Origin of the sequence: Flagellimonas zhangzhouensis (assembly GCF_900102925.1) — a bacterium.
In the GTDB taxonomy this organism is placed as follows: domain Bacteria; phylum Bacteroidota; class Bacteroidia; order Flavobacteriales; family Flavobacteriaceae; genus Flagellimonas; species Flagellimonas zhangzhouensis.
In genome coordinates this window covers 749730-807400 of sequence record NZ_FNKI01000001.1, presented here as the reverse complement: position 1 = coordinate 807400, position 57671 = coordinate 749730, and the positions used below count along the sequence as shown (strand labels likewise).

The following is a 57671-nucleotide window of genomic DNA, read 5'->3' as shown; positions in this document are numbered from 1 at the left end:
AAAATACCTCGGAAGGTTCTTGTGTGGGGTGAACGTTTCCGAGGCATAAATCAATAAACACTATCACGCGTGCTGATATAGTTCAACACAAACTACAAAAGAGTTCCATTTCATAACATATTGGTGTTTTGGAAACGGATTTGGCAAAGATTTAAAAATGGAAATAAATGATGAAAAAATTAACACTAAAAACCGCCCAAAGTTTTTAACATAAGGTGTTGACATCTAGGCGTACACAAAAACGCAGTTGGGTTTTTGGTCGATTTATTAGAAATAAAAAAGCCATGCAATAGTAATTATTCCATGGCCTATAATGTATGACGAAATACAAAGTTGTATTACCAAAGCGTACGGCCTCCCCGTTAAGTTAATCCAAATCTTTCTTCAACTTAGGTAGTTCCCCCGAAACCTAATATCGAATCCAGATCATAACTGTCTCGAAGATTTTATTTTGCAAGCGGTTTAACAATCAGATGATTGGTTGCTGTGGCCGTACAGTTTATTTGGTAATACAATATTTTCAAGAACAAATGCCGAATTCCTCATTTTTTCACCAAGACCCTTTCCATACCAGCTTCAAACTTGTCGCTTTTGGTCTGGGATACGGCAGCAATAACCAACGCTACAACTAAAATCAAAAAAAGCAAAACGCATTTTCTCATGGTCGGTTATTTAAATAAGGAACAAACCTTAATTTTTTGACAACTCGAATATAGACAAGAAAAGGAAGGTGGTTTTTGAGGTATGTATAAACTGTACTTTTTTATGTATAGTTGGTCTTTGATTTTTGCATAAAGTTTGCTTTCCCCCCTAAATCAATGGGATAAAATGCAGCGTCACACCTGAAAAACACTTGATTTTGAATTTTTTACCAGTTATACGTGTTAAATATCCATTAACACATAATTGTAGTGTTATAATAAGATTAATTCTAAATTTGATTTAACAGATACCCCATTCTATGTTAGAAGCAGTAATAGTTGACGACGAAATCAAAGCACTACAGAGTTTAAGTTGGGAATTGACCAATTTAAGTGATGAAGTAGATATTATTGCTTCCTTTACAGATGCACGTGAAGCCTTGGAATATTTGGAGCACAATACTCCTGATTGTTTGTTTCTTGATATTGAAATGCCTGCGATGGATGGCTTTCAATTCATCAAAAACCTAAAAAACAAAAATTTTCCTGTAGTAATCACAACGGCCTATAACCAATATGCCTTACAAGCTTTAAAAAACGAAGCTATCGATTATCTGTTAAAACCAATCGACACCGACGACCTTGAAGTAACCATCGCCAAAATAAAAAAATACAACGCTAAAAGCCTTACTGTAGAACGACTTGAAAAAATTTTGCTTAACTTCAATTCAGAATCACACAGTAAAAAAATAACCATAAACACCGATGGCAAACTGGTGTTCTTGAACAGTGATGACATTCTTTATGCGGAATCTGATGGCAACTATAGCACCATCTTTTTAAAAGACGGTCAAAAAATATTGTTGACTAAAAAACTAAAGGAGGTCAATGCACTTTTACCTGAATCCAGCTTTTTTAGGATTCATAATTCGTATATAATCAACCTCAATAAAATAAAAGAGTTTCTAAAAACCGACGGTTATGTGGTTTTGGAATCGAACGATAAAATACCAGTTTCACGTCAAAAAAAATCCGATTTTTTGGATATGCTTTAAATTGCAAATTCTACCGTGCCTATCGTAAAATTCAAACAAGTCGAAAACCTACAACGAGTACCAAGAAATACTCTGGTTTTTCTATGTTTACTTATCTTCCAACTTTTACCAGCGCAAGAAATACCCCAAGACTTTAAGGACATTGCCGAAACACTTATTCAGCTTAAATCGCCAAGTTATGAGGCTTTGGATAAAGATCTTGATGCATTTAAAAACGATACTACCCTAATACGATACTTCGATAGAATTGCAAATCAATCCCATTATTTGGAAGGTAGAGCATATGCCCTCAATCTTTTGGGCAGAAGCTATCGAAACATATCACAATATGAAAAGTCGGTAAATCTACATCAAGAGGCCCTTAATGTATCCGAAGAAGCGAATAGTTTGGATTTTAAAATATTAAGCTTAAATATGCTGGGAGTGGTCTATCGGAGAATGGATGCCATTAAAACTGCCTTGGATTACCATCAACAAGCATTAGAACTTGCTGAAGATGTAGAAAATCCTTCACATCATATTAAACGTAGCATTAATGTATCCCATAATGGTATTGGGAACCTTTACCTCACTCTAGAACAATATGACCAAGCTATAGCTCAGTTTAATAAAGCTTTGGATTTAGAAGAAGAACTGGTCAACAAATTGGGATTGGCCATTAATTATCAGAACATCGGCTATTGCTTGGAGCAAAAAGGCGATTTGGATGGCGCGTTGGAAAACTACCGTAAATCCTTAGCATACAATGAGGATATTGACTCTGATACTGGAAGGATTATTTGCAAAAACAGTCTTGCTCAAATCTATCTGAAACAAGATATGTCTTATTCTGCACTAACCTTGTTGAACCCTCTAAAAGAAGAATCTAAAAAGGCAAAAGACCTCTATATTGCCTCCTATGTTTATGTCAATTCTGGTTGGGCCAATACCAAGTTGGGTAACTTTGACAAGGCTTATGAGGATATTCAAGAAGGGCTAGAAATGGCAAAGTCCCGCAACATGCCCAAAAATATTCAATATGCGTACCAAAAACTCTCTGATCTAGCAAATGCCAAAGGAGATTACAAAGAAGCCTATGAATATTATAAGATGGCCGATGAGTACGATAAAGAAATTTTAAGCGCCACCAACCTTAAGTACATAAATGATAACATAGAAAAGTACCAAGACGATAAAAAGACAAATCAGATTGCCGTTTTGGCTGCAGAAAATGAATTGGTGCGATTGCGGTTAAAAAAGAATGAAACCACTTTTTTGGTGAGTGCTTTGATTGTGGGGTTGATTTCATCCATACTTTACATTCTGTACCGTCAATATCAAAGTAAAAATGAGAAAAGGGTACTGACCTTGGAGCAGAAGATGTTGCGTAGTCAAATGAACCCCCATTTCTTGTTCAATTCCTTGAACTCCATTAAGCTTTACATCATTAACAACGAGCAGAAAAATGCCGTACACTACCTAAATAAATTCTCAAAATTGGTACGGAAAATATTGGAAGCTTCATCGCAACGAGAAATCTCTCTTGCCGAGGAGTTGGAAACGGTTGAATTGTACATGAACATTGAAAATATTCGATTCTCCAATGAAATCAATTTTAAGATCAATGTGGAAGATGATATCAATATAGATAACATCAAAATTCCTTCTTTGACGCTTCAACCCTTTTTGGAAAACTCGTTATGGCATGGTTTATCACCAAAGGACGGTGAAAAGAGCATTCAAATCAATGTGAGAAACAAGAACAATGGCCACGTAAGCATTGAAGTGATTGACAATGGTATTGGTAGAACAATGGCAGAAGTAAACAAAGAAAACCGTGTGCTTAAAAAGAAGTCATTGGGCATCCATATTACAAAAGAACGTTTGGCGAATTTCTCCAGGGACTATCAGAACAAATTCGATGTTGATATTATGGACCTCTTTAACGAAAATGGAATGCCAAACGGCACCAAGGTAATCTTGGATATTCCTACGATTTAGCGTTTTCTTCCGCTACTTGCTCCAATTCCTTATACCAAGCTTTTCCAAATTTTTGAATCAAAGCATCCTTTACAAACTTATAAATCGGCACTTTTAATTCTGCCCCTAAACTGCATGCAGGATCACAAATTTCCCATTTATGGTAATTCACCGCGGTAAACTCGGTATACTCTCGGGTTCGAACAGGGTATAAATAACAGGATATGGGCTTTTTCCATTTGGTGGCACCAGCTTCATAAGCTTCTTCCAGGCCGCATTTGGCAATTCCTTGTTCGGAAAATACCACATAGGCGCATTCATTGTTGTTCACCAAGGGAGTTTCCCATTCTCCATCCTCACCTTTTACAAATGCACCTTGCTCCTCAATGGCCTTAATTCCTTCTGGTCGTAAGAAAGGTTTAGCGTCCTCATACACATTCACCAACTTATCAGTTTCAAAATCTTCCACAGGAGCACCATACTCTCCTCCCACACAACATGCGCCTTTGCATGCGTTTAAATTGCACACAAAATCGTTCTCCAATATATCTTCGGATACAATAGTTTTGCCTATCTGAAACATATCAGTCTATTAACTTTTGGGCAAAGGTAATTTAAAAGCCAAAATTTGATGTTTTCTAAACAATTTTATGTGATCCAAAAGCTTTTTTTACTCGTACATTTGCAGCCGAAAATTTGGAACCATGAATTTTGACCTTAAAGAAATAGCTACTGCTGGAATGATTTTGTTTGCCGTAATCGATATTTTAGGCAGCATTCCCATTATTATCTCCCTTAGAAACAAGGTTGGACACATTCAATCTGAAAAAGCCTCCTTGGTCGCAGCTTGCTTAATGGTCGCTTTTTTGTTTGTAGGTGAGAGCATTCTTTCCTTGATAGGTATTGATGTGAATTCATTTGCAGTGGCGGGTGCATTCATTATTTTCTTTTTGGCCATCGAAATGATCTTGGGTATCACCTTGTATCGTGATGATGTTCCTGAAACTGCTTCTATTGTTCCTATTGCATTTCCATTAATTGCTGGTGCAGGTACCTTGACCTCCATTTTGGCCTTGCGAGCAGAATATCATGTGGAGAACATTATAGTTGCCATTGTTATTAACATTATCTTTGTGTATGTAGTGCTTAAGTCCAGTTCAAAGATTGAACGCATTTTGGGCAAGAACGGATTGAACGTTATCCGCAAAGTATTTGGTGTTATTCTTATGGCCATTGCCGTTAAGCTATTTGCAGCGAACATCAACCAATTATTTGAGCACGGTATTTAAACCATACGCATGAACAAAACATTTGCAGTTATCCTGATTATTTTGGCTTTGGCACTTATCGCCTACAATGTAACCATGGTAAATTTTGATAATCCGCTTCAAGGAGATAGTACGGTAGCTTTGATAGGTATTGTGGCCTCTTTGTGTGCTATTGTGTTGATTCTCATTTTTATGACTTCCAAAAAAATTGAGAACAAGCTTAAAAAGTAAACTTCTACTGTCTTAAACCAACAGCTCCTATTTGGGATTGGTTCATTACCGTTTCATCAATGGCTTTCACTTTTTGAAGCATAGCATCATGTTCTCCTTTAATTTGGGCTGAAACATTCGGAGAAAACAACTGTTCCGCAATATTGGCTTTTAGGTACGCTTTGATTTTATCCTCGTAGGCATAAAAATCCAATTTAATCTTTCTATCGAGCACAAACTGGATGAAGTTATCGAACAGAATGTCATCTACCTTGAAATTATCCAAAAACTCGTTTTGGTCATAATCTTCATAACGGGTTCTGTCTTCTTCCAAGTGCTCAAAGATAAATCTAGCAAAAAACTGGTAAGTATCATCCATACTTTCAATGGCTTCCTCCTGATTGCTTCCTATGGGCACAAAAACATCTGGTATAATTCCGCCGCCACCATAGACTATTTTACCCTTGGGAGTCACAAATTTTAGGGAATCTGCTACCTTGATGCTATCGGCAGAAGTCAACTCACCACTAGAGTATCGTTCCATGAACTTTTTATAGTAGTCATGGTTACCGTCTTTATATGATTTTTGAATTGAACGGCCTGTTGGTGTGTAATACCTGCTTACCGTTAAACGAACCGCAGAGCCATCGCCCAAATCCATTTCGCGCTGTACCAATCCTTTGCCAAACGATCTTCTACCCACAATGGTTCCTATATCGTTATCCTGAAGCGCACCAGCAATTATCTCACTTGCTGAAGCGGAACGCTCATTGATCAACACAAAAACAGGCTTGTCTTCAAAATCTCCTTTTTTGGTTGCGTAGGCTTTTTCAATTTTACCGCGTTTGTTTTTGGTAAAGAGAATAAGTTTATCATCACCCAAAAATTCATCAGCCAACTTCTCGGCAATGCCCAAATAACCTCCTGGATTGTCCCTAAGATCAAGAGTCAACTTTTCGGCACCACGCAGTTTCAATTTTCTAAGCGCATCCTTAAATTCATCGAAAGTGGTTTCTGCAAAACGGTTGATTTTGATGTAGCCCATATCACTGGACATCATATAATAGGCATCTACACTTCTAATTGGCACTTTATTCCGTACAACATCAATATCCATCAACTTGTTTTCCGTTTTTCGAAGGACCTTGAGGTTTACTTTGGTGCCAATTTTTCCTTTTAGGGTAGAAACAATATCATCGTTGGGAATTCTTTTTCCAAACAAAGTATCGTTTCCTGCCATTAAGATTCGGTCGCCTGGTTTTATGCCGCTGATATAGCTAGGGCCATTTTTAATGGTTCGTATCACGGTAATGGTGTCCCTATACATGTAAAAACTAATCCCGATTCCAGCGAAATCACCTTTCATGCTTTCAGCCACATCTTTCATTTCATCTTTTGGGATGTAAACAGAATGGGGATCTAGCTTGCCCAAAATATTGTTCACCGTAACATCCACAATGCTATCGGTATCTACATCATCCACATATTCGTAGTCGATATAATCAATTAGGCGATTGAGCTTATCCTTTTTGGAATTGGTAGAGAACAATTTCTCTGGAGAGTCATTAAAATGAAGTTTGCCCCCAATAAAAATACCTATGGCAACTGCCAAGGCAAGTAAGGTAGGCCAAATATATCCTTTAATCTTTTTCATTAAGCAATGAGGTTTTAAACCATTTCTTCGAGCACGGGCAAATGAACCATCTCAACACCCGCTCTTTCCAGAAACTGAATTCCCGAATCATCTTTGTAGGCATTTTTATACACTACACGTTTTATGCCAGCTTGATGCACCAGCTTACTACATTCCCTACAAGGAGACATGGTAATGTATAAAGTTGCACCCACACAGGATTGGGTAGAAGAAGCTACTTTAAGAATAGCATTGGCTTCGGCATGTAGAACGTACCATTTGGTGTAGCCCTCATCATCCTCACAAAAATTTTCAAAACCAGTTGGTGTACCGTTGTACCCATCGGAAATGATCATTCTATCTTTTACAATAATGGCCCCAACCTGTCTTCGTTTACAGTAGGATAGTTTGCTCCATTCCAAGGCCATGCGCAAATACGCCCTATCGTACTTTTCTTGTTTGCTCTCCTTCATAAATCAGAAAAAACACTGATAATTAATTAAATATACCTGTATTGAAAGACCCTTACAACCTTATTCGATAAAATTTAACGTAAGCCCTACATCGGGAACGTTGCAATGAGCAAGGGTATTGTTATGGCAATGATCAAAATAGAAGCAACGGCAATAAATATTTTCTTTTTCACCTTGAGTAAATCCAAAACTAAAAATGCAATGGTCAATACCATCAAGATTATGGTCACTTGCGAAAGTTCTATTCCTGTCGCAAAACCTAACAGAGGTGTAATCTTATCTTCTTCTTCGGCCATCAACATCTTAAAATAGTTGGAGAAACCAAAACCATGAATCAAGCCAAAAAAAGCGGTTGCCAAAACATGGAGGATCAACCCAACATCCAAGGTCTCTTTATACACATAGGCAAAATTAAAAAGTGCTGTAAGCAATATAGTTACTGGAATCAAAAATTCGATAAGACCTACATCAACTGTGGCAACTTCATACACCGAAAATGCAAGTGAGGTACAATGTGCCACTGTAAAAATAGTCGCCAACAACAACACGCGTTTCCATTGCTTAAACGTAAATGGGACCGCTAATGCGGATAGAAATAAAATATGATCGTAGGCACCAAAATCCAATACGTGATCCAGTCCCAACTTTATATAAAACCAAAATTCTTGCATGCTGCTTTTGTTCTCAAAAATAGCCATTAATCCCTGCTCTAATGAAAACATTTAACCCCATTTTAAATTTATTTTTAATTAATCTAAATAATCTTTGGATGTTTCATTCACCCGACCCTATATTTGCGTCATTATTTTTAACAAGTCTAAATAATAACTAATAATGCTCAAAAACTTACTTTCAATCTTACTACTATCTGCTGGAATTTGTTCTGCTCAACAGGGCAGTTTATCTGGCTCTGTAACTGATAGCACGGGCGAACCTATTCCCTTTGCCCATGTAATACTATCCTCTGAAAGTAGAGGAACCTCAGCTGATCAATATGGTTTCTATGAATTCAAAAATCTTAAACCTAATTCTTATGAGGTCGTAGTTTCCTCCGTTGGGTATCATTCCATGAAAAAAACCGTGACCATTGGATCTAATTCTGATGTTATCTTAAACTTCACACTTCAACAGGGCAATGAACTGGAACAAGTAGAGGTTTTTGGGAATCGCTACGAGCATCCTGATAAAATTGAAGCCTTGACCCGTCTTCCTTTGGCTCCCTACGAGCAAATTCAGAGCATCTCAGTGGTTTCTGAAAAGCTTATCGAGCAACAGGGAAACTTGACCATATCCGAAGCTACCAAAAACGTACCTGGAGTATACACCTTTGCAACTTATGGCAATCAGCGAGAAAGCATGTCCTCTCGTGGATTTAGAGGAATCCCAATACTAAAAAACGGGGTTCGAATCAACTCCGATTTTAGAGGTGTTGGGGTTTTGACCGATATGCAAGGAGTGGATAACATCCAAGTGTTGAAAGGTGCTGCTTCCATCACCCAAGGTGTTGCTACCGACTTAGGAAGTCCTGGTGGGGTAATCAACATTGTGACCAAAACCCCAAGATACCAATTTGGTGGAAACGTAAGTGGCCGTGTGGGCAGTTTTGGACAAGCAAGAACAACTTACGATGTGTACGGACCACTCAACGAGAGCAAAAACCTTGCTTTTAGAATTGATGGAACCTTCGAAAAAGGCAATTCGTTTAGAAAAATGGTGGAAGGTGAACGTTTTTACATCAATCCTTCTTTGGAATGGCGTATTGACAACAAAAGTAAATTGACCTTGGAAATGGACTATTTGGATGATAGCCGAACCCCAGATATTGGGACCGTAAACTTAGGTGAAAATGATACCAATGCCATTTACGATCTTCCCTACAATCAATTCTTAGGGTTTGAAACCGATAGATCGAACACCATGAACCAAACCTACTCCATTCGATTTAATCGCGATTTGGATGATAAGTTGAACCTACAAGTTGCCTACTACCATTCCAATTTGGATTTGGATAGCAGGGGTGCCAGTTTGGGAAATGCAATTTCCGATAGCGAAGGCAACTCCATTTACAATCAACATATCCGAGGGTTTTCTAACTCCGAACGCTCCGATAAAAACAGTGTATTGCAAGTCGATTTAATCGGAGATAAACTGGAAACAGGAAAAATAAAGCACACGTTCCAAGTAGGAATGGATTACCGTTCTACCAGTTACAGCACTTTCTCCCAAACTGCTTCTGCTGTGGACACTATTGATGTTTTCTCTGCAATCAACAACACGCTACCAGATGAAATTGCATTTAGTTCTCCTCGTGAAGCTGAAGCTTCATCCCGCTCTTTAGGATTTGTGGCTCAAGATGTCATCACATTTAATAGCTGGTTGAAATCCTTTTTGGGCATTCGATACAGCACAACCAAAACCGATTCAGAGACCGAATCCGTAACCAATGATGCTTTTAACCCATTGGCAGGGGTAATTGTAACTCCCTACAAAAACATCAACGTATTTGCATCCTATACCAATAGTGCATACCCAAGAACTGCGTCTCGATTGGATGAAAATGGGAATCCTTTGGGTAATGAACGTTTTGACCAATTGGAAGCAGGAATCAAAACCAACTGGTTAGACAACAAATTGCGTTTTAACTTCACCTATTTCAAAATCAACAATAAAAACATCAACCTACCCGTATATGATGAAAACTGGGTAGCCACAGGTTTCTACCAACAAGGCGGAAATGATGAACGCAAAGGGGTGGAATTGGAATTGACAGGTAGGATCATGGACAATTTGGAATTGATCGGGGGTTACTCCTACATTGACGCTCAGTACAAAGAACACACCTCTTTTGTATATGGTTCTGCTCCCTTGAACACACCAAAACACACCTTTAACCTATATCTAAATTATGGGTTTACAGGAGCCTTGGATGGTTTAACATTGGGCGGTGGAGCTTACTACACAGGAAAAAGACCCATCAACGATTGGAGTGCTGGTGCGGTGACACATGAGGGTATTGTTCCCAACCAAAAACCTTTTGATGTGGATGCCTATACCATGGTGAATCTACAAGCGGCCTACCGTTTTAATCGAAACTGGAACTTTAGGGTAATTGCCAATAATATTTTTGATCAGATCGGTTACAACGCCTACCGAACTAGATTTATCAATCAAACCGATCCATTCAATTTGGCAGGGGTAGTAACCTATTCATTCTAAAATTAAATATTTAAAAATACAGGTCCAGCGGAAACGTTGGGCCTTTTTATGGTTATGGGAAAAAGTAAATCAAAATACGGAATCAGAGCATTTATCAACGATGTGCACCTTTGGTTAGGATTAGTAAGTGGTATCATCATCTTTTTGGTGTGCTTGAGTGGTACCATCTTAACCTTCGAAAAAGAAATTGAGAACTGGTTCAAGGAAGAATTGACAGTTGTTCCTGCAGGAAACAAAAAATCGCTTACTAACATTGTGAACGATCCTACGATTCAATCTAAAGGACAACTCACTGCGATTACCATCCCTTCGGATGAGACCACTCCGTATTCCTTATCCATCAAAGAAGATCCCAAACAGCGTAGAGGCTCCACCTACGAATTGAATCCGTACACTGCTGAAATTTTGGCCCCACAAAAAACAGCAGTGGATGACTTTATGTTCAGCATGTTTAAAATGCACCGTTGGTTGTTGATGGACATTAAATGGGGAAGACCTATTGTTGGAATTGCCACAATCATCTTTTTGATTCTTTCCATTACGGGAATAATACTTTGGTTTCCTAAAAAGGTGAAGTGGAAGACCGTTAAGGCAGGTTTCAAAATCAAGACGAACGCCAATTGGAAGCGTATCAACCATGATTTGCACAATACCCTTGGATTTTATTCCTGCTTGTTGATTCTAATCATGGGCATTACAGGTCTTTGTTGGTCCTTCGAAGGATATAGAAACGGATTGAGCTCCTTAATGGGTGCAAAAGTTTTTGGAAACCGTGGTGCTCAACCAAAGGTTGATTTCGAACATTTAGACACTGAAAAAGTAATAGGTCTAGAAGAGGCTATTCAATTGGCCAATACAACTTTGAATTATAATGGTACTCTCACAGTAAGTTTACCCAACGAAAAGAATCCTGTCTACGGTTTTCGTAAAATTGCCGATGATTCTTGGTCCACTGTGGCTCAAGATCAGTTACAAATCCATACGTCAGGCGAAATAATTCACAAAGAAATTTATGCCGACAAACCTTTAAATGTAAAAATAGCATCGGCTATTAGACCTATTCATACGGGTGAGATCTACGGAACTTTTAGCAAGTGGTTGTACTTTTTGGCTTGCTTGATTGGCACCAGTTTGCCAGTAACAGGAACGATCATTTACTTCAACAAACTAAAAAAGAAGAGTAAGCGAAGAAGAAGTTTGGCAACAGCTTAGGAGATACCTCTTTCTTTTTGAATGGTCTCGTAGGCCTTCTGCACCTCTTTGAATTTTTCCTCAGCCCCTTTTCGAATGGCTTCATTTTCTGTGACCACACGATCGGGATGATATTTTTTTGCCATGGTACGATAGGCTTTTTTCACCTCATCGTCCGTGGCATTTTTATTGATTTCTAAGATTTTATAAGCGTTGTCGGCAGCTTCAATAAACATGGCCTTGATACTCTCAAAATCATTTCGGCCCACACGTAAATAGCCCGCAATTTCGATCAATTTTTCTACTTCAGCCTTACTTACCTGACCATCTGATTGTGCGATTCCAAACAAAAAATGGAGCAATTGCAAACGCACTTCGTATCGAGTACGCTGTTCCATAAAGGCACAAATACGTTGCGCCGAAACTTCTCGCTTTTTAATCACCTCATTAAAAGTGCGAAAAATGGCGTTCGCTTTCTCCTTACCGTAAGTGCTTAAAAAATACTGTCGAACATAATCCAATTCCCTTTGATTCACCTGTCCATCAGCCTTGATAATTATGGAACAAAGCGATAACAAATTGAGTTCAAAATCGGCAGGGGATACCGATTGTCGGGTGTAATCTTGGAACACGGAACTGGCCTTATTTCCAGAACCGCCGAAATTATCCAAAAAAGTACCTACAATAAAACCCAGCACAGCGCCAGGGAATCGAAATAAAAAATAGCCGAGAAAGGCGGCCACCCATTTGATCATGCCTCAAAATTTAATCGACAAATATAGGGCTTTGATAAGTAAACAAGGCGTTAAGCAATGTTAAGGGTGATGAAAATACGCTCGTAATAGCTTATCTTTGAGGCATAATTAAAAAAAGTACTATGTATCCAGAAGAATTAGTAAAACCTATGCGTGCAGATTTGGCCACTGCAGGGTTTGAAGAACTACATACAAGTGAAGCTGTAAACGACGCCCTAAAAAAGGATGGAACTACTTTGGTAGTGGTGAATTCTGTTTGTGGATGCGCTGCGGCCAACGCCAGACCTGCAGCTAAATTAAGCCTACAAAACAGCAAAACTCCAGATAATTTGGTAACTGTATTTGCTGGAGTAGATATGGAAGCTGTTGCAACCGCAAGAAACCACATGGTTCCTTTTCCTCCATCATCGCCAAGTATGGCCTTGTTTAAAGATGGGGAATTGGTTCACATGATCGAAAGACACCACATTGAAGGTAGACCAGCTGAACTTATCGCTGAAAATTTGATGGAAGCTTACAACGAGTTTTGCTAAATCCACTTTCAAAACCGATTAGATTAACCACCCTTAAGGGTGGTTTTTTTATTTTTACACCAACCTAAACGTAACGACCGTGCAAAAACTACTGTCCTACCCCTTAACCATCATTTTCTTCATATGTTTTGGTTTGGCCTTGGTCATATTTCATCCTATTCAATGGATTTGCCTGAATGTTTTTGGATATAATGCCCATAAAAAAAGTGTTGCTGTCCTTAATTGGACTTTAATGCGGTGCACCAACATTTTGGGTACCCGTTATAAATTTGAAAACAATCCACAAATTCCAACCGACCGACCATTAATTATTGTGACCAACCACCAAAGCATGTACGATATTCCGCCCATTATTTGGTACATGCGCAGGCACCATCCAAAATTTGTGAGTAAAATAGAATTAGGAAAAGGCATTCCCAGTGTATCCTATAATTTAAGGCATGGAGGTTCCGCTTTGATTGATAGAAAAGACCCAAAACAATCCATTTCAGAGTTGCAGAAACTGGGTAAATATATTGAAGCCAATAAAAGAAGTGCCGTAATTTTTCCCGAAGGAACCCGAAGCCGAACTGGAGTTCCGAAGCCTTTTCGCACTACAGGGCTAAAAGTGATGATAAAAAATGCACCTTCGGCCTTAATTGTACCTATCAGTATAAATAATTCTTGGAAATTATTGCGCTTTGGACAATTCCCGATGGGATTGGGTTCCTATGTAAAATTTAAAGTACATCCTCCCATGGAAATCGAGGGCAATGTGGATGAATTGATCGCAAAGGTTGAAAAACAGATAGTTTCAGGGGTAATTACCAAGTAATGAATAAAAACCAACTGGTACAAAATACCATTGATTTTGTAAAGAAAGAACTGGAAAATGCCGAAGGTGGACATGACTGGTTCCATATTGAGCGGGTTTTCAACACCTCAAAACTCATTTTAAAATCTGAGCAAGCAAACGAAATTGTTGTGCAATTGGCCGCTATCTTACATGACATTGCGGATCCTAAATTTCATAACGGAGATGAATCCGTGGGGCCAAAAGTGGCCCAAACCTTTTTAAAAGGTCAAGAAGTCTCTGAAAATATTATCGATCATGTGGTGAACATCATCAAACACATGTCTTTTAAGAATAGCTTAGAAAATAATGGTAAAGCTTTCTCTTCAATAGAGCTTCAAGTAGTGCAAGATGCAGATCGATTGGATGCCATTGGAGCGATTGGTATTGCCCGAGCTTTCAATTATGGTGGTTTTAAAAACAGGGAACTCTACAATCCATCCATTCCGCCTAACCTCAACATGAGCAAGGAAGAGTATAAAGCTTCCAAAGCACCCACCATCAATCATTTTTACGAGAAGCTTTTGCTACTAAAGGAAAAAATGAACACAGTAACTGGTAAAAAATTGGCTGAAGAGCGACATCAGTTTATGCTGGCCTACCTTGATCAGTTTTATAAGGAATGGAACGGTAACTAACCCCACCTGCTTTTTTGTATCTTGTGGTAGCATAAATCAAACTAAACAAAATGCAAAGAAGAAAATTCATTAAAAATGCGGCAGCTGCTTCGGCTGCTTTTTCAATTGTACCCAGTCATGTATTGGGAAAAACCCACGTTCCTCCCAGTGATACGCTTTACGTAGCTGGTTTTGGTGTTGGAGGTAGAGGTAATGGTGTACTTCGAGGATTCAACGATACAGGAAAAGTAAAATTTGTTTCTTTTTGCGATGTTGATGACCGACGCGCGAAAGAGACCTATGATCTATTTCCTGATGTAAAAAGATATAAGGACTTCCGTAAGGTGTATGATGAGCAATTGAGCGATATCGATGCCATTATGGTGGCGACTCCCGATCATACTCATGCCACTATCGCTTTACCTTTTATGCGTGAAAAGAAACACGCTTATGTGGAAAAACCATTGACCCATAATATCTACGAGGCTCGTTTGATGACCAAAGTGGCGAAAGAAAATGGGATTGTAACCCAAATGGGAAACCAAGGGGCATCGAGCGATGATAGTAGAATTGCCCGTGAATGGGTAGAATCTGGTATTATTGGTAAGGTACACACCATCGACTGTTGGACCAACCGCCCCGTGTGGCCACAAGGTGTTCCCATGCCCACCAAAAAAGATCGTATTCCAAGAGAATTGGATTGGGATCTTTGGTTAGGCCCAGCAGCCATGCGCGATTATAACAACGCTTATCTTCCCTTTAAATGGAGAGGATTCTGGGATTTTGGAACTGGAGCTCTAGGTGATATGGGATGCCACATCATGGAAACACCTTTTAGCGTATTGGATCTAGGCTATCCAACTGAGGCGGAAGCTAGTTGCACTACAGTTTGGGTGGATGATTTTGTGGAAGCTGATTATAGCCATTCTTGCCCTCCGTCTTCTAAAATACATTTGAAGTTTGAACATGAACACCATGGTGATATTGCCTTGAACTGGTACGATGGCGGTCTTAAACCAGATCTTCCAGATGAATTAAAGGATGGTGAAACTATTGGTGATACAGGTGGAGGAACCGTAATTTATGGTGAAAAAGGAATTTTGGTGTGCGATACCTATTCTAGAAATGCACGCTTATTGCCATCCGACATGATGGATCTTTACAAGGCACCTGAACCAAAATACCCAAGAGTACCTGGAGGTATGGAAGGACACGTAGCCAATTTTGTGGATGGTTGTTTAAATGGAACTTCTACCTCTTCCAATTTTGAAAAAGCTGGAAAATTGACCGAAACTGTGTTAATGGGTAATTTGGCTGTTAAAGCATACCAATACAAGGAATTGCAAGAAGGAAAAACGGCTAGGGACTGGAATCCATATAATTCTCCTGGTAGGAGAAAACTATTGTGGGATGGTGAAAACATGAAGATAACCAACTACGATAAAGCCAATGAATGGGTAACCCGAGATTACCGTTCTGGTTGGGAATTGAAATAACCATTATTTATAACTCAAAATAGCGCAGTCGAGAACCTAATTCAAGGCCTTTGCTGCGCTTTTTGGTTTGACTCGAATTTCACGAATTCGCTCGAATATTTCCAAAAATGCTGCTTTTTGAGCTTGTATTTGACACTTGTTAATTGACCATAGTTGTCAAAACAATTTCATCTGTCCCGTTTTGTAGCTCTCATGTAAGTCATGATTGAGTTTAGGAAAAACTCTATCCGCAAAATATTTTTTCCGAGCCAATTGTGCCATTTCATGAATTTGCTCGGCTATTTTACCCTCTCCTTTGGTTCTGGTTCCAAATCGGCTGTCGTTTAAGGAGCCGCCATGGCAATCTTGAATTTGATGCAATACCTTATCCGCCCTGTCTGGCATAGTTTTCTGTATCCAATCTGTAAATATTTGGCCGATTGCTCCATTCAATCGAACCACCGTCAATCCAAAAGATAATGCTCCATTATCAGAAACTGTTTTGGCCAAGGGCAATAATTCGTGACTGTTTATGCCTGGAATCATCGGTGCCAACATTGCATTTACTGGAATATTATTTTCCGATAATACCTTAATGGTTTTTAATCGCTTCTGAATAGATGCCGTGCGTGGTTCCAAAATTCTCCTAGTGTTTTCAGACAGCGAAGTCACCGAAATATTTACACCTATTAAACCATATTGATTTAACTCTTTAAGAATATCCAAATCCTTTAAAATCCAAGCATTTTTAGTGATGATACCTACAGGGTGTCTATATTTTAAAAACACCTCCAAACATTTTCGGGTCAATCCAAACTTCTGTTCTGCGGGTTGGTAGCAATCCGTATTTCCAGACAACACAATTGTTGTAGCTTTCCAATTTTTACTTTTGAGCTTGACTTCCAACAATTCTGGCGCTGACTTTTTTACCAAAATACGCCTTTCAAAATCTAAACCAGCACTATAGCCCCAATATTCATGTGTGTTTCGAGCATAGCAGTAAATACAACCATGTTCGCAGCCTTGATAAGGGTTTAAAGAAAAAGTCATACCCACATCTGGACTAGTGACTTTGTTCACAATTGTCTTTGGAAAAATGGGAATGTATTGGGTGGTATTGCTTTCTATTTCCTCACCTTCCAATCGGCAGAATTCTAAAAAATCTTCCCTTGTTTCATACAAATGCTGTAGAAACTTGTTGGGTGTATTCTGTTGGGCGCCCCTCCCCTTTAAATGTTCCTTTGTGGACAAAAATTGGTTTTATTCCAAATATATGGATTATTTCCAATATCAAGATTGAATTTAAGTCAAGGGTGAAAGGTGAAAGGGGATAGCCACCCGTCCTTTGTCTTGTTTCTTAGATAAAAAAAAGAAATGACACGAATTGCTCGAAACGGGGTTGAGCGTGAAGAGTCAAGGATTAAAAAAGAGATTTCTCGACTGCGCTCGAAATGACAACAAACAACAAACGTCTTATTGGTTATTGAAAAATTGTCTATTGATCATTGAAATCAACTTTCACCAATTGTTTTTTACTACCCTGTTTAGCGTAAAAGAGCATCTTGTTTTCTCTTTTGTCCTTTAGGGGTTTGGAAACCATCAACGGCAGACGAGCTTCCTTGGAATCGATGATTTTCTCGTAGTCGATACTTCCATTTTCATCCAAAGAAATAATGAACACATTACGGTTTCGACTAAAACCCTGCTTAAAAATAAGTCGTTCGTTATTGATCAGATCAGGAGATTCTGAGGCTGTACAAATGAAGAAATATGTTTTCCCATTTTTATAGTACGAACTGTAGGAGGCATAGGCTCCGTCACCTTGGGTCACTTCGGTTTTATTGATGTTTCTTGCCCAATCCAATGCTCCATCGGGAGCAAGTTTCACGCTTACAATATCATTATAATGATACCTTTCAATTTTTACGCGCTGGCCTGCACCCGTAACCTCCAATCCTGAGGTCACAAAGTATTCTTCGGCATTAAATAAGATCTCTTCTTCAGGAGAAACTACCACACTTTTAAAAATTAGGTTTTTGATCTCCTTATCTCCCTCTCTACCAAATTTATCGTCCATAAACTGCTGCGAAAAGGGATTGTACTTTTGACTTTTGATGTTTAAAGTACTTGGATCTAGATCAAAATAAGCGATCCCATTGTACCGATTATCTTTTCTATCAGCATAAAATCCGACACAGACTAGTCTGTCTTTAATATTGATTGGGAAAAGTGCTTCAGGATACTTTCCAGGATCTACAAACGACTGGGTTTGACTTCCCGTGGAGTTGACTTTTATGAGTTCATATTGGAATTTACGCTCATCTACACGGAAACGTTTTCGCTTAAAATAGGCCTTTCCAACTATATAAGCTGTTTGAAGGTCTTGGGAGATAGCGACATTTTCAAAAGCATAATTTTTTTCTTCTATCTCATCGGAAAAATCATGTTCGAAACGCTGATTCAACGAGGTGTCGAACAAATGGATCATATGCTTGTTCTGTTTCCCCTTTTTATGATGGGTACTGATCACGAATCCTGTTTTGGCCTCATTGAACAGAATTGCTGTGGTAAATCCATTGGAAAAATTTCGATTGTAATAGTTTTTACCTACAGGATTCTCCACCTGTTCAGAAGCAATGGATAGTATTTTCTTCTCCCTAAAGTTAAAATTGATAATGGGACTGGTGTGTGCCCAATATTCGTACTGACCTTGAGTTTGGTTGTAATTAATGAAAAGTAAATGTAATTGTCCGTTTTTGAGAAATCCATCCACAAAATCCATCCCCTTGAGTTTGTAGTTGAACTCATTGATCAGTTCAAGATCTTTGTTGTAATGTTCTATGAGATACCCTTTGGGTCTCAAAATCAAACCTTGATAATAGGCTCGCACCAAAATATAACCTCCTGATGCGTCTTCATCAATCGTCATTAGATTGGAGTAACGATATCGGTCTTGGTATTTTTCTCCAAAATCGTAGGAAACAGGCATCTTTTGCGCACTGGCAACGATACCAACACATACAAAAAACAGGGTAAATAGTAGGTTTTTAGTCATGATTTGGCTTGGTTAAGGCCACTGATCACGATCCAGGGAAATCTGCCTTGCGCTTGTCCAAAAATGCAGAGGTTCCTTCTTTAAAATCGTCGGTTCCAAAACAAGTACCAAAGGCATCAATTTCAGCCGAAAAGCCATCAGCGTCATACCTAAAACCAGCATTTACCGCTTTTATTGCATATTTTATGGCCACAGACGAATTATTCGATATCCTGCTCCCTATTTTGGCACAGACTGGCAATAATTCCTCAGGGGAAACCACATGATTCACCAAACCATAAGCAAAAGCTTTGTCGGCATCGATCATACCCGCTGTCATGATCATTTCCATGGCCCTGCCCTTACCGATAAGTTGAGGAAGGCGTTGCGTACCTCCATACCCTGGAATTACTCCCAATGAAACCTCAGGCAACCCCATTCGAGCATTGCTATTGGCAATTCTAAAATGACAAGCCATAGCCAGTTCCAAACCGCCTCCCAAGGCAAAGCCATTGATGGCCGCAATAACAGGTGTGGTCAAGTTTTCCACAAAATCAAATAGTTTTTCTTGGCCAATGGCCGCCAGTTGTCGGCCTTCTTTCACTGAAAAATTGGCGAATTCCGAAATATCGGCACCTGCTACGAAGGCCTTTTCCCCACTGCCTGTAACAATGATCACCTTTATTTCTGGGTCTTCATCCAACTCCTTAAATGCCACGTGAAGTTCCTTTATGGTTCTTTGGTTGAGTGCATTCAATTTGCTGGGCCTATTGATTGTAATAGTGGCCAAATTGTTCTCTTCCTCAATATAAATGTTTTCGAAGTCCATATGCGAAGTTGTAGATTTAAATTGAATTTTTGCAAGTCATTACGTTGAATGTTCCTTTGGAAACTCAATGGTAAAAACGGTTCCTTTTCCTTGCTTAGAAGTAAAGTTAATTGTTCCGCCGTAGTTTTCCACTATGTTTTTTACCATTCCCAATCCAAGTCCTGTACCACTGGATTTGGTGGTAAACTTAGGTTCAAAAACACGGTGTTTGAAATCGTCTGAGATTCCCACTCCATTATCCGCCACGGAAATTTTAACCCTATCACCCGCCGAGGCAACCGTAACCAAAATGCGAGGCGCTTCTACATCGGGAACAGCTTGAATGGCATTTTTTACCAAATTCGTTACCACCCTAATCAATTGGGTTCGATCTAATTTGGCAATGATTTCCTTTTCATCCGCTATAAAATGAATATAGTCCTCATTAAAAATTTCCAAGGCCAATTTTACTACATTCACCACATTCAACGTCTCATTTTGTTGTGCTGGCATATCTGCAAAGCTTGAAAAGGCCGTGGCAATATTACTCATGGTGTCGATTTGTTGTATCAACGTATTGGAAAACTCATGTACCTTTTTATCTATATCGGGGTCGTTGGGGTCGAATTTGCGCTCAAAACTTTGAACGGTCAACCGAAGGGGCGTTAATGGATTTTTGATTTCATGTGCCACTTGCTTCGCCATTTCGCGCCATGCTTGTTCCCGTTCACTACGAGCCAATTTTACTGCACTTTCCTCCAATTCATCAATCATTCGGTTGTACGAGGATACCAAAGTGCCAATTTCTTCCCCAGGACTATTAATATAGATTTTCTCATTCTGTCTGGTCAAATTCGTTCTATTGATTTTATCCGAAATGGTCTGGAGCGATCGGGTAATGTATTTGGTGATGAAATACGCCAAAATAATGGCCACTATCAACATTAAAAGATAAACCAATCCTAATCGCATCAAAAACTCCCGCAATTCCATGTTATTGAAGGAATTGTCCTCAAAATAGGGCAGGTTCAAAATCCCTATGGGTTTGAACTTTAGATCCAACAAGTAGGTGTATGAAGCTTGAAAATCTTCCCCAGCGGCATGTTTTTCTTCGACCAATCTAGATTCTCCACTTTCCCTTAAATAATTCAATACTTCTGAATCCAAACAGGCGGAAATGGAATCGGTGTCAAAACTTGGTCTGGAGCTTTTGATCAAAGTACCCTCAAGATCATAAATATTGAAGTTTAAATCCTGAATATTGGCAATCTTATAGATTTCTTCACTGAAAATGAGGCCGAGATTTTCGGTGTTTATGGGGTAAGTGGTTTCACGAAGAGCATAGGTGATACTTCGCAAGATTTGTTGTTCTTTCCGCTCAAGCCGAACATCATGGTAATCTCTAGATTGCTCCTTGTATTGATACACTGTAACCCCTGCAATTAAGACAGAGGCAACCACCACCAAAGTGATCATGGAAATGAAAATACGGGACCTTAAGGATAGCTTTCGGAACAAATTGGCTTGATTTAAGGTTAAATTTAAGCAATTATTGAGCCAAACAAGGGGTAAAGTTAAAGTGCAAGAATCAAGCTCAAACCCAAGTATCCGTATTTCATTGAAACATGTACTTGAATTTGAACTTAAACCTTGAACTTGCGCTTGAAATTTTATGCATTAGGATTTCTATCCCTCACTTTCTTGTACCATCGAATGCCAAGCATGAGTAGAATCATCAACACAAACATGCCAACAATGCCATAGATCCAGTTGAAGGCACTTTTAAGGATGACCAAAAAGACCACGGCAAATAAAATAATGGTTGCCACCTCGTTCCACATCCGCATGAACTTAGAGGTGTAGTTGACCTCATCGCGTTGCAATTGTTTGAAAATTTGATGGCATTTAAAATGGTATCCGAAGAGCAACACAACAAAAGCAAGTTTTACGTGCATCCATGCTTGCTCCAACCATCCTGGCATTAAAATCAACAACCAAATGGCGGTGAGCGTGCACAAAATTGCTGATGGCCAAGTAATAATATACCATAACCTTTTGGTCATCAACTTTAATTGGTCAGAAAGAATCTCCTTATCGGGTGATGGTTTTTGATTTGCTTCTATGTGGTAAATAAACAGCCTAGGAATGTAGAACAAGCCTGCAAACCAGGTCACCACAAAAATCAAATGAAGCGATTTTATATAAGGGTACAGCAATTTATCCTGTTTTTAGTTTCTACAATCGAATAGCTCCCACACCATTTTCCCAAAGTTTTTTGTTGAAATTGGGAATATCGGCATTCATTAAGGTCTCTGCTCGTTGTTTGAGACCGACCCATTGGGCATCCAACTCCGCTTTTCTATCCTTTGAGGGTTGATTGATCTGCGGAAGCGAACTATCACTATGGTTCATCAAAAATAAGTACTCTGCGGTAAACTTGTTGGGGAAATTCTCCACATCGTCATACGCTTGTGACTTTCTCTGCACCATATCACCGTCCCACGCTTTTAAAGCTTCCAATAAGGCTTTACCCTCTTCTTTTAAGGTTTCATTTTCCAAATCTTTCAACAATCCAGCTAACTGACCTTGCACTTTTTTAAGAGTATTAACCTTGTTGTGCATATCGGTCACATTGGCTTCGATTTCTGACATGAAGCTGTGGTATTCCTCAAAATGTTCTTGGGTAATTTCGGTATTTGGTGTTTTGATAATGGATGCTTGGGTGGAAACGGTTTCATCCCCAACCTTTAGGTTGATGGTATAGGTTCCTGGCGGCACTTTGTGTCCTGTAAAATTCGCTTCGATATAAACTCCTGGAACACCAGGAACAATTGGTGTTTTTAAATCCCACACAAAACGATTCAATCCTTTGTCCTTTCCTAAAGTTGGGGCTGGTGGTGCACCACCTCCATTGTGCGGAACAAAACTTTCATCTTTTTTGGAAGTCAAACTACGAACCACTTTTCCTTTGCTATCCACAATTTCCATGGTAAGGTCTGTGCTGTCCAATTTCTCAGGAAGATTATAATAAATTACCATTCCATTGGCGGGGTTTACCCCTTCAAATGTACTGGTGCCTGTTACGCTTTTGGAGCTGCTGTTCAATTGACTGCCCCAAGATCCGTGAACGGTAGTTTCTGGTTTGTATAGTTTTAAGCTTTTGGTGTCACCTTTGTATTGTGAAAGGGTGGTAATATTATCCAAAATCCAGAAAGATCGACCTGAAGTAGCCACGATCAAATCCCCTTGGTGTACTTTTAAATCGGTAATAGGAGTTTTAGGTAAATTCAATTGTAGTGGCTCCCATTTTTTACCATCGTCCCAAGACACGTAAAGACCTTTTTCGGTACCTGCGTACAACAATCCTTTTTGGTCTGCATCTTCTCGCACTACTCGGGTGAAAGCTCCATAGGGAATTCCCTCGCTAATGTTGGTCCAACTTTTTCCATAGTCTGTACTCTTGTACATCGCTGGCGTATAGTCATTGAATTTATATCGGGTGGTAGCTATATAAATGGTTGCTGGATCATGTGGAGAAACTTCAATAGCGTTCACCAAACATTCCTTTAAACCCTTTGGGGTAATATTTTCCCAAGATTCACCTCCATTTTTGGTAATGTGTACCAAACCGTCATCACTACCAGAGATCAACACCCCTTTTTCATGAGGTGATTCGATAAGATAGGCCAAGGTTCCATAATTTTCGGCACCTACTGCCTCATTGGTGTAGGGACCGCCTCCTTTTCCTTGCAATTCATCTTGGTCGCGGGTAAGATCGGGTGATATTTCTTCCCAATTCACCCCATTGTCTCGAGTTCGCAACACCAATTGCGCTCCATGGTAAAAAGTGCCTGGTTCATGCTTGGACCAAATAATGGGTGCATTCCAGTTGTAAAGATATTTCATGTCACGGGCATCACGACCCAAATATTGGATGGGTGCCGCCATAATATTGCTCGACATTTTGGATTCCATATCCAGCAACTCAATAGTTCCCAAATAACTTCCTCCCATTACATAGCGAGGGTCATCTGGATCAAAGGCCAAAAAGGCACTTTCACCCCCTGCGGAGTAATGCCAATCTTCCCTGCCAATGCTCCATCGACCCATGGATTGACTAGCAATTTTAACCGAAGTATTGTCCTGCTGCCCTCCATAAATATTGTATGGATAAAGATTATCGGTGTTTATTCTGTAAAACTGAGCCGTTGGCATGTTGTCCAATAACGACCAGTCTTTCCCATAATTAAACGTGATGGTTGCACCACCATCGTTCGCCATGACCATATTGTTGGAATCGTCTGGGTTGAACCAAAGATCATGTGTGTCACCATGGGGAACCGAAATGGTCTCCCATGTTTTTCCTCCGTCTTCGGAACGCATCATGGGTGCACTCAGCACATACACCGTGTTTTCGTTATTGGGATCGGTAAACACCTCAATATAATACCAAGCACGTTGCACCAATCGGTTGTCGCCACTCACCATGTGCCAGCTATCACCAGCATCGTTGGAAACGAATAAACCTCCTTTATCTTTATTGGAGTCACTTTCAATCAGAGCATACACTTTATCTGAATTTGCAGGACTCACCGAAATGGCCATTTTTCCTTTTTCCTCTGGTAGACCATTTGTCATTTCTTTCCAAGTATCACCGCCATCGGTACTTTTGTACAATCCACTGCCTGGTCCACCACTGATCACTTTATTGGGCTTGCGTTGATGCTCCCACATAGCGGCATACAGCACCAAAGGGTTATTGGCATCCATAGAAAGCTCTACGGCTCCCGTTCCTGCATCCACATAAAGCACTTTTTCCCAAGTTTTTCCTCCATCCTCGGAGCGGTATACTCCCCTTTCTTCATTTGGAGCATACAAAGCACCTTGAGCAGCTACATAAACAATATTGGGATTGATCGGGTGGATAATGATTCGGGAAATATGCTGCGTTTTTTCCAATCCTAATTTGACCCAGGTTTTTCCTGCATCATTGGATTTGTACATTCCATCTCCGTAAGAAGTCATTACCCCTCTTGGTGCATGTTCCCCCATGCCGCAATACACAATATTGGGATTGGATTGGGAAACCGATACGGCACCCACAGAACCCAGTTCAAAATAACCATCGGAAATATTTTCCCATTGACCTCCTGCATTGGTGGTTTTCCAAAGTCCACCTCCCGTGGTACCCATATAGTAAGTAAGCGGGTCACCGACCACACCACTTGCAGTTACGGAACGACCACCCCTAAATGGGCCAATGTTCCTAAATTTCATGGGGTCAAAATATTCGTTTGCGGTCTGTGCAAAGGCTAGCATCCCCCAAAAGCCGCACAGCAAGAGTAGTAATCCTTTTTTCATGATGATAGGTGTTCTAAATATTTTAAAGCAAAAGCCCCTATGAAAAACATAAGGGCTTTAAGTTGTTTTATTCTTCGATGCTCAAATAGCTTAAGTTAAGCTTGTTGAACTCTTCGTTAAAGTCTGAAATTTCCTTGTCGACCAAAGCATCAAATTCTGCTAATTGTTTTTTGATTTCGGCTGACAATTCATTTTTCACCACGATATCTTGATCGGTTGGTGGGAAATCGTCCATGGAAACCAAACTGTTCAAGTGACCCAATTTATTGGTCAACCTAATCGGGAAGTTCAAAGGATCTTGATTACTTCTATTCTGGGTTTGGTACAATTCCTTTTCAATGGAACCAAATTTCTCTTTCATGGTTTTGGCTTTCTCCACCAATGCTGTAGTTGCTTCTTCATCTTTGTATTTTTTGATGAATTCATCCAACTTCCCATTTACCGCTCTGATTTTTTTAATGGATTGGTGTGACAAATCAACAGTTTCATTCACCTCTGTAATGAAATCGTATTGCTTTTGCATATCGGCAATGGTCACCTCAGCTCTTGGGTCTGGAAGAATCTTGAAATCTTCAGTTTGTGTTTCACCATTTACATTCAAGGTTACTTTGTAAGTTCCTGGAACTGCTTTTGGACCGCTTAAGTTGGCCCACCAAAGAATCATGCCATCCAAACGTTCGGCACTTTTACCTCTAGTATCCCAAACATGGGTATTACCTCCTTTTTTAACCTCCAACTTTTTACCTCTTTCTTTAGAATAGGTGCTATAAGTTGCCAAAGTATCGCCATTCATTTTGGTGTAGGTAAGGGCAACACTGTCTTTTTCAGCAACATCTTTTAGATAGAAATGTGTGATTACACCATTCGCCAAGTTGGTTCCCTCGGTTTTGGATGGTCTTCTACCCGTATTTCCTTTTGTTCTGTAGCTTTCTCTTGGTTGATACAAAATAGTCTCGGAAGATTTTTTAGAATCATCCAATTGATGAAGTACGGTAAGGTCATCTATCACCCACAAACTTCTACCTTGGGTAGCAACGATCAAATTGTTGTCCTTAATAGTCAAATCCGTGATTGGAACAATCGGCAAGTTCATTTGGAATTTCTCCCATTTGGCACCATCATTAAATGATATGTACATGCCAGTTTCAGTTCCTGCATACAACAAACCTTTTCTTTTTGGATCTTCACGAACCACACGGGTAAAGTGCTCATCTTCGATTCCATTAGTAATCAAAGACCATGTTTTTCCATAATCGGTTGTCTTATATAAATAAGGTGTGAAATCACCCAACTTGTAACGTGTAGCGGCCACGTAACAAGTTCCCTCATCAAAAGCAGATGGCTCAATGCTATTGATCATGTTCCATTCTGGCATACTGGATGGGGTCACATTTTCCCAGGTTTTTCCTCCGTCTTTGGTTACATGGATCAAACCATCATCACTACCTACCCAAAGCAGACCTTCTTTTAAAGGACTTTCGTTGGCTGCGAAAATGGTACAATAATATTCCACACTGGTGTTATCTTGTGTGATAGGCCCACCACTTGAAACCAATTTTGTTGGATCATTTCTAGTAAGGTCATCACTCAACAACTCCCAACTTTGACCTTCATTAGTGGTCATGTGCACGTGATTGGAGAATGTGTACAGTTTTTTAGGATCGTGCTTACTGAACATGATGGGGAAGTTCCATTGGAAACGATACTTCATGCCCTCTGCGCCATAACCCATAGGGTTATCTGGCCAAACATTCACCGCTCTGGCAGTATTGTTTGCATGGTTTTGACGCACTAAAAATCCATCATAACTACCTCCATAAACAATATCATCGTTGGTTGGGTCCACTGCAATATGGGCAGACTCACCCCCTGCTGTTCTTTCCCAATCGTCTTCACCAATTGAAAAATCATCACTTCTGTAATTGATTCTTAAAGTAGAGTTGTCCTGTTGTGCCACATAAATTCTATAAGGAAATGCATTGTCCGTAGTCACTCTATAAAATTGTGCAGTGGGTTGGTTCATCATGGTACTCCAAGTTTCACCACCGTCATAACTCACTTGTGCTCCTCCATCATCAGCGATGATCATTCGCTTGGAATCTTCAGGTGCTATCCAAAGGTCGTGGTGGTCTCCGTGTGGTGCATTATTGGAAACAAATGTTTTACCTCCATCCGTACTTTTATGATAGCTTACGTTCATCACATACACCATATCTTCATTATTGGTATCTGCATAGATTCTTGTGTAGTACCAAGCACGTTGTCTAAGGCTTCTATCGCTATTGATCAGGCTCCAAGTTGCACCACCATCTTCTGAGCGGTACAACCCTCCTTTTTCTTTATTTTCTACCATGGCCCAAACCCTATTGCTATTTACAGGTGAAACAGCAACACCAATAATCCCAAGGGTGTCAGTTGCAAAGCCTTCGTTTTTAGATATCTCTGTCCAAGTTTCGCCACTATCGGTACTTTTCCAAAGCGCAGAACCTTCACCACCACTACTTAAGCTGTAGGGTGTACGTTGCACTCTCCAAGTGGAAGCATATAAAATTCTTGGGTTGTTCGGGTCAAAAATCAAATCAACAGCACCAGCCAAATCGTTGGCATATAGTACTTTTTTCCATGTTTCGCCACCATCGGTACTTTTATACACTCCTCTTTCTTCAGTTGGTTTGTACAGATTCCCCATTACTGCGGCATATACTGTATTATGATCTTTAGGATGGATTCGCATACGGGAAATGTGTCGGCTATTTTCCAATCCAATGGATTTCCAAGTTTTACCAGCATCCTCCGTTTTCCATGCTCCGTAGCCAGATGAAACATTACCTCTTACAGTCTGCTCACCTCCACCGACATAAATCACGTTGGGGTCGCTTTGTGCCACCTCAACGGCACCGATACTTCCACCAAAAAAACCATCGGAAATATTCTCCCAAGTGATTCCGCCATCCGTAGTTCTCCAAACACCACCACCTGTGGCACCAAAATAGTATAGGTCTGGTTGTCCTGGAACACCTGCAACGGTTCCTGAACGTCCTCCACGGAATGGACCGATCAATCGATATTCCAAACTGGAATATAGCTCTTCGGGATATTCGGGAGTGCTCTGATTTTTCTTTTTTCGTTGTGAATAAATAGGTGAGGTAAACAAGACGGTAGCCAATAATAGCATACCGACCCTTAAAAAGCTAGTCTTCATTATTAAAGTGTTGAGTTAGTCGGCCTTAAATGTAGTGAAAAAGGGTCAAAAAAAGTATGTAATATTTCGTACTTTGTCCCTTCACATATGATCAAATAACTAAACTATGCACAAATTAATTAAGCTTGCAATCGTATTATCCTTGTTTGCGGCTTGTAAAAATCAAACCAAACCTCCAGAAACTTCCCAAAGTCCAGAAATTGCCGAAAACGAGACATCAGAATGGATGTATCTTTTTGATGGCACCTCTTTGGAGGGATGGCGAGGCTACGGTATGGATTCCCTACCCCCAGGCTGGACCATTAAGGACAGTACCCTGACCTTTGACACCGAATTGGGTCTTGAGCAGGATTACAAAGGAGGAAAAGACATTCTTTACGGAGCCGAAGAGTTCGATAACTTTGAACTTTACTTGGAATGGAAAATTCCAGAAGGAGGAAACAGCGGTATTTTTTATCATGTAAAAGAGGGCTATGATGGACCTCCTGTTGTTTCTCCAGAATACCAATTGATTGATGACGAAAACTATGCCAACATCCATGATTTGGTAGGATACAATTCCCAGTTTGGGGCTGAACACCCTGAATTGCTTCAAGATTGGCAAAAAACGGGAGCCGATTACGCCATGCACACGGCGGATGAATCCCAAAAACAGTTGAATCCTGTAATGGAATGGAATTCCACCAAAATCGTTTTTACTCCTGAAAAAGTGGAGCATTGGCTCAACGGGAAAAAACTATTGGAATTTGAGCCATGGTCCGAAGAATGGAATACCAAAAAGGCTTCAGGAAAATGGGACAATGCACCCGATTACGGAAAATATAAAACGGGCTACATTGCTTTGCAAGACCATTCCAGCCCTATTTGGTTCAGAAACATAAAAATTAAAAAACTATAACCCTCCAGACCATGAATAAAAGAGACTTTATCAAAAAAAGTAGTGTTGGAGCACTCGGAATCATGTTGGCGCCCTCCTTTTTAAAGGTAGGTTTCCCTCAAAACAAACTAAGAACCGCCCACATTGGAGTGGGTAATATGGGAATGGAGGATTTAAAAGCCATTTCTTCCCATGCATCCGTTGATGTGGTTGCATTGTGTGATGTAGATGCCCTCAATCTTTCTGCTGCCCACAAAATGCACCCTGGTGCACGCATCTTTTTCGATTACCGTGCCATGTTGGAAGAAATGGGTGATGAAATTGATGCCGTTGTGGTATCCACTCCTGACCATACCCATGCACCAGCTTCGTTGATGGCGATGAACATGAACAAACCCGTGTATTGCCAAAAACCTTTGACGCACTATGTTTCCGAATCAAGGGAAATGAAAAAAGTAGCTGCGGAAAAAGGATTGGTCACCCAAATGGGAATTCAGGTGCATTCCTTTTACGACTACAAATTGGCCACTTTGTTGATTCAATCGGGAATAATTGGAAAAGTACATACCGTTCACGCATGGTCTCCGAAAAACTGGGGGTATGATGGTCCACTTCCAGAAGGTGAGGATCCCGTACCAACACAATTGGATTGGAACCTTTGGTTGGGTACATCAAAACAAAGACCTTATAAAAAGGGCATGTACCATCCAGGAAATTGGAGAAAATTGATGGACTACGGTTGTGGTACCTTGGGCGATATGGGCGTTCATATTTTTGATACCCCTTATAACGCATTGCAATTGGATGTACCAAGAACCATAACCACCGAATGTAGACCATCCAACGGATTTGGTTTCCCAGAAAACAACACGGTGACTTATGAATTTCCTGAAACGCCATACACAGGAAAATCCTTAAAATGGGTTTGGTATGATGGCCCTGGTGCTCCAGAGATACATGAAGACCTGATGTTGCCCGGAATGGAAATGAAGAAGGACAATGCGTCAAAAAAGACTGATGGAAATAGCATATCGTTGGATGCAGGTGTAGCTGGCGAAAATGAACTTCCAGAGCAAGGCGCCATGTTTGTTGGATCAAAAGGTCGATTATTGTTGCCACACTTTATGCAACTTCCTAAAAAGATTGTTCGCGGTAAATATGTGGACATTTCCAAAGAAATCGCCAAGGTATCTGAAGAATATAATTTGGGTGAGCCAATCCGAAATTATGGTACTGAGGGACCTAAACACTACCACCAATTTGTGGATGCTTGTTTAGGAAAAGGAGAAACGACTGCTCCTTTTGATTATGCAGCTCGATTGACAGAAACCATTCTTTTAGGAACTATAGCAGGTCGTTTCCCTGGTGAAACATTGCATTGGGATGCAGAAACTGCACAATTCCAAGAAGAAAAGGCAAACAAATATTTGTCAGGAGATTATCGAGATTTTTAAATTTTACTAATGTCAAACACTCCCGAATTTTGGCTCAGTGGTCCTGTGCCAGATGTGCCACCACTTTTGCAACCTGCGGCCCACGCCCTATTGCAATCGGTTCGGGAAATAAAGACCTATCTAACGGATTTTCCTGAAGACAAACTTTGGGAAAATCCAATGGGTAGAGCTTCGGTTGGGTTTCACTTACGGCATATAATTGGGGTTTTGGACCGTATGCTCACCTATGCCGATAAGAAAGCATTGACCGAAGAACAATTTCATTTCCTTAAAAATGAGGGTAATGGAGAAAATGCGCCATCTTCCCAACAATTGATCGCTGATTTTGAGACCAAGGTAAATCAAGCTTTGAACTATTTTAAAAATACTCCTGAGTCCATTCTCACTGAAGAGCGGTTTGTAGGACGTAAAAAATTGCCCTCAACAGTTATTGGATTGCTGTTTCATGCGGCAGAACATTGTCAACGGCATGTAGGTCAACTTTTGGTGACAGTGAGCGCTGTAAAAGATTAAATATTTCAACATGAGCCAACCTAAATCCAGTCTATTTTACACATTCTTTTTAATTCCATTGCTGATGCTATCACAAAACCGACTTCGAGATCATGGGGTTGAAATTGGCGTACTCCAACCCGGAACATTCAATGCCATAACCGATGTTCCAGGAGTTCAAGTGGGGCATACTACTCACAATGAAAGTGAAAATATTAGAACTGGAGTAACGGCTATCTTACCACATTCAGGAAACATTTTTCAAGAAAAAGTGCCAGCGGCTATTTATGTGGGCAACGGTTTTGGAAAGTTGGCTGGCTATACACAAGTAAAAGAATTGGGCAATCTAGAAACCCCGATTGTATTGACCAACACCCTTAATGTTTCCACCGCCATGAATGCGGTTATAGGTTATACCTTGGAACAAAAAGGCAATGAAAATGTTCGCTCTGTAAATGCAGTAGTCGGGGAAACCAACGATGGTTATCTTAATGATATCCGAGGGCGTCATGTTATCGAAGCTGATGTGATTCAAGCTATTTCTTCAGCAACATCTGGCACCGTGCCCGAAGGGAATGTAGGTGCAGGGACAGGTACTATTTGTTTTGGGTTTAAAGGAGGTATTGGCACCTCATCTAGAGTGTTGCCCAAAAAATCTGGAGGTTACACTGTTGGCGTTTTGGTGCAGTCCAATTTTGGTGGTGTATTGCAAGTTGCAGGGGTTGAAGTGGGAAAAAAACTTGGGCATTATTCCGAAAGTTTCAAGTATTCCCCCGATGGTTCTTGCATGATGGTAGTGCTTACCGATGCTCCATTGGATTCCAGAAATTTGGAGCGATTGGCCAAAAGAGCTATGCTCGGTCTATCCAGAACAGGAGGAATTGCCAGTAATGGGAGTGGCGATTATGTGATTGCGGTTTCTACTGCTGAGGAATGTCGAATTCCTTATGAAAGCGAAAATCCAATTCAAACAGTACCGACTCTACGCAATGAAGCTATGACTCCGCTCTTTTTGGCCACCATCGAAGCCACGGAGGAAGCCATCCTCAATTCCCTTTTTGCAGGGGAAACCACCGTGGGAAGAGATGGTCATAAAATCGAAGCACTTCCGAAAGAAAAAGTACTCGAAATGTTGAAAGAGGCGGGTAAAATGGATTGATTTTTCACTCACTGTAACAAACTCGCATCATTTCACACTAATCTAACGGAAACCATCCACATTTTTTATAGCTTTAATCAACAAAATACATAAACACACTACCATGGATATTTTTGGAAAAATCAAGGAAAAACTCAGCAATGAGTTTATTGATATTATTGAATGGCTCGACTACACCGATGACACCATCGCTTTTCGGTTCGAACGCTATCAAAATGAAATAAAGAACGGCGCAAAACTGATTGTTCGTGAAGGACAGACCGCTGTTTTTATCAACGAAGGGCAATTGGCCGATGTTTTTGAACCAGGTACTTACGACCTTACCACCCAAAACCTACCGATTTTGGCAACCCTAAAGGGTTGGAAATATGGATTTAATTCTCCTTTTAAGGCAGAAGTTTACTTTGTAAACACCCACCTTTTCACCGATGAAAAATGGGGCACCAAAAGTCCTATCACTTTAAGTGATGATAGATTTGGACTTGTAGAAATACGTGCTTTTGGAACATATGCCTATAAAATTTCGGATGCTGGTAAGTTCATTAAAGACATTGTTGGTACAGACAGCAACTTTACCAATTTCGAGATCAACGAGCACTTAAAAAGTTTGATTGCCACTCGATTTACGAATACCGTTGGACAGGCCAATTTGCCGATTGAATTGTATGCCGCAAATACCACCGAACTTTCAGATACTTGTCGCGAAGTGATGTCGCCCGAGTTTGAAAGCGTGGGTATTTCCTTGGAAAAATTCTACATCGAAAATGTATCTATGCCCGAAGACCTTAAAAAGGAAATCTTCGAGTACAGCCGTATCGATAAACTTGATCTGGACAAGTTGACCAAATTCAAGACCGCAAAAGCAATCGAAGCCGCTGCCCAAAACGAGGGCGGAACCGCTGGTGCAGGAATGGGAATGGGAATGGGATTTGTTTTGGCCCAACAAATGGGCGGCATGATGGGCGGAAACACCCAAGCTGCACCTCAACAAGCTGCGCAACCCACTGGAGGAACTGTCCCCCCCCCTATGCCAACTCAAACCCAATATTTTTATGCATCCAACGGAGTACAACATGGACCAGTAGGTTTTGAACAAATGCAATCTTTGTTCGCTTCCAGAGCTATTAACCGTGATAGTTTGGTTTGGAAACAAGGCATGTCAGCATGGACTGCATTGAAAGAAGTGGAAGAATTAAAATCGTTCTTAGGAGGTAATACACCACCACCGTTACCAACGGAATAATCATATTTATTGTCATTCTGAGCAAAGCGAAGAATCTATTCTTTTCATGATTGTGAGATACTTCACTTCGTTCAGTATGACAATTTTAAGCCTAAATCTTAGTCAATCCTATTTTGCTGGAATCCAAAAAGGATATGGATTTCCATCCTCACGGAAATGAACCTATGGAAGAACAAAAAATCCAAAAAACCGAGCTCAAAAAAGCCTGCGCTAACTGTGGTGCAGAACTCAAATATAAGCCTGGGACCACAAGCATAACCTGCGAATATTGTGGTCATGAGGAATCCATCGCCATTGATGATAAAGGTTTCCAAGAGTTGGAACTGCACCCTTATCTCCAAGAAATGGGTTCGCAAAAGCACAGTGAAGAAATCTCCATGCTCCATTGCAAAAACTGTGGGGCGGACCAGCATGTAGAGGAAAACTACAAATCGCTCCATTGTGTGTATTGTGGTCAACCATTGGTTATTGAGGATGCTTATAAGGAAAACTGGATTTTACCAGGAGCGGTTTTGCCCTTTCAAATTGATAAAAAAAAGTCTTTTCTCATTTTTAAGAACTGGGTAAAAAGCCTTTGGTTCGCTCCGAACAATTTAAAAAAGGCAGCTCTAGACCCTCAATTCACCAAAGGGCTCTATTTACCTTATTGGACCTTTGATGCACAACTCTATGCTTCCTATACAGGGCAACGGGGCGAATATTATTATGAGACCAAACGCGTGCGCAACTCCCAAGGTAAAATGGTGACCCAAAGGGTCAGAAAAACAAGATGGTACCCTGCCGCGGGAGAAGTATCGGGTTTTGTGGATGATACCTTGATCAAAGCTTCGCATCAAAAAACAGGGCGGATTCCAGCAAAAATATCTTCATGGAATTTAAAAAAGCTACAACCTTTTGATAGTGGTTTCCTTTCGGGATTTGTGACTGAAAAATATACCATACCACTAAAAGATGGGCATTTGCAATCCAAGGAAGAGGCCAGAGATATTGCAACCACATGGTGCCGCCGTGACATTGGGGGCGATACGCAACGTGTTTTGTCCATGGATATGAAATTATCCGATGAGACTTTCAAGCACATTTTGTTGCCCGTTTTTGTAAGCGCTTACCGCTATAATGGAAAGGAATACAATTTTTTCATCAACGGGGAAAACGGCAGCATTTCTGGAAGTAGACCCTACAGTTTCTGGAAAATATTATTTGCTGTCCTCGCTGGACTTATTCTGATTGGGGTGATAGTTTTGTTGGCTAATAAGTAAAGATTCTTCGCTTCACTCAGAATGACATTCAGAACATTATTCAAAATCTTTTGTCATACTGAGAAGTCTGAAAGACGACGAAGTATCTCTTATTAAATCCTGAGATTCTTCGCTACGCTCAGAATGACAATGAAAACTATTATTAAAACAATAGACAAACAGGAATTGAGTGCTTGACCTCGTTTAAAAAGGTTAAAGTACCATTTTCTGCATCTCTTTTGAAAACTGTAATATTGCTTGATTTCTGATTGGCGACCAATAAAAACTCTCCTGTTGGGTCCATAGAAAAGTTTCTGGGCCAATCGCCGTGAACAGATTCCCTGCCCACCAATTCCAATTTTCCAGAAGTGTCATCTACAGAATAAATCACGATGGTGTTTTCACCACGATTGGAACCGTACAAAAAATTTCCATCAGGTGACAAATGGATTTCAGCGCAAAAGCTTTCACCATCAAAATTGGCATCCAAGGTCGATACTACTTGAACTTCTTGATAATTTCCATTTTCAACGTTTTCAAAAACAGAAATGGTACTGTTCAACTCATTGATCACATAAAGCATTTTCCCATCTTCACCATGGGTAAAGTGTCTAGGGCCAGCTCCATCAACAAATGGTAACGAAGCTTGTTCTGCAGGCACAAAGGTTCCATCTTTTTGATCATATCTTTTTATGGCATCCAAACCTAAATCTGTCACCATAAGTCCATAGGCATCAAATTGGGCCATATGTGCATGGGAGGTTTTTACTGAATCCAAGATTTTATGATCTATAATTTGAGGGTCTTTTCCAAGAGAACCATCAGCATTCAAAGAAAATACGGCTACATTGCCTCCTGTATAATTGGAGACGGCCAATTTTCCATCCCCAGAAAGGGAAACATGGCATGGATGTGCACCTTGCGTTCCCATACTATTTTGAAGTTCCAACAGTCCATCTTTTAAAGCAAAGGCCGTAACCCCCCCTCCCAAACTATCAAAATCGGCAGTTTCTTGAACGGCATATAGATTTTTCTTGTCATTTGATAAGGCCAAATAGGATGGATTGGTGATTTTGGCCATCAACTTTTGATTGGAAAGTTCGCCCGTATTGGCATCAAAAGTAAAGGTGTAGATACCCTCACTATCGCCATCGGTATAAGTTCCAACAAAAAGGGTGTACATGGGTTTGTTTTCAGGTTTTTCAGAACAGGCAAAGGCCAAAATAGCAGTAAATCCTGCTAGTATCAATTTTTTCATGGATGTTTAGTTATGCCCTCCAAAGTAAGCATTCTTGCTGAATGCTTAGGCAGGAATAAGTTTGGTCTTTATTTCTTTCACCAAATAGGCTCCAGTTACAATGGTGGCCAACACATCGGCAATGCAAAATGAGACCCAAACTCCAAGTTCTCCATAAAAACTGGGCAACACCAAGATTAATGGGATAAAAAAGAACCCTTGACGCGTTAAGGTCAATAAAAGTGCAGGAATCGCTTTTCCAATAGCTTGAAAATATGCTGCTCCAATCAATTGAATGGCGATTATTGGCGTTGCGGCGAATACCAAACGCATAGCCAAAGGCGTGTGTTCCAACACATATTTGTTCGTTGCCAATTGTTCGGCTCCCAAATCTGGTCTATCACTTAAAAATAGGGATGCTATTTCTGCTGGGAAAACCATGAGCACCACAAAAACAATGGCAGCCACCAATGCGGCATATTTAATCGCCGTGTAGATGGATTCTTTTACCCTATCATATTTTAGGGCACCGTAATTGTAGCCCGCAATGGGCAAAAATCCTTGGGTAACTCCAAAAACAGGGAACAGTGCAAACATCAACATTCGGCCAACTATGGCGTAAACCGCCACACTTGCCTCCCCTCCCAAATTGAACAATATGTTGTTCATCAACAAATAGGTGATGCTGGTTACGGCTTGTCTGGCCAAGGTCACAAATCCCAAAGAGCCAATTTCGCGCAAAATGGGTCGGTCTAATCCAAAATGGGAAATATCAATCTTTAATTCCGAGTTTTTTGAAAGGAAGAAATACAGCACATAAAAGAAGCACAATAAATATCCAACTGTTGTGGCCCAGGCTGCACCCTCCATGCCCCAATCGAACACGTAAATGAAAATATAATCCATCAACAGGTTTCCTATGGATGGAATGATCATCGCAATCATGGCGAACCTTGGTTTCCCCTCGGCCCTGATTACGGTGTTTCCCATCATACAAAGGGCCAAGAATGGCACTCCATATAAAATGATGGTATAATAGATTTTTGCGGGTTCAAAAATGGTGCCTTTTCCGCCAAAAGCAGGTATAAGGCTATCTACATAATATAGACCCAAGGCCACCATAACAACCGTGACCAATAAGGTCAAGGTAATTTGATTTCCGAATGTTTTCAGGGCTTTTTCTCGGTTATTGGCTCCAAGGGCACGCGAAATAATACTTGCACCACCAATCCCAATGGCCATTCCCAAGGCAGCAATAAAAAAGGAAACTGGAAGTACTACATTGATAGCGGCTATGGCGATGGAACCGATCCAGTTTCCTACGAAAATGGAATCGACCAGTACGTTCAACGACATTACCAAAATACCTATGGATGCAGGGACAGCCTGTTTGATCAGTAATTTTCCAATGGGTTCTGTCCCGAGTTCGTCAGAGGTGATTTTGGCCATGCCTAGGGTATTCTTTGGTATTCTAAATGGAACAACCCAAAGCTACAACGCATCCACCAAACTTCCCTTATTCTCGGTCAGTTTTTTGGCAATGCTGTCCCAAAGTTCAATGCGGTATTGCAATGCTTTTTTGCTGTATTCAGTAACATCATTCCATTTTTGATTGTCTGAACCACAAAGTGCTTTGATCATGCGCAGAGCTAATGGACCATGCTCATCACCATCCAATTCGATGTGCCTTTTGAGGTAATACTCCAACTTTTTGTACTTGCTTGGACCATCCTCTCCTGATTGCTCAATGATACTCAAGAACATATCGGGAATCAAATCTTCCCGACCAAATGTAAAGGCAGAGGCAATGATGTGCGCTTGTTGGGTATTGATGACTTCAAATGTAAACTGAAGAAAGTTTTTTTCAGCTTGATTCAAATCAGCCGATTCAATTTGCTGAGAAATCTGCTTCAAATTGGTAAAACCAGCAATGGTTTGAGTTACTTTTTCTGTATTGGCATCCACCTCTTTCATGGCATCCAAATACATCTCAAAATGGCTTTTCGGCTCTCCCAACTCATTAAAATCGGTTTCCTCTTCCAACACAATTTCATTAATGAATCGTGCTACGGCAGTATCGCTCGCAGGATGCCAAGGCAAACCTACACAGGTCAGGTTTTGTTGCAATGCTTTCAACAACGACATGAAATCCCAAACAGCATACACATGGCTTTCCATAAAGATTTTGATGTCCTCAACGGAATCCAATTGTGCGTAAAGTGGGTGATTTTTTAGTTGTTCTCTGTAAGGTAGGAGTGTATTCTCTAGTTTTTCAATTTGCATAGCGCTCTTTTCTGTCAACTTTTATTGAATGTTGTATTCGGGCAACACACTGCTTTTTTCCCATTCGTTGATCCATTTGGCCATCAATTGGGCCCAGTCATCACGATCGTTCAAACATGGAATATGAATGTAATCTCCTCCCCCTGCTTCTTGGAACTGATGTTTGCCCTCCATCGCAATCTCTTCCAAAGTTTCCAAACAATCACTCACGAAAGCTGGGGTGATGACGGCCAATTTTTTAACGCCCTCTTGCCCCAAACGTTCAAATTCTTTATCGGTAAAAGGTTGCAACCATGGGTCGCTACCTAGTCTAGATTGGAAAGATGTGCTTACCTTATCCTCGGGCAATCCCAATTGCTTTTTCACCAATTCGGTGGTGTCATAACATTGGTGTCTGTAGCATGTGTGATGTGCGACAGAATTTATTTTGCAACAAGCTCCATTCAATTGGCAATGGAACTTGGTTGGATCTGATTTTTTAATGTGTCGTTCAGGAATTCCGTGATAAGAAAACAAAATGTGATCGTAATCAAAATCCTTTAACCCCTCGGCAATACTATCTGAAAGTATTTTCACATATTCTGGATTGCTGTAAAAAGCTGGAAGCGTGGTGATTTCCATTTCTGGAAAATCTTGTTTTTGCACTTCCAACACTTTTACCACCACAGTTTCGTAGGACGACATTGCGTAATGTGGATATAAGGGCACCAAGAAAACCTCATCAACGCCCTGATCTTTCAGTTCCTGCAACGCATTTTTAATGGTCATGGAACCATATCGCATGCCCAAAGCAATGGGAAGTTCAGTGTGTTGCTTCACCTTTTCCATAAACCGCTCGGAAATCACAATCAATGGGGAACCCTCTTCCCACCAAATTTTGGAATAGGCTTCTGCAGACTTTTTAGGTCGGGTATTTAAGATGATGCCTCGAACAATAATGTTTCTGAGGACAGGATTCACATCAATAACACGTTCATCCATCAAAAATTCATCCAAATAGGGCTTAACATCCTTTGCAGTGGGGCTATCAGGTGACCCCAAATTGACCAATAAAACTCCTTTTTTCACGGTTTTTTAGTTTAGGCCGCTAAAATACAACACGAAGTGGACTTCACCTTTTTCGCATCAAAATACTTTCTTATGACAGGATAATGAATCTCGATTTTGTTTAAGCATTCTGTTCTCCTTGAATTTTCTGTCTTATTTTTGGGAACATGGATAGTTTTTACGACAATGTTTCCAAAGAATCTCTCATCTATTTAGGAATTTCCCTCCTTGTACTTATTATTCTCTATTGGACCACATCGGTGGTTTTGAAACGTTTAGGGAAAAATCCAAAATACCTTTTGCCCAAAAGTGCCTTTAAACGTATGGCCACTCCTTTGGTGTTGATATTTGTTTCGGTCTTGCTCAGATTGAAAGCCTTGCGGGATATTCTCAATTTGGAAGATGCAAGATTTTGGTTTAGAAAAGCCAGCACCATCCTTTTTATTCTGGCCATGGCTTGGTTGATGATTGCGATTTTGAAAATCGTTAAAAAAATTGTCATCAAGAATTACGATATCGGGGTTGCGGATAATCTGAAAGCCCGAAAGGTTTATACCCAATTTACTATCCTGGAGCGCATTTTTATTTTCATCATTATTCTGCTCGGAGTTGGGTTTGTGCTGATGAGTTTTGAAGAAATTCGTGAGGTGGGCATCAGTATTTTTGCCTCTGCAGGGGTTGCGGGTATCATCATCGGTTTTTCGGCCCAACAATTTATTGGGACCATATTGGCAGGTATTCAGATTGCTATTGCTCAACCCATTAAATTGGATGATGTAGTGATTGTTGAGGGAGAATGGGGACGCATCGAAGAAATTACCCTGACCTATGTTGTGGTAAGTATTTGGGACAAAAGGCGCTTGATTGTTCCAACTCCCTATTTTATCAACCAACCTTTTCAAAACTGGACCAAGACCTCGGCCGATTTGATGGGCACCGTGTTTTTATATGTGGATTACAACGTTCCCTTTGATAAACTTCGGGAAGAGCAAACTCGCATTTTAAAAAGTACCGATTTGTGGGATGGCAAGGTGGATGTACTTCAAGTAACCGATACCAAACCCAATTATGTGGAGGTGCGCTGTTTGATGAGCGCCAAAGATTCACCGACTGCTTGGGACCTAAGGGTACTGGTTCGAGAAAAATTGATAGTATATCTTCAAGATAATTATCCAGAAAGTATTGCACGAACCACACGATTAACCGTTGAACAAAAAAAAGAAAACAATAAGGGGGGTTAAAATTTATCCCCTTAAACGGTTGTTTGACAGAAATTTCTTTATTGATTCATTTGGATTTTTATCTTTAGTGCAACTAAACTATGTACATGAAAAAACTAATCCCCATGCTCTTGGGCAGCCTTATTATTTTAAATGGGTGCTCAAAGGGTGAATCCCAAGAACCTAATCCAGAAACCCCAAACCAAGAAGACCCTACTAATGAAACACCTGAAGAGGAAGAACCTAAAATGGTTACTTATTTTACTTTTGAAGCTTTGCTGGACACCTCTGAGTCCGATGATTGGATTATTATCCATGATGATGAGGGGAATTTATTAGACTTTTCTCCTTATGAAGAAGGTAATCTATTGACCTTTGACAAATTGGATAATGAATTATCCAGTACCTTTACTGTAACTTTTTTCAATTATTTTGTTGAACCAACTGGTGTTCTGCAGCATACTATTAAATCTTATCCAGAAATTTCAATTGGTTCCACTTGGAAACAAACCCCTGAACCCCTAGCTGTAAATGAGCCTATTAAAGGAGTTCAAGAAGGTTATTTTCAAATCTTTGTAGAAAACGCTCCAGCCCCAAAATATCGTGCTATTTCGGATAAATATGGATTATCTTTTTATGAGCATGGCTGGCCTTATTCAGAAGATATCATTGAAAACTTTTGTGGTATATATAGACATAATAACCTTCACTATTCTTTTTATGATTCCAATGATGAATTAAAATATTATACTATTCAAAATGTATCCCATGAAGATTACTTGTTTGTAGATTATTCAGAATTTAAATCATATGATAGTTATGTTGAGATAGATATCCCTTTTGAATATCGTCAATACCCCACATACCAATTCAACGTAACAGCATTTGAATCAGATGAGCCTTTTAGTAGGAGTGGTGGCATTCAAATTTTATATGTGATTTTTTCTCAACCACTGCTTCTTACAAACCCTCTTAAATTTGGCTATTTGGATTCTTATGATAGATATAAAACTGAATTATGGTTTGATTTAGGAGCAGTAGTTTACAATTACCGAAGTTTTGGGGCTAAACCAGATGAAATAACAATTCCTAAAAATGCTACTAGAACAGTAATCAAAAATTCCATTTATCAATATGAATTTGAAACGAACGTAAATCATCAAATGAAACATGTGTCTTGGTCAAATTGGGATAGCTATGATAGCCCATATAAGACTAATTGGAATGTGTATTCCGGGCCAGAATTTTATGGAAAAATTGGTGAAATTCCACAAGAAATCCAACAATCTTATCCGAATTTGGGAATTCAAGATATGCAGCACAAGGGTACTAGTTTATACTTAGATTTTATTACCTATCCAGATTTAATACAGCAAGAGTTTGTACAACCCGATCAGAAAACATATTATAGTTCCTATGAAATTTTCACTCTTAGATAATTGGGGTTTTAAATCAATTATATTAATCCTAACTTTGTTTGGTTGTTCATTATCTTTATATGCCCAACAAATCACCTGCTCGCCAGAAGATAAATCCCTTTTTGAGACCAAAATTGTTGACTTGGGAAAAACAAAGGGAGCGAATTTGGGTGACACGATTTCTTTGGTAGGTCAATCTTTTATCGGAACTCCTTATGTGGAAAAAACGCTTGAAATTGGCGATACAGAAACCTTGGTCGTAAACTTTGGGGGCTTGGATTGCACTACTTTTGTGGAGAATGTACTGGCTTTTAGTTTAATGCTCCAAAATCAACAGAAAGATTTTGAAAACTTCACAAACAATCTTGAAACCGTTCGGTATAGAAATGGAAATTTAATTGGCTATCCATCACGTTTGCATTATTTTACAGAATGGATTCGAAACAAAGAAAAGAAAGGTTTGGTGAAAGACATCACTGCTGAATTAGGTGGTGTGGAGCTGGAAAAGCCCATCAATTTTATGGGTACCCACCGCAATTTGTATCCTTTTTTAGCCAGCGATGCGAATTTTGAAGCTATGCAAAAAGTTGAAAAAGAGATAGCCAAAGAGAACCTTTGTTATTTGCCCCAAAACCAAATTGAAAGTAAAGAACACCTTATTAAATCGGGAGATATCTTGGCCTTGGCCACTTCCATAAAAGGTTTGGATGTGACCCACACTGGAATCGCCATTCATCAACCTGATGGAAGACTGCATTTGTTACATGCTTCAAGCAAAAATGGTGAAGTAGAAATTTCCGAACTTCCTTTGGCGGATTATCTCAAAAACATCAAAAGCAATATTGGGATTATTGTGACCCGACCAATTTTAAAATCCCTTTAGACGTTTGAGGTCAAGTATTTTTTCGGTGTGGTGCCAAATTTCTTTTTAAAAGAGGAAATAAAATGACTAGCCGTACTGTATCCAACTTTTAATCCAACCTCGTTCACATTGTGCTTGCCCGTTTCCAACATTTTTCTGGCATATTCCATTTTATATTCAAACAAAAACCCATAAACCGAATCACCGTAGATTTGTTTAAAGCCCTCTTTTAGTTTTTTCAAGCTCAAACCCACTTCTTGAGAGAGTTCGGCCAAGGTTGGTGGTTCGGCCATTCTGGAAATCATGATTTCTTTGGCCATTTTTATACGACGTACGTTATCCTCATCTGCCAAATAGGGACATTGTTCCAAATCTGCATCTTGGGTTTTATTGAAATAAAGTGAAATCAACTCGAACACCTTTCCCTTTAGGTACAATTTTTTAATGGATGGGTGCAGGTTATAGTTCATCATCTGGCTCAGCACTACTGCAGTTGCAGGGGAAACCATTTCTTGGGAGTAATACTTTTTCTCCTTGTTGTCATCACTTAAAAAGGGAATATAATCGGCCTCATTGGAAAATAGCGAATGGAATTTTCGAATGGTCATTACCACGGACAATAACCAAGATTTTGGAGAAACAATCAGGTTCAGCGGCAAATCCTTTTGGGTGTTGTACAACAAAAGTGAGTTTTCTTCATTCACTTCCAAATAGTAATTCCCCTCATTAAAATTAAACCTAGATCTACCTTTCAAACAAAAATGAAATTGAATATGCGTACTGTCGATTTCCCGTTCAATGAGTTTGGGTTCGTCGAATTCATTCTGGATTTTCAGAATATAAATTCCATCTTCCACCAATATTTCATCGTACGAACCTTGAGCGATATTTTCCATGCTTTTAGCTATATCATTTTTTTAAAAAATTCAATTTAGAATGACTCTAAATTAAGATTTGTAGTGTCTAATTTATCAATAAAATCAATGTCTAAGGCGAATTTAACCCAAATTTTAAAATGAAAATACAAATGGTGATATTTATAGTACCGCTAGCGTTATTTTTTAATACCTAAGCCTGTTACTTTTGTGTCGCGATTACAATCCTTTATGAGGAACTACCATATTTCAAAACATAATTCCTTCTACGCCATTGGGTTAAGTTACAAGAAGGCAGATGCAGAGGTGAGAGGAAAGTTCAGTCTGGATGTTCCGGGCATTGACCATATTATGGACAAGGCAAAGGAAATTGGGGTGGATGGGCTTTTGGCCATATCTACATGCAACCGAACTGAACTTTACGGTTTTGCACAACACCCTTACCAACTCATCAAACTTCTTTGCGACCAAACCCAAGGTACCGTTGAAGAATTTCAGGAAGTGGCCTACGTGTATAAAAACCACGATGCCATTTCGCATATGTTCAAGGTTGGAACTGGTTTGGACAGTCAAATCTTAGGTGATTTTGAAATCATCAGTCAAATTAAACAAGGTTTTTACCGAGCTAAAAAACAGGAAATGGCCAATCCGTTCTTGGAGCGTTTATGCAATTCTGTGATTCAGGCCAGTAAACGAATCAAAAACGAAACTGAACTTTCTTCAGGTGCCACTTCTGTTGCTTTTGCTTCTGTAAAATATATTTTGGACAATGTTCCTGATATTTCCGAAAAGAACATTTTGTTGTTTGGAACTGGTAAAATTGGACGAAACACTTGTGAAAATCTAGTAAAGCATTCCAATAATTCACATATCACTTTAATCAATAGAACTCGCGAAAAAGCCGAGGATATCGCTGGAAAGTTTAAACTGACCGTGAAAGATTACGGTGATCTGCAATCCGAAATTCGAAAAGCGGATATTTTGGTGGTGGCCACAGGCGCCCAATTGCCTACGGTTTCCAAAGCTTTGATTTACCCTAAAAAACCATTATTGATTTTGGACCTTTCCGTTCCCAAAAATGTTTCGGACGATGTAAAGGATTTGGATAATGTGACCGTGATTCACTTGGATCAACTTTCACAGATTACGGATGAAACCTTGGCCAAAAGAAAAGAATACGTTCCAAAAGCCGAAGCAATTAATGAAAAGGTGAAAAAAGAGTTTCTAAAATGGTTGGAAACCCGAAAATTTGCACCAGTGATCAATGCTTTAAAAGAGAAATTGAACACCATGAAGGTGGAAGAAATCGACTTTCAAACCAAAAAAATTGAAGGTTTCGACCAAATGCAGGCCGAAATCATCTCCGACCGCATCATTCAAAAAATCACCAAGCAATTTGCCAATCACCTAAAGAGTTCGGAAGTGGATACCGAGGATAGCTTGGAACTTATTCAGAAAGTCTTTCAGTTAGAACCCCATTCCAAATGAGCAAAATCATCCGAATAGGAACACGCGACAGTGAACTGGCATTGTGGCAAGCCACTACCGTGCAGCAAAAGCTGGAAGAATTAGGCTACGACACCACATTGATTCCAACAAAATCCATGGGTGACCAAGTATTGGACAAGCCGTTATACGAATTGGGTGTAACTGGAATTTTTACCAAAACATTGGACGTTGCACTTTTGAAGGGACAAATAGATATTGCGGTACATTCCATGAAAGATGTGCCCACCCAATTACCAAAAGGCATTGTACAAGTAGCTGTTTTGGAAAGAGCGATCACACACGATATTCTAGTCCACAAAGGGTCAGATTTTTTAGAATCTGGACAACCCTCGACCATTGCAACAGGTAGTTTGCGAAGAAAAGCCCAATGGTTGAACAAATATCCCAACCATCAAGTGGTGGATTTAAGAGGAAATGTGAACACCCGACTGATCAAGTTAATTGAAAACGATTGGCAAGGTGCCATTTTTGCCCAGGCTGGATTGGAACGTATAAAATTATTACCCAAAGATGCCATTCAATTGGATTGGATGATTCCCGCTCCAGCGCAAGGTGCCATGTTGGTAGTTGCCAAAGAAGAAGACAAGTTTACCAGAGAAGCTTTGGCAAAGCTCAACCATTCGGAAACCGAGATTGCCACCACCATAGAACGTGAATTTTTGCGCACATTGGAAGGTGGTTGTACGGCACCTATCGGGGCTTTAGCTCAAATTAAAGACCAAGCAGTATTTTTTGAAGGTGTAGTTTTCTCTTTGGATGGAAAACAGAAAATCGACATCAAAAAACAAGTAAAACTTTCCGATGCGAAAGGAATGGGAAAAGCTTGTGCGGAAGAAGTCTTGCAAAAAGGCGGTGATAAATTGATGCAAGAAATCAGAAATGAAAACAGTGCTCTCCACTAAAATATTAACCCCTGCGCAGAAAGAATTATTTCTAAATTCTGGATTGGGATTGGTGGAGTACGATGCCCTAAAAATTGATTTCTTGAATGTAGAAATCCCATTGGATTACAGCAACTATATTTTCACAAGCAAAAATGCCGTTGCAGCATTTTTAAATCAGGTTAAAGATGTGGAATTGTCCAATTTCAATACGTTTTGTGTAGGTGAAAAGACCAAATCACTGTTGGAAGAAAACGGCCTTAAAGTGATTAAAATGGCTGAAAATGCTACAGAATTGGCAAAAAACATCATAATAAACCATAAAAACGAGGGATTTTTGTTTTTATGCGGCAACAAAAGAAGGGATGAGCTTCCAGAATTGTTGACCAAAAATAATATTCAATTTAAAGAATTAGAAGTATACCGAACCGAGGTAAATCCAAAGGCATTTCAAAGAAATTTTGATGGAATACTTTTCTTTAGTCCAAGTGGCATCCGAAGCTTTCTATTGGAAAACAAAATAGGCAACAGCACATTGTTCTGTATTGGTGATACCACAGCTAATGAAGCTAAAAAGCATTCGAAAAATGTAATCATTGCCAATAAACCTACCGTTGAAAATGTGTTGGTTCAGGTAATAAAAGAATTATCAATACAAACGGATGCTGAGCGAAGTCGAAGCAACTAACAGAATCCAAAAAGAATACAAAATATCCCTGCCCGTGCAGGAATGACAAATTAAAATTTATGATAAAAAACGACTTGTTCCTTAAAGCTTTAAAAGGTGAAACTGTTGAACGTCCACCCGTTTGGATGATGCGACAAGCAGGGCGCTATTTGCCCGAGTTTATGGAACTCCGTAAAAAATACGATTTCTTCACACGATGCCAAACCCCAGAATTGGCTTCGGAAATCACAGTACAACCTATTCGCCGTTATGGCATGGATGCCGCTATTTTGTTCAGCGATATTTTGGTGATTCCACAGGCCATGGACATCGAAGTTGAAATGAAACCGAACTTTGGACCTTACCTACCGAACCCGATTCGTTCCAAGGAAGATTTGGACAAAGTGATTGTTCCAGACATCCAAGATACATTGGGTTATGTGATAGATGCCATTAAAATGACCAAAGAGAAATTGAACGATGAAATTCCATTGATTGGTTTTGCGGGATCTCCTTGGACCATTCTTTGCTATTGCGTGGAAGGTCAGGGCAGTAAAAGTTTCGACAAAGCCAGAGGATTTTGCTTTACCCAACCTGAAGCTGCTCATGCATTGCTTCAAAAAATTACGGATACCACCATTGCTTACCTAAAAGCAAAAGTGAAAGCGGGAGTAAATGCGGTTCAAGTTTTTGATTCTTGGGGTGGCATGTTGTCCCCAACTGATTATCAAGAGTTTTCCTGGAAATACATTCAGCAAATTGTGAATGCACTTAAAGATGAGGCGCCCGTGATTGTTTTTGGTAAAGGTTGTTGGTTCGCTTTAAAAGAGATGGCCAACTCAGGGGCATCTGCTGTTGGTGTGGATTGGACTTGTTCGGCTCAAAATGCAAGATATTTAACAGGTGGAAACATTACGTTACAAGGTAATTTTGACCCTGCACGCTTACTTTCACCTCCAGAGAAAATCAAGGAAATGGTTACTCAAATGATTAATGAATTTGGAAAGGACAAGTACATCGTAAACCTTGGTCATGGTATTTTGCCCTATATTCCTTTGGAAAACGCCAAGGCATTTATTGATGCGGTAAAAGAATATAAATAGTGAACCTTTTTGCGGTTTTAAAGCGGGTTGATTTTAAAAATATACTGAAAGGTGTATTTATTGGATTGAGGCGACCTCACTTAATACTGCCAACCATAAAGGCCACTAAGGATTGTATTTCTATTTCTACGAAGTATTACGGCAAGCTTCATCATAAAAATGGACCTGCCAATGCCTTTAGACATGCTTTTTGGAATTATTTGATTGCTAAAAGATGTTTTAAATGGCAAAAAAGTGAAGAGGTTGTTTTGTCTTGGGCGAAAAACGTAACAGATTGGCACGAGGATTCATTTCCGAACAAACAGTTGCCCAAGGAGATGGATCTGCACAACAATGAAGTAGGACGGTTCATTTTTGAACAGCATACAGAAAAATCAGAACAGGAAATTGTGGGTCTATTGAAACTAATGGCGCTAGAATCCACCAAAATTGATGAAAGTTCAGTGCTTTCTGAATATAAAAACCGAATGGTACATATTTTAGAACAATGAAAGATAAATTCTACACATACATTCAACAATTACAGGACACCATTACCTCAAAACTGGAAGAATTGGATGGCACCTCCAAATTCCAACAAGATTTTTGGGAACGTGAAGAAGGTGGTGGAGGTAGAACCCGAGTCATTGAAAATGGTGCTGTTTTTGAAAAAGGAGGCGTAAATATTTCAAAAGTTCACGGCCCGTTGCCCAAAAGCATGCAAAATTACTTCGGAGTTGAAGATGTGGATTTCTTCGCTTGTGGACTGAGTTTGGTGATTCATCCAAAAAATCCGATGGTGCCAACCGTGCATGCCAACTGGCGCTATTTTGAAATGTACAACAAGCAGGGTAACATTGTAGATCAATGGTTTGGTGGTGGACAAGATCTTACCCCTTATTACTTGTTCGAGAAAGATGCCTCTCATTTTCATTCCGTTTGCAAAAAAGCCTGTGATGCCCACAATCCAGAATTTTATCCGAATTATAAAAAGAAATGTGATGAGTATTTCTGGAATGCCCACCGAAACGAGGCCCGTGGGGTCGGGGGATTGTTCTTTGATTATTGCAAAGCAACGGACGAAATCAGTATGGAAGATTGGTACAATTTTGTGACTGAAGTCGGTGATAGTTTTTTGGAAGCCTATGCTCCGATTGTTGAAAAAAGAAAAAATCTTTCCTATTCCCAAGACCAACGGGATTGGCAAGAAATCAGACGTGGACGTTATGTGGAGTTCAATTTGGTGCATGATAAAGGAACACTTTTTGGTTTGCGAACCAATGGCCGAATCGAAAGTATTTTGATGAGTTTACCTCCACACGTGCAATGGCGGTACGATCATCATCCAGAAAAAGGTAGTGTGGAAGCAGGATTGATTGAAGTGCTACAACACCCTAAGGAATGGGTTTAATCTGTAGTTTTACATTGAAAACGAAGCTATGAGACAGAAAATTTACCAAATAGATGCATTCACAACCCAAACTTTTGGAGGCAACCCTGCCGCAGTTTGTATTTTGGATTCATGGTTGAGTCCAGAATTGATGCAGAAAATTGCGCAAGAAAATCATCTGGCTGAAACTGCCTTTGCGGTTAAACGTGAAGATATCTACGAAATCCGATGGTTTACCCCCGAAGTGGAAGTAGATCTCTGCGGTCATGCTACCTTGGCCACTGCCTACGTAATTTTCCATTTTTACGAACTAGAAAAAAATACCATTCAGTTTTATTCAAGTAGAAGTGGAGATTTATTTGTAAACAAGGCCGACAACAACTGGTTGACCATGGATTTTCCTGCAGATACGCTGGTTGCCATCAAAAATATTGATGAAATTGACCATGCTTTGGGGAAATCACCCATTAAAACCTTTAAAGGAAAAACAGACTATATGTTGGTGTACAATTCCCAAAAGGAAATCGAGGAACTGGCACCCAATTTCTTCCTTTTAGATCAGGTGGATGCAAGGGGAGTAATCGTAACCGCTCCAGGGACAGAAGTTGATTTTGTTTCCCGATTTTTCGCCCCATCTTGTGGTATCCCCGAAGACCCCGTTACAGGTTCTGCACATACATCAATGTCTCCGTATTGGTCAAAGGAATTGGATAAAACTAAAATGACGGCCAAACAACTTTCCAAAAGAGGCGGTGACCTTGTTTGCGAAATGTTGGACAATCGAGTTAAGATTTCAGGGAAAGCAGTGCCCTATTTATTTGGAGAAATTGAAATCTAGCTTTCAGCTTAAAACTAATCTATATGTACCCATTAATAAGAAATAGAAGACTTCGTGCCTCCGAATCCATCAGAAGATTGATTCGCGAAACCACTTTGACCCCAGATGATTTTTTAGTGCCTTTGTTCGTTACCGAGGGAAAAGGAATCAAAGAAGAAATTCCATCCATGCCCAATTATTTTCGGTTGAGTTTGGATAATCTTGAAAAGGAAGTAAAAGAACTTTGGAAAATGGGACTGTGTTCTGTGCTTCTATTCGTAAAAGTTGAGGATAAACTAAAGGACAACAAGGGAACTGAAGCCCTAAATCCTAATGGTTTGATGCAACGAGCCATAAAAACCGTTAAAAATGCCTGTCCACAAATGTTGGTAATGACAGACGTTGCTTTGGACCCCTTTTCATCCTATGGCCATGACGGTATCGTAGCTGAGGGCATGATTCTAAACGATGAATCTGCAGAAGTTTTGGCAGAAATGAGTGTTTCCCACGCAAAAGCTGGAGCCGATTTTGTCGCTCCAAGTGATATGATGGACGGTAGAATTTTAACTATTCGTGAAGCTTTGGAAGATGAGGGCTTTACCAACACTGGGATTATGGCTTATTCTGCCAAATATGCAAGTGCTTTTTACGGGCCTTTCCGTGATGCCTTGGATTCAGCTCCTGTGGATATTGCCAATGTGCCCAAGGACAAGAAAACCTATCAAATGGATTATGCCAATCGGTATGAAGCCATTCGTGAGACCCAATTGGACATCGACGAAGGCGCTGATATTGTAATGGTTAAACCAGGGTTGTGCTATTTGGATATTGTTCGCGAAATCCGAAATGACGTTGATGTTCCCGTTGCTGTATATCAAGTTTCAGGAGAATATGCCATGGTTAAAGCCGCGGCTGAAAAAGGTTGGCTGGATCATGATGCCGTAATGTTGGAACAATTGACTGCCATAAAAAGAGCCGGAGCCAATATTATTGCCAGTTATTTTGCGAAAGATTTTATCCGTACTTTGGGATAAAATCAACCCAATGAAAAAAACCACGGTTTCGTTTTTCCTCATCACTTTATTGATGCAACTTGGATTTGCCCAACGCGAACTCATCCATGCCTATCCCGCCAAATTAGGGTTTAATGAAGATTTCATCAACCAAAAGGTGGATTCCATCATGGAAATGGGCATTGATAGCTTGGCCTTTCCTGGAGCACAACTTTTGGTAGCCAAAAACGATACGGTAATTTTCCACAAAGCCTACGGTTTTCATACCTACGACAACAAGCAGCCTGTTGCACTGAACGATCTTTATGATCTGGCATCAGTAACTAAAATTTCTGGTCCACTTCCTGCCTTGATGAAATTGGTGGACGAGGGTAAACTTGATTTGGACCAACCTTTCAGTAGCTATTGGGAACCTTGGCAACATCAAAAGGACAAAAAAGACCTCACACTACGCGAAATTTTAGCACACCAAGCTGGTCTAGTGCCTTACATCGTTTTTATGCAAAAAGTGCTTCGGAAAAATGGGAAACTGAAGAAGCGCTTTGTCCATACTTCACCAGATGATAAATTTCAAGGACAGGTATATGATGAGCTTTACATCAACAATCGTTTTGAACGAAAGATGAACCGAATTATCAATCGGTCCAAAGTTTCGGAAGAAAAGAAATACAAATATTCAGGACTTACTTTTCTCATTTTCCCCAGTTTGATTGAACAACTTACGGGAACCGATTACCAAACCTATCTCGATCAAAATTTTTACCACCCTTTAGGGTGCCATACCTTGGGATATCTTCCAGAAGAAAATCATTACGTAAACAATATTGTGCCCACCGAAGTGGATACCCTTTTCCGAAAAACTTTGGTGAAGGGTTGGGTGCACGATGAAAATGCTTCTTTAAAAGGCGGCGTATCTGGGAATGCAGGCTTGTTTGGAACAGCAGATGACTTAGCAAAGTTGATGCTCTTCTACCAAAATTATGGGAATATGGATGGCAAACAACTTATTTCAGTTGAAACGTTAAAAGAATTTACGACCGTTCAATATCCAGAAAATGAGAATTATAGAGGATTGGGATTTGACAAGCCTCTATTGAACAATTCGGAGCTTTTTTTGGAAGAAGCCTATCCCTCGCCTTTGGCATCACCAGAAAGTTTTGGTCATTCAGGATTTACAGGCACTTTTGTTTGGGCCGACCCAGTTAAAAAATTGACTTTTATCTTCCTTTCCAATCGCGTTTATCCCACTCGAGACCACCGAAATTTGTACAGTTTGGACATTCGGCAGGCTTTACAGGATGTTTTTTATAAAGCGGAGGGTTTAAACATTCAAAATTAATTCCTATTCCCTATCTTGGTACTAAAGATTCTGCCAACTCATGGGATTACTCATTTTTTACGCCCTTATTTCCATTTTCTTTTCCTTTTTATGCTCCATTTTGGAAGCGGTTTTACTGAGCATTACCCCTACTTTCATTAATGTAAAAAAGCAAGAGGGAAAAGATTATGCAGCCACACTGGAAAACCTTAAAAAGGATGTGGACAAACCTTTGATTGCCATTCTTACTCTAAACACAGTGGCTCATACTGTCGGTGCTATTTTGGTTGGGGTGCAGGCTAAGGTGGCTTATGCAGAAATGTACGGCACAACAGAGCGTACTATTCTTGGTTTTAAACTTACCGAAGATCTTATGGTCGGGATTGTTTCAACTATTATGACCATTTTAATTTTGGTCGCATCTGAAATTATTCCAAAGACCATTGGAGCTACATATTGGAAGCAACTGGCCAATTTTACAAGCAAAGCGCTTACTATTATGGTCTTTGCGCTCAAATGGACAGGACTTTTATGGATTCTTCAACTTTTTACCAAACTCATTGGTGCAAAAGGTGAACATGGAAGTGTTTTGAGTCGGGAAGACTTTACCGCTATGACGGAAATTGCCCATGAAGAGGGTGTATTCCAAGAATCAGAATCGAAAGTGATTAAAAACCTGTTGAGGTTTGATGAAGTTCTGGCCAAGGACATCATGACCCCAAGAACCGTAATGAAAATTGCATCGGAAGATATGACCATAAAAGAGTTCTTTGATGCCAATCGACCCTTACGCTTCTCAAGAATACCCCTGTATAAGGATCGTATGGACAATATCACAGGCTTTTTCCTTAAAGATGAGCTGATGGAAGCCATTATCAATAAAAAGGGCAGTAAGACGCTATCTGAGCTTAAACGCGAAATTTTGGTGACGAACAGAACCAAGCCAATTCCTGAGTTGTTCGACAAATTTGTAAAGCAACGGGAACATGTTTCTTTGGTGGTGGATGAATATGGTTCAGTCAGTGGATTGGTGACCATGGAAGATGTAATTGAAACACTCCTTGGATTGGAGATCATGGACGAAAGTGACAATGTGGAAGACCTCCAATCGCTTGCTAGAAAGAACTGGCACCAACGCGCACAACGTTTAGGAATTATTGAAGATGAAAGTGAAATAGAGTAATGGAAATTGCTTATTTACAAACACCTATAGGAATTACAGAGTTTAAAGGCGATGAAAATGGGCTTGCTTCCATTACTGTTTTAGATAATAATAAACCTATCGGTACAATTCCAGAAGTTTTAAACGATGCTGTTACCCAATTTCAAGAATATTTTGAGGGGAACAGAACAAATTTCAATCTTAAATTAAACCCAGAGGGCACCGATTTTCAAAAGAAAGTTTGGAACGCCCTTTTAGAAATACCTTTTGGAAAAACCATTTCTTATTTGGAACTTTCCAAACAACTCGGTGACGTAAAAGCCATTCGTGCAGTAGCCTCGGCCAATGGTAAAAATCCACTTTGGATTGTGGTTCCTTGTCACCGTGTCATAGGGACCAACGGAGACCTCACAGGCTATGCAGGTGGACTGCATAGAAAAAAATGGTTATTGGAACACGAGAGCCCTGCAAAGCAGACGTCTCTTTTTTAAATTTTTACAATGCTTTATAAACTTAACCTGGAGCATATCCTTTTTTTGGATATTGAGACCGTACCTCAAAAACAACATTTCACCGAACTGGATGAGGATGTCCAAGCCTTATGGGAACAAAAAACGCAATACCAACGCAAAGATGAATTTACCCCCGAAGAGTTTTATGACCGTGCGGGCATCTGGGCCGAATTCGGAAAGATAGTTTGCATTTCTGTGGGTTATTTTGCCCCAAAGGGTGATCAGCGCAATTTTAGAGTGACTTCGTTTTATGGGGAAGAAATAAAAATTTTAAAAGACTTTAAGCAATTACTTGCAGACCATTTTAGCCAGGCCAAACACCTTTTGTGTGCGCATAATGGCAAAGAGTTCGATTTTCCCTATATCGCCCGTAGAATGGTCATCAATGGTATCAATTTACCCTACAAATTGGACCTGTTTGGAAAAAAACCATGGGAAGTACCTCATTTGGATACCATGGAGCTTTGGAAGTTTGGGGATTACAAACACTTTACCTCTCTAAAATTATTGGCTCTTGTGCTAGGAATTCCATCACCCAAGGAAGATATGGACGGTAGTATGGTCAAGGATGTATTCTATATAGAAAATGACTTGGATAGAATTGTAACCTATTGTGAATTGGATGTGGTCACCACGGCGCAAGTATTCCTTAAAATGCGCAATGAGGAGCTTTTAGCGGATGATGAGATAAAAAAGGTATGATTATTTGGGTGAAAGTGAAAAGGGTGAATGGTAAAGGGTTTAAGGATTTCTTGTCATTCTGAGCTGATGCATGAGCTTAGTCGAAGCGAAGCGAAAAATCTATTAAAGTTGGTTTGACACGAATTTCACCAATTATCTCGAATTGCAATATCATTAATTTCGAGCCAATTGGTCATTGTTTATTCCCAATTTCTGATTGAAAATTCCCTTGAATATTCAATTTGAACTTGTTCTTGAGCTTTTCAATTTAATTTTTATAAAACTTCGTGCTCTTAATCCCGGCGTAATCCTGAACCACTAAAACATACAATCCAGAGGACAAAGAAGATACATTGATGGAGCCCTGTGTTTTCCCTTTTTTGATCACATTCCCAGAGGTAGTTACAATCGAATATTGAGCATCTTGTGAAAGTTCCGCCTCTACATTCAAATAACTTACGGCTGGATTAGGGTAAACAGATATATTCAATTCTTGTGGAATCGTCAACGGAGCATTCTGCATGATTTGAGTTTCCTCTCCATTAAATTCAAACTCCAAAATATCTGAAAACTCAGAAACTGCATTTTCTGTACAAATGGAACGAACTCGTGCTTCGTACACTTTTCCAACTTCCAAATCGGTCATGGTAAATTCACTCTCCCAAAGCATTTCACTGTTCCATTCATCTGTATCAATGCTTTTGAATTGCACTTCGTATAAGGTTTCACCTATTCCCTCCCACGAAATGTTAGTTGCATCCTTTGAGGAATCCAATACTTCCAATCCTGTAGGAACCTCCAAAGAACAAGTTGAAATCTGTGCTCCTGAAACGATCAAAGAAAAATCCTGAAGCCCATTGGTCAAACTTCCTTTGTGGGTAATCGTAATCGTATATTCACCTGATGCATTGTCAATGTCTATTCGCTCATAAGGATCAACTTTGTTATCACCTTTCGTTGCGGCATCATTGGCTTTGGCTGGATTTAATTTCCAAGGCAAATAGGTTTCTCCACCTTTGGTGATTCTAATATCCAAATCGTTCATTATAGCGGCAGTGGTACTATTTAAATCTCCTCGGTTGATGTTTACAGCTTCTGGATCCGTCCAAGAAATAGATGCCATCAAAGGACCATTTCCATCCGCAGTGACTTTAATGGAATAGGAATTTCCATTAGTCAAGTTTTCTTCATTCACCAAAGTAGTGTAATCTTTATTTTGAAGCACCTCAGCGGCAACTTTCGCATTCATTACCCCCCAACCCATTTTGTAGTCAGGACCTTTTGCTCCAATATCATCAGCAGTATGAAGCGCAAGCCCCTTTAAGGTGGCCGCTTTCATGTAATTACCAAAAAGCTCTTCGTGATATTGTTGTAACAATAATAATGACCCTGTAATTCCAGGAGCCGCCATAGACGTTCCTGCAGAAACTTGATAACTGCTATTGGTTGCAGAACTAGTCGATAATATATTAGTTCCGTCTCCTGCTAAATCTGGTTTGATTCGACCATCATCCACAGGTCCAAAACTACTGTATCCAGCCACAGAAGCTTTAGTTAATTCACCATTTTGATTGATTTCTGTATCAGCCCCTGCAATGGTCAAACCATTTTTTGCCACGGTAAACCCCAAAAGCAAATCAAACCCATCAGCAGTTTTTCCAAAATTAGGTGTAGCATTATCGTATGAATTTTGAGCATTCCCTGCTGCAGTCACCATTAAATAATAAGGAGCGTTGTACATGATCTTGTCCCAGTCTTGGGCTACTTTAATATAAGCGCCAAAATACCAATCTGGAACACGATCCGATAAAATTCCATAAGAATGATTACTCAGCAACATACCGTTTGCAGCAGCTTCAGCTACCTCAATTTTATCACGGGACCAATCGTAGGTTTGGGCTTTGGCTCCGTAAGCAACACCTTGGGCATTCGGTTCAACTCCAGAGGAAATAATATTTCCTGTTACCAAAGTGGAGTGTAGACTAACCTCTCCAGAACCGTCTGCATTGGTGGCTCTGGTATCAAATTCTTGGTGTGATGTTAATGCCGCACCAGAATCCCAAATACCTACATTCATTCCCAAACCTGTTAATCCAAGGTTCAAAAGACCATTATCATACAAAGTATACGCTCTTGAAGTTTGGGAAGCAGGATCATTTAAGGTGGTATAGTAAAGTGGTGTACCGTCTGTTCCCACATCTTTTAAGGCAACATCTGCACCAGTTGCAGATTTCTCGGTGGCCTTGATTCCTTTGGATGTAAGTAAATCGGTAATCTTTTTGTTTGTGATTTCATATTCGGATTCCATTTCGGAAATAATGGAAACCATTTTGCCATTGTTGTAGGATGAACGAATGGCTTCTTTGGCATTACTTGACTGGCCCATTACTGAGAACCAGCCTGTAGTCGAAAGTAAGATGGAGAAGATCAATCCTTTAGCCCCTATAGATAATCTGAAGTCCATAATTAAGTTTAGGTAAGATTTGGACTACGAATATATTAGGAGAAGTAAGAATCATCGATAAAAATCCTACTTTATTCGATGAAATACATCTTGATTTATATCAAGCTGTTGTGAAAATTCACTTTTATGTGGTGTATTTTTTTCCTACTTATTTTTTGTAGTCCAAAATTACCTGAAACAATACCTATTTATTTCCAGTTTCAGAGGCCTCATGGGAGGCGGAAACACTTTCCCATGATTCTAAAACTTCTCTTTTCATGTTGGGCATGTCATTTCCGTATAGCAATGCATTGAACAATGTACGGTAGGTTCCCATGGGTTGACCTCGCCATTGTGGCTGAAATCCGAACAACAAGACATGTCCTTTACCATGCTTTACATCCAAAGCGGCCGCTTTTCCATTTAGAAAGCTTTCCCCAACCAAATAGCCTGACATTAAAGGGGATCCTTGCTCTTGGTATTTGGCCAAAACCTCTCCCTCAAATCCATCGGTAGTTGCAAAAACAG

General features: G+C 39.9%; 50 protein-coding genes (1 of these 50 only partly in view). 31 read left to right on the top strand and 19 right to left on the bottom strand.

Features of this window, described 5'->3' with window-relative positions:
• The first annotated feature begins 961 nt into the window (after positions 1 to 961).
• Both BLQ18_RS03530 and BLQ18_RS03525 read left to right on the top strand, forming a co-directional pair.
• Positions 962 to 1696 (top strand): LytR/AlgR family response regulator transcription factor, encoded by a 735-nt coding sequence (locus BLQ18_RS03530; RefSeq protein ID WP_090292674.1) that lies wholly within the window; start codon positions 962 to 964, stop codon positions 1694 to 1696.
• Positions 1697 to 1711: 15 nt separating this feature from the next.
• Positions 1712 to 3676, top strand: a complete 1965-nt coding sequence (locus BLQ18_RS03525; protein ID WP_090292672.1) for a tetratricopeptide repeat-containing sensor histidine kinase — start codon at positions 1712 to 1714, stop codon at positions 3674 to 3676.
• Here BLQ18_RS03525 and BLQ18_RS03520 read toward each other — a convergent pair.
• The gene (locus BLQ18_RS03520; RefSeq protein WP_090292670.1) at positions 3666 to 4238 is read right to left on the bottom strand and encodes a DUF3109 family protein; all 573 of its coding nucleotides are present in this window, start codon (positions 4236 to 4238) and stop codon (positions 3666 to 3668) included. The two genes, BLQ18_RS03525 and BLQ18_RS03520, sit on opposite strands and share 11 nt — an antisense overlap.
• Positions 4239 to 4359: 121 nt before the next feature.
• On the opposite strand from BLQ18_RS03520, the gene BLQ18_RS03515 reads away from it, so the two are divergent.
• Positions 4360 to 4944, top strand: coding sequence for a MarC family protein (locus tag BLQ18_RS03515; protein ID WP_090292667.1), 585 nt, complete (start codon positions 4360 to 4362; stop codon positions 4942 to 4944).
• Between the two features lie 9 nt (positions 4945 to 4953).
• A complete protein-coding gene (locus tag BLQ18_RS03510) occupies positions 4954 to 5154 on the top strand; it encodes a hypothetical protein (protein ID WP_090292665.1) in 201 nt (66 codons plus the stop codon).
• A 4-nt stretch (positions 5155 to 5158) separates the two neighbouring features.
• Here BLQ18_RS03510 and BLQ18_RS03505 read toward each other — a convergent pair whose 3' ends face one another.
• The 3 genes from BLQ18_RS03505 to BLQ18_RS03495 form a co-directional block, all read right to left on the bottom strand.
• A complete protein-coding gene (locus tag BLQ18_RS03505; protein ID WP_090292662.1) occupies positions 5159 to 6787 on the bottom strand; it encodes a S41 family peptidase in 1629 nt (542 codons plus the stop codon).
• 14 nt (positions 6788 to 6801) lie between these two features.
• Positions 6802 to 7239: a deoxycytidylate deaminase gene (locus tag BLQ18_RS03500; RefSeq protein ID WP_090292660.1), complete on the bottom strand. Its 438-nt coding sequence runs from the start codon at positions 7237 to 7239 to the stop codon at positions 6802 to 6804.
• Positions 7240 to 7325: 86 nt separating this feature from the next.
• Positions 7326 to 7910 (bottom strand): HupE/UreJ family protein, encoded by a 585-nt coding sequence (locus BLQ18_RS03495; protein ID WP_090293660.1) that lies wholly within the window; start codon positions 7908 to 7910, stop codon positions 7326 to 7328.
• A 163-nt stretch (positions 7911 to 8073) separates the two neighbouring features.
• On the opposite strand from BLQ18_RS03495, the gene BLQ18_RS03490 reads away from it, so the two are divergent.
• Both BLQ18_RS03490 and BLQ18_RS03485 read left to right on the top strand, forming a co-directional pair.
• Entirely contained in the window at positions 8074 to 10455 is a 2382-nt protein-coding gene (locus tag BLQ18_RS03490) for a TonB-dependent siderophore receptor (RefSeq protein WP_090292658.1), read from the top strand.
• Positions 10456 to 10509: 54 nt separating this feature from the next.
• Entirely contained in the window at positions 10510 to 11667 is a 1158-nt protein-coding gene (locus BLQ18_RS03485) for a PepSY-associated TM helix domain-containing protein (protein ID WP_090292656.1), read from the top strand.
• Here the strand turns inward: BLQ18_RS03485 and BLQ18_RS03480 are convergent.
• Entirely contained in the window at positions 11664 to 12401 is a 738-nt protein-coding gene (locus BLQ18_RS03480) for a TerB family tellurite resistance protein (RefSeq protein WP_090292654.1), read from the bottom strand. The two genes, BLQ18_RS03485 and BLQ18_RS03480, sit on opposite strands and share 4 nt — an antisense overlap.
• A 122-nt stretch (positions 12402 to 12523) precedes the next feature.
• Between BLQ18_RS03480 and BLQ18_RS03475 the strand changes: the two genes are divergently transcribed.
• The 4 genes from BLQ18_RS03475 (at position 12524) to BLQ18_RS03460 (ending at position 15879) form a co-directional block, all read left to right on the top strand.
• Positions 12524 to 12934 carry a BrxA/BrxB family bacilliredoxin gene (locus tag BLQ18_RS03475; protein WP_090292652.1) on the top strand — a complete coding sequence of 137 codons (411 nt, stop codon included), beginning with the start codon at positions 12524 to 12526 and terminating at the stop codon, positions 12932 to 12934.
• Between the two features lie 79 nt (positions 12935 to 13013).
• A complete protein-coding gene (locus BLQ18_RS03470) occupies positions 13014 to 13748 on the top strand; it encodes a lysophospholipid acyltransferase family protein (RefSeq protein WP_090292650.1) in 735 nt (244 codons plus the stop codon).
• Complete coding sequence (locus BLQ18_RS03465) at positions 13748 to 14404, top strand: HD domain-containing protein (RefSeq protein ID WP_090292648.1); 657 nt, start codon at positions 13748 to 13750, stop codon at positions 14402 to 14404. The genes BLQ18_RS03470 and BLQ18_RS03465 overlap by 1 nt, the downstream gene beginning before the upstream one ends.
• Positions 14405 to 14454: 50 nt before the next feature.
• Positions 14455 to 15879, top strand: a complete 1425-nt coding sequence (locus tag BLQ18_RS03460) for a Gfo/Idh/MocA family protein (RefSeq protein ID WP_090292645.1) — start codon at positions 14455 to 14457, stop codon at positions 15877 to 15879.
• 156 nt (positions 15880 to 16035) lie between these two features.
• Here the strand turns inward: BLQ18_RS03460 and BLQ18_RS03455 are convergent, their stop codons facing one another.
• The 7 genes from BLQ18_RS03455 to BLQ18_RS03425 all read right to left on the bottom strand — a co-directional run bounded on the left by BLQ18_RS03455 (position 16036) and on the right by BLQ18_RS03425 (position 28263).
• Positions 16036 to 17109: a PA0069 family radical SAM protein gene (locus BLQ18_RS03455; protein WP_090292643.1), complete on the bottom strand. Its 1074-nt coding sequence runs from the start codon at positions 17107 to 17109 to the stop codon at positions 16036 to 16038.
• A gap of 244 nt (positions 17110 to 17353) precedes the next feature.
• Positions 17354 to 18913: a hypothetical protein gene (locus BLQ18_RS03450; RefSeq protein WP_090292641.1), complete on the bottom strand. Its 1560-nt coding sequence runs from the start codon at positions 18911 to 18913 to the stop codon at positions 17354 to 17356.
• A 25-nt stretch (positions 18914 to 18938) separates the two neighbouring features.
• Positions 18939 to 19721 carry an enoyl-CoA hydratase-related protein gene (locus BLQ18_RS03445; RefSeq protein ID WP_090292637.1) on the bottom strand — a complete coding sequence of 261 codons (783 nt, stop codon included), beginning with the start codon at positions 19719 to 19721 and terminating at the stop codon, positions 18939 to 18941.
• A 39-nt stretch (positions 19722 to 19760) separates the two neighbouring features.
• On the bottom strand, positions 19761 to 21176 hold the full coding sequence (locus BLQ18_RS03440) for a sensor histidine kinase (protein ID WP_090292636.1): 1416 nt from the start codon (positions 21174 to 21176) through the stop codon (positions 19761 to 19763).
• A 194-nt stretch (positions 21177 to 21370) separates the two neighbouring features.
• Positions 21371 to 21916 carry a CopD family protein gene (locus BLQ18_RS03435; RefSeq protein ID WP_090292634.1) on the bottom strand — a complete coding sequence of 182 codons (546 nt, stop codon included), beginning with the start codon at positions 21914 to 21916 and terminating at the stop codon, positions 21371 to 21373.
• A 19-nt stretch (positions 21917 to 21935) separates the two neighbouring features.
• Positions 21936 to 25061: a VPS10 domain-containing protein gene (locus BLQ18_RS03430; RefSeq protein WP_090292632.1), complete on the bottom strand. Its 3126-nt coding sequence runs from the start codon at positions 25059 to 25061 to the stop codon at positions 21936 to 21938.
• Between the two features lie 67 nt (positions 25062 to 25128).
• Positions 25129 to 28263, bottom strand: a complete 3135-nt coding sequence (locus BLQ18_RS03425) for a WD40/YVTN/BNR-like repeat-containing protein (protein WP_090292630.1) — start codon at positions 28261 to 28263, stop codon at positions 25129 to 25131.
• Positions 28264 to 28369: 106 nt separating this feature from the next.
• Here BLQ18_RS03425 and BLQ18_RS03420 point away from each other — a divergent pair, with 106 nt between their 5' ends.
• From BLQ18_RS03420 to BLQ18_RS03395, 6 genes are all read left to right on the top strand, one after another.
• Positions 28370 to 29161 carry a 3-keto-disaccharide hydrolase gene (locus BLQ18_RS03420; protein WP_090292628.1) on the top strand — a complete coding sequence of 264 codons (792 nt, stop codon included), beginning with the start codon at positions 28370 to 28372 and terminating at the stop codon, positions 29159 to 29161.
• An 11-nt stretch (positions 29162 to 29172) separates the two neighbouring features.
• A complete protein-coding gene (locus tag BLQ18_RS03415; protein ID WP_090292625.1) occupies positions 29173 to 30594 on the top strand; it encodes a Gfo/Idh/MocA family protein in 1422 nt (473 codons plus the stop codon).
• A 9-nt stretch (positions 30595 to 30603) separates the two neighbouring features.
• Positions 30604 to 31107 carry a DinB family protein gene (locus tag BLQ18_RS03410; protein WP_090292623.1) on the top strand — a complete coding sequence of 168 codons (504 nt, stop codon included), beginning with the start codon at positions 30604 to 30606 and terminating at the stop codon, positions 31105 to 31107.
• A gap of 10 nt (positions 31108 to 31117) precedes the next feature.
• Entirely contained in the window at positions 31118 to 32245 is a 1128-nt protein-coding gene (locus BLQ18_RS03405; protein WP_217630559.1) for a DmpA family aminopeptidase, read from the top strand.
• Between the two features lie 103 nt (positions 32246 to 32348).
• Complete coding sequence (locus BLQ18_RS03400; RefSeq protein WP_090292618.1) at positions 32349 to 33488, top strand: SPFH domain-containing protein; 1140 nt, start codon at positions 32349 to 32351, stop codon at positions 33486 to 33488.
• A gap of 164 nt (positions 33489 to 33652) precedes the next feature.
• The gene (locus BLQ18_RS03395) at positions 33653 to 34747 is read left to right on the top strand and encodes a TFIIB-type zinc ribbon-containing protein (protein WP_090293659.1); all 1095 of its coding nucleotides are present in this window, start codon (positions 33653 to 33655) and stop codon (positions 34745 to 34747) included.
• A gap of 142 nt (positions 34748 to 34889) precedes the next feature.
• Here the strand turns inward: BLQ18_RS03395 and BLQ18_RS03390 are convergent, their stop codons facing one another.
• Genes BLQ18_RS03390 through hemH form a run of 4 tightly spaced genes read right to left on the bottom strand, consistent with a single transcriptional unit; the run spans position 34890 to position 39314 of the window.
• Positions 34890 to 35984, bottom strand: a complete 1095-nt coding sequence (locus BLQ18_RS03390) for a lactonase family protein (protein ID WP_090292615.1) — start codon at positions 35982 to 35984, stop codon at positions 34890 to 34892.
• Between the two features lie 45 nt (positions 35985 to 36029).
• Entirely contained in the window at positions 36030 to 37412 is a 1383-nt protein-coding gene (locus BLQ18_RS03385) for an MATE family efflux transporter (RefSeq protein WP_090292613.1), read from the bottom strand.
• A 42-nt stretch (positions 37413 to 37454) separates the two neighbouring features.
• The gene (locus BLQ18_RS03380) at positions 37455 to 38246 is read right to left on the bottom strand and encodes a DUF3050 domain-containing protein (RefSeq protein WP_090292611.1); all 792 of its coding nucleotides are present in this window, start codon (positions 38244 to 38246) and stop codon (positions 37455 to 37457) included.
• A 21-nt stretch (positions 38247 to 38267) separates the two neighbouring features.
• On the bottom strand, positions 38268 to 39314 hold the full coding sequence (hemH, locus tag BLQ18_RS03375) for a ferrochelatase (RefSeq protein WP_090292608.1): 1047 nt from the start codon (positions 39312 to 39314) through the stop codon (positions 38268 to 38270).
• Between the two features lie 146 nt (positions 39315 to 39460).
• Here hemH and BLQ18_RS03370 point away from each other — a divergent pair, with 146 nt between their 5' ends.
• From BLQ18_RS03370 to BLQ18_RS03360, 3 genes are all read left to right on the top strand, one after another.
• Positions 39461 to 40534 (top strand): mechanosensitive ion channel family protein, encoded by a 1074-nt coding sequence (locus BLQ18_RS03370; RefSeq protein WP_090292606.1) that lies wholly within the window; start codon positions 39461 to 39463, stop codon positions 40532 to 40534.
• Between the two features lie 86 nt (positions 40535 to 40620).
• On the top strand, positions 40621 to 41952 hold the full coding sequence (locus tag BLQ18_RS03365) for a hypothetical protein (protein WP_139150354.1): 1332 nt from the start codon (positions 40621 to 40623) through the stop codon (positions 41950 to 41952).
• Between the two features lie 121 nt (positions 41953 to 42073).
• Positions 42074 to 42814 (top strand): N-acetylmuramoyl-L-alanine amidase-like domain-containing protein, encoded by a 741-nt coding sequence (locus BLQ18_RS03360; RefSeq protein WP_245668057.1) that lies wholly within the window; start codon positions 42074 to 42076, stop codon positions 42812 to 42814.
• Here the strand turns inward: BLQ18_RS03360 and BLQ18_RS03355 are convergent.
• On the bottom strand, positions 42811 to 43689 hold the full coding sequence (locus BLQ18_RS03355) for a helix-turn-helix transcriptional regulator (RefSeq protein WP_090292600.1): 879 nt from the start codon (positions 43687 to 43689) through the stop codon (positions 42811 to 42813). The genes BLQ18_RS03360 and BLQ18_RS03355 overlap by 4 nt on opposite strands.
• 210 nt (positions 43690 to 43899) lie before the next feature.
• Between BLQ18_RS03355 and hemA the strand changes: the two genes are divergently transcribed.
• The 12 genes from hemA to BLQ18_RS03295 are packed head-to-tail and all read left to right on the top strand — an operon-like array spanning position 43900 to position 54721.
• On the top strand, positions 43900 to 45156 hold the full coding sequence (gene hemA / locus BLQ18_RS03350) for a glutamyl-tRNA reductase (RefSeq protein WP_090292598.1): 1257 nt from the start codon (positions 43900 to 43902) through the stop codon (positions 45154 to 45156).
• Complete coding sequence (gene hemC / locus BLQ18_RS03345) at positions 45153 to 46079, top strand: hydroxymethylbilane synthase (RefSeq protein WP_090292596.1); 927 nt, start codon at positions 45153 to 45155, stop codon at positions 46077 to 46079. The genes hemA and hemC overlap by 4 nt, the downstream gene beginning before the upstream one ends.
• Positions 46057 to 46746, top strand: coding sequence for a uroporphyrinogen-III synthase (locus BLQ18_RS03340; RefSeq protein ID WP_090292594.1), 690 nt, complete (start codon positions 46057 to 46059; stop codon positions 46744 to 46746). Before hemC ends, BLQ18_RS03340 begins: the two co-directional genes overlap by 23 nt.
• Positions 46747 to 46805: 59 nt before the next feature.
• Positions 46806 to 47828, top strand: a complete 1023-nt coding sequence (gene hemE / locus BLQ18_RS03335) for a uroporphyrinogen decarboxylase (protein WP_090292592.1) — start codon at positions 46806 to 46808, stop codon at positions 47826 to 47828.
• Positions 47828 to 48319, top strand: coding sequence for a DUF6973 domain-containing protein (locus BLQ18_RS03330; protein WP_090292590.1), 492 nt, complete (start codon positions 47828 to 47830; stop codon positions 48317 to 48319). The genes hemE and BLQ18_RS03330 overlap by 1 nt, the downstream gene beginning before the upstream one ends.
• Positions 48316 to 49218 carry an oxygen-dependent coproporphyrinogen oxidase gene (gene hemF, locus BLQ18_RS03325; protein ID WP_090292587.1) on the top strand — a complete coding sequence of 301 codons (903 nt, stop codon included), beginning with the start codon at positions 48316 to 48318 and terminating at the stop codon, positions 49216 to 49218. Before BLQ18_RS03330 ends, hemF begins: the two co-directional genes overlap by 4 nt.
• A gap of 28 nt (positions 49219 to 49246) precedes the next feature.
• A complete protein-coding gene (locus BLQ18_RS03320; protein WP_090292585.1) occupies positions 49247 to 50035 on the top strand; it encodes a PhzF family phenazine biosynthesis protein in 789 nt (262 codons plus the stop codon).
• Positions 50036 to 50058: 23 nt separating this feature from the next.
• Entirely contained in the window at positions 50059 to 51048 is a 990-nt protein-coding gene (hemB, locus tag BLQ18_RS03315) for a porphobilinogen synthase (protein WP_090292584.1), read from the top strand.
• 10 nt (positions 51049 to 51058) lie between these two features.
• Positions 51059 to 52366 carry a serine hydrolase domain-containing protein gene (locus BLQ18_RS03310; protein ID WP_090292581.1) on the top strand — a complete coding sequence of 436 codons (1308 nt, stop codon included), beginning with the start codon at positions 51059 to 51061 and terminating at the stop codon, positions 52364 to 52366.
• Between the two features lie 40 nt (positions 52367 to 52406).
• Complete coding sequence (locus tag BLQ18_RS03305; RefSeq protein WP_090292579.1) at positions 52407 to 53528, top strand: CNNM domain-containing protein; 1122 nt, start codon at positions 52407 to 52409, stop codon at positions 53526 to 53528.
• Positions 53528 to 53998, top strand: coding sequence for a methylated-DNA--[protein]-cysteine S-methyltransferase (locus tag BLQ18_RS03300; protein ID WP_090292577.1), 471 nt, complete (start codon positions 53528 to 53530; stop codon positions 53996 to 53998). Before BLQ18_RS03305 ends, BLQ18_RS03300 begins: the two co-directional genes overlap by 1 nt.
• A 9-nt stretch (positions 53999 to 54007) precedes the next feature.
• Positions 54008 to 54721 carry a 3'-5' exonuclease gene (locus BLQ18_RS03295; RefSeq protein ID WP_090292575.1) on the top strand — a complete coding sequence of 238 codons (714 nt, stop codon included), beginning with the start codon at positions 54008 to 54010 and terminating at the stop codon, positions 54719 to 54721.
• Positions 54722 to 54968: 247 nt separating this feature from the next.
• Here the strand turns inward: BLQ18_RS03295 and BLQ18_RS03290 are convergent, their stop codons facing one another.
• The gene (locus BLQ18_RS03290) at positions 54969 to 57164 is read right to left on the bottom strand and encodes a S8 family serine peptidase (protein WP_090292573.1); all 2196 of its coding nucleotides are present in this window, start codon (positions 57162 to 57164) and stop codon (positions 54969 to 54971) included.
• A gap of 184 nt (positions 57165 to 57348) precedes the next feature.
• Positions 57349 to 57671, bottom strand: partial view of a M14 family metallopeptidase gene (locus BLQ18_RS03285; RefSeq protein ID WP_217630560.1) — the final stretch only. Its footprint extends 2419 nt past the window's final position; 323 of the gene's 2742 nt are visible here — the last part of the coding sequence; the start codon falls outside the window, past its right edge — the gene reads right to left on this strand; the stop codon is at positions 57349 to 57351.

Coding starts and splice junctions, on each gene's coding strand:
- hemF (WP_090292587.1), top strand. CDS start 48,316: ATGAAAGATAAATTCTACACATACATTCAACAATTACAGGACACCATT.
- BLQ18_RS03310 (WP_090292581.1), top strand. CDS start 51,059: ATGAAAAAAACCACGGTTTCGTTTTTCCTCATCACTTTATTGATGCAA.
- BLQ18_RS03530 (WP_090292674.1), top strand. CDS start 962: ATGTTAGAAGCAGTAATAGTTGACGACGAAATCAAAGCACTACAGAGT.
- BLQ18_RS03495 (WP_090293660.1), bottom strand. CDS start 7,910: ATGCAAGAATTTTGGTTTTATATAAAGTTGGGACTGGATCACGTATTG.
- BLQ18_RS03510 (WP_090292665.1), top strand. CDS start 4,954: ATGAACAAAACATTTGCAGTTATCCTGATTATTTTGGCTTTGGCACTT.
- BLQ18_RS03295 (WP_090292575.1), top strand. CDS start 54,008: ATGCTTTATAAACTTAACCTGGAGCATATCCTTTTTTTGGATATTGAG.
- BLQ18_RS03405 (WP_217630559.1), top strand. CDS start 31,118: ATGAGCCAACCTAAATCCAGTCTATTTTACACATTCTTTTTAATTCCA.
- BLQ18_RS03395 (WP_090293659.1), top strand. CDS start 33,653: ATGGAAGAACAAAAAATCCAAAAAACCGAGCTCAAAAAAGCCTGCGCT.
- BLQ18_RS03450 (WP_090292641.1), bottom strand. CDS start 18,913: ATGACTAAAAACCTACTATTTACCCTGTTTTTTGTATGTGTTGGTATC.
- BLQ18_RS03415 (WP_090292625.1), top strand. CDS start 29,173: ATGAATAAAAGAGACTTTATCAAAAAAAGTAGTGTTGGAGCACTCGGA.
- BLQ18_RS03475 (WP_090292652.1), top strand. CDS start 12,524: ATGTATCCAGAAGAATTAGTAAAACCTATGCGTGCAGATTTGGCCACT.
- BLQ18_RS03380 (WP_090292611.1), bottom strand. CDS start 38,246: ATGCAAATTGAAAAACTAGAGAATACACTCCTACCTTACAGAGAACAA.
- hemE (WP_090292592.1), top strand. CDS start 46,806: ATGATAAAAAACGACTTGTTCCTTAAAGCTTTAAAAGGTGAAACTGTT.
- hemA (WP_090292598.1), top strand. CDS start 43,900: ATGAGGAACTACCATATTTCAAAACATAATTCCTTCTACGCCATTGGG.
- BLQ18_RS03515 (WP_090292667.1), top strand. CDS start 4,360: ATGAATTTTGACCTTAAAGAAATAGCTACTGCTGGAATGATTTTGTTT.
- BLQ18_RS03460 (WP_090292645.1), top strand. CDS start 14,455: ATGCAAAGAAGAAAATTCATTAAAAATGCGGCAGCTGCTTCGGCTGCT.
- BLQ18_RS03355 (WP_090292600.1), bottom strand. CDS start 43,689: ATGGAAAATATCGCTCAAGGTTCGTACGATGAAATATTGGTGGAAGAT.
- BLQ18_RS03520 (WP_090292670.1), bottom strand. CDS start 4,238: ATGTTTCAGATAGGCAAAACTATTGTATCCGAAGATATATTGGAGAAC.
- hemC (WP_090292596.1), top strand. CDS start 45,153: ATGAGCAAAATCATCCGAATAGGAACACGCGACAGTGAACTGGCATTG.
- BLQ18_RS03300 (WP_090292577.1), top strand. CDS start 53,528: ATGGAAATTGCTTATTTACAAACACCTATAGGAATTACAGAGTTTAAA.
- BLQ18_RS03465 (WP_090292648.1), top strand. CDS start 13,748: ATGAATAAAAACCAACTGGTACAAAATACCATTGATTTTGTAAAGAAA.
- BLQ18_RS03440 (WP_090292636.1), bottom strand. CDS start 21,176: ATGATCACTTTGGTGGTGGTTGCCTCTGTCTTAATTGCAGGGGTTACA.
- BLQ18_RS03445 (WP_090292637.1), bottom strand. CDS start 19,721: ATGGACTTCGAAAACATTTATATTGAGGAAGAGAACAATTTGGCCACT.
- BLQ18_RS03485 (WP_090292656.1), top strand. CDS start 10,510: ATGGGAAAAAGTAAATCAAAATACGGAATCAGAGCATTTATCAACGAT.
- BLQ18_RS03505 (WP_090292662.1), bottom strand. CDS start 6,787: ATGAAAAAGATTAAAGGATATATTTGGCCTACCTTACTTGCCTTGGCA.
- BLQ18_RS03400 (WP_090292618.1), top strand. CDS start 32,349: ATGGATATTTTTGGAAAAATCAAGGAAAAACTCAGCAATGAGTTTATT.
- hemB (WP_090292584.1), top strand. CDS start 50,059: ATGTACCCATTAATAAGAAATAGAAGACTTCGTGCCTCCGAATCCATC.
- BLQ18_RS03430 (WP_090292632.1), bottom strand. CDS start 25,061: ATGAAAAAAGGATTACTACTCTTGCTGTGCGGCTTTTGGGGGATGCTA.
- BLQ18_RS03385 (WP_090292613.1), bottom strand. CDS start 37,412: ATGGCCAAAATCACCTCTGACGAACTCGGGACAGAACCCATTGGAAAA.
- BLQ18_RS03320 (WP_090292585.1), top strand. CDS start 49,247: ATGAGACAGAAAATTTACCAAATAGATGCATTCACAACCCAAACTTTT.
- BLQ18_RS03500 (WP_090292660.1), bottom strand. CDS start 7,239: ATGAAGGAGAGCAAACAAGAAAAGTACGATAGGGCGTATTTGCGCATG.
- BLQ18_RS03425 (WP_090292630.1), bottom strand. CDS start 28,263: ATGAAGACTAGCTTTTTAAGGGTCGGTATGCTATTATTGGCTACCGTC.
- BLQ18_RS03365 (WP_139150354.1), top strand. CDS start 40,621: ATGAAAAAACTAATCCCCATGCTCTTGGGCAGCCTTATTATTTTAAAT.
- BLQ18_RS03490 (WP_090292658.1), top strand. CDS start 8,074: ATGCTCAAAAACTTACTTTCAATCTTACTACTATCTGCTGGAATTTGT.
- BLQ18_RS03340 (WP_090292594.1), top strand. CDS start 46,057: ATGAAAACAGTGCTCTCCACTAAAATATTAACCCCTGCGCAGAAAGAA.
- BLQ18_RS03305 (WP_090292579.1), top strand. CDS start 52,407: ATGGGATTACTCATTTTTTACGCCCTTATTTCCATTTTCTTTTCCTTT.
- BLQ18_RS03480 (WP_090292654.1), bottom strand. CDS start 12,401: ATGATCAAATGGGTGGCCGCCTTTCTCGGCTATTTTTTATTTCGATTC.
- BLQ18_RS03410 (WP_090292623.1), top strand. CDS start 30,604: ATGTCAAACACTCCCGAATTTTGGCTCAGTGGTCCTGTGCCAGATGTG.
- BLQ18_RS03420 (WP_090292628.1), top strand. CDS start 28,370: ATGCACAAATTAATTAAGCTTGCAATCGTATTATCCTTGTTTGCGGCT.
- BLQ18_RS03390 (WP_090292615.1), bottom strand. CDS start 35,984: ATGAAAAAATTGATACTAGCAGGATTTACTGCTATTTTGGCCTTTGCC.
- BLQ18_RS03370 (WP_090292606.1), top strand. CDS start 39,461: ATGGATAGTTTTTACGACAATGTTTCCAAAGAATCTCTCATCTATTTA.
- BLQ18_RS03290 (WP_090292573.1), bottom strand. CDS start 57,164: ATGGACTTCAGATTATCTATAGGGGCTAAAGGATTGATCTTCTCCATC.